Below are 56,042 nucleotides of genomic sequence, written 5' to 3' on the forward strand. Positions count from 1 at the left end.
GTAATGCATCTGGTGGTAGCGGCAACCCCTTTACTGGTGGCGCATCTAGTGGTAATGCATCTGGTGGTAGCGGCAACCCCTTTACTGGTGGCGCATCTAGTGGTAACGCATCTGGTGGTAGCGGCAACCTTCCTGGTAACTTACCATTTGGCAGCACTCCGCCCTCCAAGGAAAGTGGTAGCAACCTACCTGAAACTGGCAACGGTCAACCTGTACCTTATAAGAGCGACAACTGGATATCTGATATTAAAAAATTAGATGGTGCAGATGCTACCGGCAACAGTGGTCAAGGTAACGGTAACTGGCTATATGGTAGTAACAACACAACCGACGGTAATGGTAACTGGAATTTTGGTAGCGGTAACACAACCAACGGTAACGGTAACTGGAACTACGGTGATGGCAGCAAAACCGAAGGTAATGGCAACTGGGGCTTTGGTAACGAGAGCACAACCAACGGTAACGGTAACTGGAACTTAGGCAATAACAACGACATCCTTGGTAATGCCAATACACTACCTGGTAGTAAAAACGATATCCTTGGTAGTGGCAATACTGCCAATGTAACTAACAGCAATCTTCTTGGAAACCGGATTGAAGCCAGTGGTGATAACAAAACACTCGTTGGTAATGAAGGCTGGAATTTCTCTGTTAGTGGCGAACTGATATCACTAGGTAGTACTAAGCCTAGCCAAAATATAGGAACTGATGTCAGCAGTTTACTCAGCAGTTCTGACCTTGTAACATCCGCCATATCAAATCCAGGCTACAACAACCCAAATTATGATTTCTCTACCATAGCCTAAAAGTTTGTAGCAGACAGGAGCCAGTTTTGCATCGGTAAGCCTATCTATTGTGGCAATGGCCCTTTTTACCAACTTGAGTTGATTACATTTTGAATACAATACTTCTGGGTTAAGCTTTGCAGTTGACATTGCTCTCATTGAGCGGCGCAAGAATCAACCTTCTATAGCAATCCTAAATCATTCGTGAGAGAGAAAATCGGTGAAAGGCTTTAAAACACCCACTTTTAATCTCAGTGTTTTCTCACGTTTCAATTCGGATTGCTATAGTACTTCAAGAATTTCAATCTGTTAGGACTTACGCAAACTCTACGATTCTTGACGTTATTGGCGTTCTTGGCAGTTCGATAAATTAAGCTTTTTAACACTTTTTGCGTAAGTCTAATCTGTAATTAACCCAGAAGTATTACTCTTTGAAATGTAATGGGTAAGGTAGTTAATTTAAGTCAAATGCATAAATACTATTTTCAGTAATTCGGCGCGAGTAAACGGTTTAGTCAGATATCCAGATGCCCCAACTAATTTCGCTTTTACTTTGTCTACGATTCCTTTATTCCCAGTGACAAAGATAATCGGAGTATTTTGAAATAAGGAATTATTTCGTATAATCCGGCACAACTCATAGCCATCAATTCCTAGCATGTTTAAATCCAACAAAATTAAATCCGGTTTGTGCCTTATAATTGACAAAACTGCTTTCACTGGATCGTTAATAGTCACTACAGAAAAATTTTCATTTTCTAAGAAATAACTGATTTCTTTAAGAATTGTAGGGCTATCATCTACAGAAACTATTTTGTGGACTTTTTTTACTGTCACAGTAGCAGCCGTTACTCTTGGAGAAGCAGAATTTATGTTATTTGATATTGTTGGTTCCTGAAAGTTTTCTTTGGAAGGAGTAGAAATCTGTGGTAATCGCTGAACAGGCACTATTTTCTCTTCAGGAATATTTTGGTAAGAATTGACAGTGTTACTTAGTTCTTGTTTCGTGTCAACTAACCCTGAAATCAATTTTGAGAAAAGCGATTGCTCCTCAAAAATCTTTGGTAACTTATCATAAGGTGGATCGGGTTCATGAAGGATAATCGCACCCTTAAGGATGTAAGGGTATAAATTGCGAGCTAGTTGAATTTCATCTTGATTCAAAATTACAGCCAGATGACACAGGCTAAAACCCTTCATCCAGTTAATTAAATCTGGCTGTAGGTTTGGTAAATCTTGGTCATCAAACTTGCTATTAATCAATAGATATGGACGTTGATATGCAGAAGAAATTTTAGGTATAAAAGCCTGCCAATTCTGTAATCTTACTTGGCAATACTCTAGAATTTTTTCGACACCTAGCCGACAAATTTTTGGCATTCTCTCAATTGGTTCTGTTAATTCATAAGTACCTTCTTTGATGAGCAAAAATGATTCAATTATCTCTTTAACTAATTCTTGAACCAGTACTGCTGCTTGTGTAGAATGTAGATGTTGTTGACTAACAAGCCAGGATATAGCCTGATACTCAGGAGGGTGGCTTCTCGAATTAGTGTCATCTTTGATTAACTGACTGTGTGAGTCAGGTTCAAACATCAGCCGTACTTGAGAGCGAACCTCATTAGTCAGGAGTGGAATTTGCTGGCTGAGGCGTCGCAAATGGCGTTCTAATCGATCGAAGGGTTCCACGGAATGGGTAGCGTAAGTTATTTTGCCCTGTTCTAAGTAAATCGACCAATAAACTGAGTTACTCAATACTTGTAAACAAGTACTGTCTGAACAATTAGATAATTGTCTTAACAAACTTAGAGGACGTAGTTTGGTGAATGTACCTGAGTTATTCATATTTTTCAAGTTTTTTGCGGAATCAACAAGCGAACATTTGTAGATTGAAAATATGAGCTATAAAGTATTCTCTTCTTTGTAATATTTTTCTAACCACAAATTATTTATTTGAAAATATGTACATACATTAAAAATTGTAAGGTTTATAAATCCTTTGTTACATTTAGCACGTTTTACTTAATTTATCTCAAAAAACAAGTAGGTATGAATAAGGGTAAGCATCTATCATAGCGAGATTATCAGTAGATGTTGGTTAATTCTGGATTTTACTAGCTACTGACAACTCTTGAGTGAAGACCTTAATAATGACGTTTATTTATGCGCACTCACTTCAAAAAGCAAATTTAATTCCAAATTTGCGTAGTTACACTGATATACTTATAGAGTTAACAAGTTTAATTATGGTTAATTACTTTTCCTTAAAGAAACGATTCTTCTACATAAAATCTTTAAAAACTTATCTAAAAAAGTTTACGTATTTATTGTACTGTAGGTTTAATGGATATAAATTTTTGGTAGATACATTACAACAGGTAATGCTGGGTTTTGATAAACTCTTTTTTGCTAAACTAAGCTGTACTCAAGTTCATCTAAAATATATAGAGAACTTCATGAAAATAATTTGTTTAATAAAGATTAGAGCATCTACCAATAGATACTATATTCTGTAGTCGCCTCGGCGATTGGAACTATATACTCTGAGCAAAGGGAAATAAAGCTTTGGACTTTAACATAACACAAAAAGTTATGCATGATACATTAAGACTTGATGAAGTAGTAGAATTTGCTGAGAACCCAGAACCCCGTTGTCCTTGTGTACTTTTATTAGACACATCTGGGTCGATGCAAGGAGAGCCGATTGAGGCTTTAAATCAAGGTTTACTAAGCTTAAAGGATGAACTAGTCAAAAATTCCTTAGCCGCGAGACGCGTGGAAGTGGCGATCGTCACTTTTGATAGTAATATCAATGTAGTACAAGACTTTGTGACTGCCGATCAATTCAATCCGCCGATTTTGACAGCCCAAGGCTTGACTACAATGGGTGCGGGAATTCATAAAGCTTTGGACATAATTCAAGAGCGGAAATCTCAGTATCGTGCCAACGGGATTGCTTACTATCGTCCTTGGGTATTTATGATTACCGATGGAGAACCCCAAGGTGAATTAGAGCAAGTGGTAGAGCAAGCATCCCAGCGTCTACAGGGAGACGAGGCGAACAAGCGGGTAGCATTCTTTACAGTTGGTGTAGAAAATGCGAATATGACGCGTTTAAATCAAATAACTGTACGTACTCCTTTAAAGCTTAAAGGATTAAATTTTATCGAGATGTTTGTCTGGCTGTCAACTAGTATGTCGGCTGTTTCTCATTCACAAGTAGACGAACAGGTAGCACTACCGCCGATTGGTTGGGGGACTGTTTAATGAAAAATTGCAGCTTGATGTTTACACAGCTAGCTGCTTGAAAAAAAATTTATGAACATATCAAAACAGATTGCTCAATGGCGGATTGTGGCTGCGTCTGTATGTGGTACAAGTCACTTAAAAAACAATCAATTATGTCAGGATGCTCATCACTGGCAGATATTGTCAGATAATGTTTTAGTGGCGGCCGCAGCAGATGGCGCGGGTTCTGCTAGCCTTGGGAAAGTGGGAGCGATGGTTGCTGTGGAGACAGCAATCGAAAACATTTCTACCAAGGGGCTGACTCGAAAAAGTTTGACTGATGATACATTGGTGCGATCGCTCTTAAATGATGCCATATTCGCCGCCAAAAAAGCTGTGGAAGATGAGGCAGCTACTTGTGACAAACAGCCTCAAGATTTAGCAACTACCTTAATTATGCTGGTTGCCACACCAGAAGTTGTAGCTGTAGTTCAGATAGGCGATGGTTTGGCAGTGGCTAAAGATAGTCTGGGCAACCTATTGGCACTGACGATGCCTGACAGTGGTGAATACATCAACGAAACCACTTTTTTAACTTCACCCAATGCCTTAGATACAGCACAAATGAGATTATGGCGCACAGACATAGTAAACGTTGGTATCATCACCGACGGATTACAAATGCTGGCTTTGAATATGGTTGTTGGCGAACCTCACAAACCATTCTTTTTTCCGCTGTTTGAATTTGTCGCCAATACCGAGGATAAGACAGAAGCGAAGGAGCAATTGGTAAAATTTTTACGCTCAGAGCGGATTACGCAACGCACTGATGATGACTTAACACTCATTATAGCCGCATTCAACGACTCATGAGCAACAAATCTACAGGTTTCACATCTTACAATAACTTCCGTTAGCGGTAATTTCATTATGCAGGTACTACGTTGTTCCCCCAGAAAAGAAATCCTCAGTCTCAATGTCAGTTTGGGACGTGGCGGTGAAGCTTGCGTTTATGCAGTGCCAGCCGATAACGACTTGGTGGCGAAGATTTACCACAAGCCAACCGTTGCCCATGCTGAGAAACTCCAGGCGATGCTTGCCAACCCGCCAGAAAACCCTACGGCGAGTTTAGGGCATATCTCTATCGCTTGGCCAGAGGATTTATTGCGGGCAGCAGATGGCAAAAATAGCATCCTGGGGTTTTTGATGCCACGTATTCAGGGGATGCGTCCAATCATCGACTTTTACAACCCCAGAACTCGTCGGCAACATTGCCCTCTATTCAACTATCAGTACCTGCTCCGCACGGCTCGAAACTTGGCGGCAGCTTTTGCCGCTTTGCACGCTAGTGGATATTGTATTGGTGATGTGAACGAGTCTAATATCCTCGTCAGTGATACGGCACTGGTGACTTTGATAGACACAGACTCTTTCCAAGTAACCGACCCAAACAGCGATGTTGTTTATCGCTGCCCAGTGGGTAAACCAGAGTTTACTCCACCAGAACTACAGAATAAAACTTTTGCCCAGCACGATCGCGAAATTTCTCACGATTTATTTGGATTAGGGGTGCTAGTATTCCAACTCTTAATGGAAGGCACTCACCCATTTTCGGGGATTTTTCAAGGTGCGATTGAGCCACCACCTTACGAAGCACGCATTGCGTCTGGTCATTTCACTTACAGCCAAAAGCGTTACGTACCCTACCTGCCGACACCCATTGCCCCCCCTTGGGAAATTCTCCATCCCAGCTTACAGGAATTATTTGTCCGTTGTTTTGAAGAGGGTCATAACAACCCACAACTACGCCCCAGTGCCCAGACTTGGCTCTCAGCCATCGCTGAAGCCGAAGATTCCCTGATTACCTGCACAACAAATCCCCAGCATCGCTACAACAACCACATGCGTAGCTGTCCGTGGTGCGAACGTACCGTGCGATTAGGTGGACGCGACCCCTTTCCATCACATCGGGCTATAGAAGCTAGAGAACATCTCCAACCGCGAGTCAAAGCGAGAAAACGCTACAATCAGACACCGCATTTTCCCCAGCGAGCCATGTCACCGCAGCTAGCTAATTACTGGCAGCCAGTAATGACTCCCAGCGGTTCATATAAACCTTCCAAAAAGTCAAAGTTGTACCCGATTATTTGTTGTTTGCTGGGTTTTGGTTTATTGGGATATGCAGACGTAATGATTAAATTTACTCAGCCGTTAGTTTCCCAAAATGCTTACACCCAACAAACAATCAAGTCTACCCAGCCAAATAATAAACTCAGCTTCGCTGATTCCTATCAGCAAGGTTATATTGCTTATAAAGAGCGAGACTATGACAAAGCAATTGTCAATTTTAGCCAAGCAATTGAACAAGAACCGACACATGCTAGAGCAATTGTAAATCGTGGTAATGCCCGCTATAACCTGAAAGACTACGAAGGAGCAGTTACAGATTATAGCCAAGCTCTGAAAATCAATCCCAATCAAACCAAAGCTCTGGTAAATCGGGGCAATGCCCGCTATATGCTCGCCGAATATAGCAACGATCCCGATCGAGAATATAATCTAGCGATCGCAGACTATAATCGAGCCATTGGTCTAGATAATAATGAAATTGAAGCTTATGTCAGACGGGGCATTGTCCGCGCCCAAATGGCTAAATACAGCGGTGAATCTCAACAAGCTTACAAAAAAGCGATCGCAGATTTTACTCAAGCCATACAACTTAATGTCTCGAAAGCCGAAGCTTACTTCCAGCGGGGTGTTGTCTACTATCAAATTGCTCAATATAGCAGTAATTATCAGCAAGAATATAATCAAGCGATCGCTGACTTTAACCAAGCATTAACTCTCAGCCCTAAACTAGCAAAAGCATATCTCAAACGAGGTATGGTTCGCTATGAACTGGCACAATATGGCGGTAGTGAAGCTAACAAAAACCAAGCGAAAGCTGTCGAAGATATACAGGCATCTGCCAAAATATTTCTTGAGCAAGATGACATGGATAATTATCAACAAGCACTCAGTAATATGTGTGTAGTCATCGAAAACAAATGTGACCCTTTATTCCAAGGCTCAAGTAACATCGAAAAAACTAACTAGAAACAAGTAAGTTTTGTTACTAACATATTGTTGGTTTTGATTGAAAAAATCAAGCATGACTAGGGTTAGCGCCAGCTAATCCTAGTTATTTTATAGGTAATATTTTTATTGCATTGAGTAATTTATTTCTGTATTTATAGATATAGCACAAGCCTTCGTGGTTAGGACATTAACAGATGATAAAACTTAGACACAACAAGACTTTTCACCCAATCCCCAGTCACCAGTCCCCAGTCCCTTGCTATATTCATAGAGCTTTTATATAGAAAAGATTTTAATTTATCTTACCTTTATAATTTCATCGGAAATTACAGTTAGATTATTGACGGAGAAACAGAAATCAGAAATACATTTCTCTCCCTTGAAGTGCATCCTCTTCATCTCGAAAAAGTCGAATAATCATATCCCTACAAATCTCCGAGGTAATTGCATGAAAGCGGTGATTTTGGCTGGAGGTCTTGGTACACGCCTCAGTGAAGAAACCAGTGTTAGACCCAAGCCGATGGTTGAGATTGGTGGTAAGCCAATTCTCTGGCACATAATGAAAACATATTCTGCCCACGGCATTAATGACTTTATTATTTGTTGTGGTTACAAAGGTTACATCATTAAAGAGTATTTTGCTAACTACTTCTTACACATGTCAGATGTTACCTTCGACATGCGCTTTAACCAGATGAACGTGCATTCTGGTTATGCAGAACCCTGGCGCGTCACCTTAGTAAATACGGGTGATAATACAATGACAGGCGGACGCTTAAAGCGAATCAGCGAACATCTTGGTAATGAGACTTTTTGCTTTACTTATGGCGATGGTGTCAGTAATATTAATATCACCGAGCTAGTTAAATTTCATAAAGAACAAAATAGCTTAGGAACACTCACAGCCGTTCAACCAGCTGGACGTTTTGGTGCTATTTCTTTAGGATATGAGCAAACCAAAATCACCAGCTTTCGGGAAAAACCTGAAGGTGATGGAGCTTGGATTAATGGTGGTTATTTTGTGTTAGAACCAGAAGTAATCAACTTAATTGCTGATGACTCTACAGTGTGGGAGCAAGAGCCATTAGAAAAGCTAGCTGATATGGAACAGCTATCAGCTTTCAGACATGATGGGTTTTGGCAACCGATGGATACTTTACGTGATAAAAACTATCTCGAAGGGCTGTGGAAAAACAATCAGGCTCCTTGGAAGGTATGGTAAGAAGAGTTAGGAGTTAGGAGTTATGAGTCAGGAGTCAAATAACAAATGACAAATGACAAATGACAAATGACAAATGACAAATGACTTTATAGATTTACTGTAATTTGAAGTGCGATAATACTAATGTATGATTTTGCGATTATCGGTGGGGGAATAGTTGGACTCTCAACAGCGTTGGCTTTAGGAAAACGCTATCCCAATGCGCGGATTTTAGTACTAGAAAAAGAGAGTCAATGGGCATTTCACCAAACTGGCAATAATAGCGGGGTAATTCATTCTGGTATTTACTATAAGCCAGGGAGTTTCAAAGCTAAATTTTGTCGTGATGGTTCTCGTTCAATGGTAGAATTCTGCCAAGAGCATGGAATTGACCATGAAGTTTGTGGTAAGGTAATTGTTGCAACTGAAGAACAAGAACTACCACGCTTAGAAAATCTCTACCAACGCGGCTTAGACAATGGCATAGAAGTTAAGAGAATTAGCCCCGAAGAAGTCAAAGAAATTGAACCTCACGTAAGATGTGTAGGTGGGATTCGGGTATCTTCAACTGGTATTGTTAATTACAAGCAAGTTTGTTTGAAATATGCCCAGCTAATTCAACAGCAGGGTGGAGATTTGCACCTGAATACAAAAGTCCTGAAAATCTCTCCAAGTGGTAAAAATCAGGTACTGCAAACAAACAAGGGTAGCTTTGAAACCCGCTTTGTAATTAATTGTACTGGATTGCATAGCGATCGCACCGCCAAACTAGGTCAAGTTGAACCCCAAGCCAAAATTGTGCCATTTCGGGGAGAATACTACGAACTCACCCCAGAAAAACGCTATCTAGTCAAGACACTAATCTACCCAGTTCCCAATCCAGATTTCCCCTTCCTGGGTGTCCACTTTACCCGGATGATTGATGGTAGCGTCCATGCAGGGCCAAACGCGGTTTTATCCCTTAAACGCGAAGGTTACAAAAAAACCGACTTTGACTTACGGGATTTTATGGAAGTCATCACCTATCCCGGTTTCTGGAAGTTAGCAGCTAAACACGCTGATGAAGGCATCCAAGAAATCATTCGTTCTTTTAGCAAAGCAGCCTTCACCAGAAGTTTACAAAAACTAATTCCCGAAGTGCAAGCAGAAGACTTAGTTCCCACCCATGCAGGAGTTCGCGCTCAAGCCTTAATGAACGATGGCAAGCTTGTAGACGACTTTTTGATTGTTTCCGGTCAAAACTCCATTCATGTTTGCAATGCTCCTTCTCCTGCTGCCACATCTTCTCTAGAAATCGGCAAAGCACTTGTGGCAGAAATTCCCCAACTTTCGCATCTAGAGAGTGTAGTCACTGCATAGATATCATAGTTGTTATTTCCGGGACTGCTGAATAAAAGGATGAATCTTGTATAGTCGGCATCTTTTCCAGCCTGGAAATACAAGAGACGGGTAAGATACCCATCTCCCAAGAAAAAAGTATAGTGCATCAATTAAGAACCGCTATAGAGTCCTGCTACCCAATGGGCTAGTCGGCAACTATGTAATAACTGTTAGCCGTATACATAGCGCTTCTGGTTTTAGTCCAATGACCTAACCCCCAACTCCTTCCCTACAAGGGAATGGGAGTAAGATTCAAAGCCTCTCTCCTCTTAGGAGAGAGGAATGGAAGTGAGGTCAAGTTATTGCATACCAACGAAAAATATAGCGGTTCCCTCTTAGATGCAACACCCTATAGGGCAATATCTGTGCGTCCCTACTAAACGAAGAATTTAACTTATCAATACAAAGGAATTAACCACAATGAAAATATTAGTAACTGGTACAGAAGGCTATCTAGGTTCACTATTACCACCTCTGTTAATCGAACGAGGACATGAAGTTATTGGTCTAGATACCGGCTTCTATAAAGTTGGTTGGCTTTACAACCCTAGTGGAGTGACACCCAAAACCCTCAACAAAGATATCCGCAACATTACCCCTGATGATTTGGAAGGGATTGAAGCCATAGTTCACATGGCGGAACTTTCCAACGACCCCGCCGGACAATTAGCACCCAATATTACTTACGAAATTAATCACGTAGGTTCAGTTCGTCTGGCTAGCCTAGCTAAGGCTATGGGTGTGCGTCGCTTCGTATATATGTCTTCGTGCAGTGTCTACGGTGTTGCTACCGCAGGTGATGTCACAGAAGAATCCGCAGTTAATCCCCAAACAGCCTACGCAGAATGTAAAACTCTGGTAGAAAGAGATGTCGCACCACTCGCTGACGATGACTTCTCTCCTACCTTTATGCGGAATGCAACAGCCTTTGGTGCTTCTCCCAGAATGCGCTTCGATATTGTTTTAAACAACTTAGCAGGGTTGGCATGGACTAGCAAAGAAATCAAAATGATTAGTGATGGCACACCTTGGCGGCCATTAGTCCACGCATTGGATATTTGCAAAGCAATAGTCTGCACCTTAGAAGCACCACGAGACATTGTACATAAGCAAATCTTCAACGTGGGAGATACAGCGAATAACTATCGCGTTAAAGAAATCGCAGAAATTATTGCTGATATTTTCCCAGATTGTAAACTATCTTTTGGTGACAACGGCGCAGATAACCGCAGCTATCGCGTATCCTTCGAGAAAATCAACACAATCCTACCTGGATTTAAATGTGATTGGAATGCCCGACTTGGTGCCCAGCAGCTATTTGATTTATTCAGTCAAATACACATGGCTGAAGATACTTTCTTGTTTAGAGGATTTACTCGTTTAAAACAGCTAGAGTATCTAATTCGGACAGAGCAAATTGACAAAGATTTCTTCTGGAATAAAAAATAGCTCAAGTTGCCTAGCCGCAACGGAAAAACAATCTAAGCTTCCGAATCAATACTATTTGATTCGGACTTATTCCATCCATCAAATTATTTGCAATCAACAAGTTAAATTTTATGGCGCTCACCTTAGCATTAGTAATCGAGTTAGCCATCTGAAAGCTAAATAAATTGCCGCTAGACTGCATCGCTACATTTTGAGAAAAAGCTAAAGAAACAAAGCAGAAGATGAATAAATTGCTGACTATCGCAATTCCTACATTCAATCGTGCCCAGATTTTAGATAAACAACTTGCTTGGTTAGCCAAATCTATTAAAGGGTTTGAGTCTGATTGTGAAATATTTATTTCTGATAATTGTTCTACAGATAATACTCAACAAATTATTAATAAGTGGCAGACAATTCTTAGTAATGTCACATTTACATCAAATAAAAATAGTGAAAATATTGGTGTAATGAGTAATATTGCTTGTTGCTTAAAAGCTCCAACTAGTAAATATATTTGGACAATTGGTGATGACGATCCAATTCAAGATAGAACCCTAGATTATGTGTTAACAACACTAAAAAAACATTCAGATTTAGCACTAATGTTTTTAAACTTCTCTGGTCGCCAAAAACAAACAGGTCAACTTGTTGTCGAACGCTGGTTGAATAGTGATAACGACGAATTAAAAGTTGATGGTAAAACTGTATTTCAAAGTTATCTGTATGAAAATTTTGGTGGTGTACTTTTTATATCAGCAGCAATTTATCGCACAAATCTAGTGCAACGCGCTTTACAAGAATGGCCGTCTGCTACTAATAATTGGGCATCTCAAGCATATTGGACTGCATTTTGTGCTGCTCATGGGAGTGTCATCGTCACGAAAGACACTTATTTAGAATGTACTATGGGTGCTAGTCTTTTGGATCTCGACCCGACATGGAACTTTAAAATGCGATATGCATACATACCTGAAGTTTATATAAAACTACTAAAAGTAGGATATCCTCATAAATTTTGTCAGGAAATGATTTGGCAGAATTTCCATCAAAAAACTGACTTGAAAATCTTATTAGGTGCTTTAAAACGTTGGCCTTTATTGACAATCAAGATATTTATTCCTTACCTACGTTTGTTAAGCATATCAGCTTGGACAATTCTTTTTCCACCCAAACAGCTAGAAACTAACCTGTAACCATTCATATATCAATTTATTAACTACTATTTTTACCATGCAGAAATTACTCACCATTGCTATACCGACTTATAACCGTGCTGAATTGCTAGATAAACAGTTAGCATGGCTAGCTCAAGCTATTAAAGGTTTTGAAGATGATTGTGAAATTTTAGTTTCTGATAATTGTTCAACAGACAATACTCAGGATACGATTAAAAAATGGCAAATGATACTTAGTAATATCCCATTTAAATCAAATAAAAATCCTCAAAATTTAGGCGTCGTCAAAAATATTATGTATTGCCTAAATTCTACTACAACAAAATATGTTTGGACGATTGGTGATGATGACCCAATCCAAGATAGAGCCATTGCTTATGTAATTAGCAAACTTAAGCAATATGAAGATTTATCATTATTGTTTCTCAACTTTTCCGGTCGTAACCAAATTACTGGCGAACCAGTTCATCCACCAACAATTGTTGGTAATCGCTGGTTTGATATAGATAGTGAAGATGGTGATGGTGATGGTAAAGCTATATTTGAGCATTGTTTCTCAAAAAGTATCGGAGCAGTTATTTTTCTGACTGCGACAATCTACCGCACTGATTTAGTGAAACACGCTCTACAAAATTGGCAAGATGCTGAGAATAACTGGATATCTTTAGCATATTTAGCCGGGTATTGTGCTGCTAATGGTCGTGTAATTGTCACGAAAGAGACTTATTTGGAATGTGTTGTGGGTGTGAGTTATTGGCAGAAAGAACCAAAATCTGCACTGTTAATGCAATACAAACACATACCCGAAGTAATTTTGAAATTGGAGCAAAGTGGATATTCTAAGCAGTTTTGTAGGCGGATGCTTTTGCAAAATGGTAAAGAAGTCAACTTGAGAGTTTTCTTAGGTGCTTTAAGAAGATGGCCTATGTCTGCCATTAAGACAGTAGTCCCATTTTTGGCTTTAGTCGGTTTATGTGCTTTTGACGTGATGATTTCTAAAGAATTTAGTTTAGCAGAATCAAGTGAAATACCTGCTCAAGAAATACGGAGCTATAAGCCATAAGCTACTAAATTACTGATAAATCGACATTGAAATTAGAAAGAGTTTCCCATATGTTTAATTTAATTAAACGCAAATTATCTACATTATCTGCTGACTTTGAATATTATGTAGCTCGTTGGAAGCATAGCAGAAATTTGCCAGCATTGGAAGGGCGCGATCGCAACATTCTCAAAGCTCTCAAAAAAGACGGTGTTTGTGTCACAACACTGGCAGATTTAGGCTTCAACTCTAGCTCCGAACTGCTCAAAGCTGCTTATCAGCAATTGTCTCAGATGGAAAATCCCAACAACGACCATCTAGATGAAAAGCTGCCACAAATTTACACGGTTACAGGTTTACCAGAATTTTATGCCTGGGCAATGGAGAAAAGACTTCTCAATCTGATCGAAAATTATATTGGTCTGCCTATTGCTTTTCATGGTGTACATTTACGTAAAGATTTCCCTAGCAAACATCAGTTTGGCACACTGCTATGGCACAGCGATGCTGAAGACCGCCGCATTATCAAAATCTTTATTTACTTGAATGATGTCGAAGAAAAAACTGGGCCTTTTGAATACATTCCCCGCTCTTTAACTTCCTTGTTTAGTTGGAATTATATTCAGCTTTACTACAAACTTTGGAAATCAGGTTATATGGGCATCGATGATGAAAAAGTAAAACCAGTCATCCCCAAATCAGCTTGGAAATCCTGCCCAGGGCCAGCAGGTACAGTCATTATTGTAGATACGAAAAATGCTTTGCATCACGGCACAGTCCGCACAGAAGAACGCTCAACACTATTCTTTTGTTACACCGCCAACCCTCCTGAAAGACCAGAACTCTGCACCCAATACTGGGATGATACTTATCCCAGAGCAGAGTTAAGGCAGCAAGTAGAAAATAGCCGATAGTCTATTAAAGGTAGTCATGTCATGCTGCTCAAGATTAAACGCAAAATATCTTCATTGGGATCTGAATTAGTTTACAGATTAGCACTTTTAAAACACGCTGCTAATTTGCCTTCACTAGAAGCAGGCGATCGCAAAATTCTTGATGACCTTAAATGTGATGGTATTCATATTACCACACTTGCTGAATTGGGATTCGATTCAACAGCAGAATTGCTCAAGGCAGCTTATGGTTATTCGTCCCAAATGGAATCTGGCAATCATGACGATTCAAAGGAAACATTTCCCCAAGTTTACACAGTTACATATTTACCTGAATTTGCTACTTGGGGAAGCGAAAAAAGGCTCCTAAACATCATTGAAAACTACATTGGCCTGCCAATCATTTTTCATGGTGTACATCTCCGCAAAGATTTCCCTAATAAAAATCAGTTTGGTACACAACTATGGCATAAAGATGCAGAAGACCGCCGCATGATCAAAATCATTATTTACTTAAATGATGTTGAAGAAAAGCACGGGCCATTTGAATATATCCCAGCCTCTTTAACCTCTTTATTTAGATTAAACTATTACCGTACTTACTACAAGCTCTGGCAATCTGGTCATTTAGGCATCACAGATGAAGAACTAAATGAAATTATCCCGAAAGAGGCTTGGAAATCTTGTACAGGATTGGCAGGAACAGTCATTATTGTCGATCCCAAAAAAGCCATACATCACGGTACATCACGCACTGAAGATAGGTTAACTTTATTCTCGTGCTACACTTCTACTTCTCCCGATCGCCCAGAAGTTTGTACTCAATATCGAGATAATACTTTTCCCCAACCAAAGTTAACTGAACCAGTCAGTAATAGCGCCATATAGTTCAATACAGTTCAGTTAAGCTTTTTTCTCTCCCCCTGCTCCCCCTGCCTGCCTTAACAGATAAATTTGCTTAACTGAACCGTATTGCCATATAGTTCAGTTAAAGCAAGCTGCTTGTTAATCTAAAAATCTGCTCAAGACTATTTTTGATGAGATTTCTAACAAGTTAAGTTTTCAAATTTGCCAAGTTTTGTTATCGTCAATATTCCTATCAAGGTTATTCATTCATGATCTTCACTCAAACTGCACTCAAAGACGCATTCATCATTGATTTAGAAGAAAAGCCAGATCATCGTGGTTTTTTCGCTCGGTCTTTCTGCGCTCAAGAATTTGCAGCACACGGATTAAAGCCAACAGTTGCCCAATGTAATCTGTCTTTTAATTATAAAAAAGGCACTATTCGCGGAATGCACTATCAAATTTTGCCAGCAGCAGAAACAAAATTAATTCGCTGTACTAAAGGTGCAATCTACGACGTAATTATTGATATGCGTCCTGAATCTCCTAGCTTTTTATCACACATTGGTGTAGAGCTAACCCCAGAAAATCGCCGCGCTTTGTATGTTCCAGAAATGTTTGCTCATGGCTATCAAGCACTCACCGATGAGACTGAAGTTGTATATCAAGTGGGTGAATTTTACACCCCAGGATATGAAAGAGGTTTACGCTATGACGACCCATTTTTTAACATTGATTGGCCTCTAGATGTGACTGAAATCTCCGAGAAAGATTTAAATTGGCCCTTGTTGAGAATGATGACTGTTGGCGGTACAGCTTCCAGATAACTATAGCAAGGGACTGGGAACTGGGGACTGGGGACTGGGGACTGGGGACTGGGTGAAAAGCCTTTTTGTGTCTAAGTTTTATCGTCTGTTGATGTCCTAACCACCTTAACTGTTGCTATATATAGCGATCCTAAATGAGATTGTGAAAATTTTTGTTATGGTCGTCCTTTGTCATTTGTGATTACAAAGAACAAATGACTAATGACTGTCAACTATAACATCTAGCAAAAAACCAGTTAGTAGCTGTCATTAATGAAAATGTACTTAATGTTTAGCCGTAACGAATTATTAAGTGCAAAATTATCGAGAATTTGTAACACAACAAACAGTTCCAAAAAGGAGTTTAGTTCATGATTATTATCGATCGCGCCTTACAAGCCCGTGCAGCAGCAGGAAATCCTATCAAGGTGGGAATGATTGGTGCTGGTTTTATGGGTCGAGGAATTGCCAACCAAATTGTCAATTCAGTGCCAGGAATGGAGTTAGTTGCTATCTCTAATCGTCAGATTGGTGCAGCTAAACAAGCTTATTCGGAAGCAGGAATTGAAGATATTCAAGTTGTTGCAACTATCAGCGAATTAGAAGATGCGATCGCTAACGGTAAGTATGCAGTCACAGAAGACGCTAAGTTACTGTGTCGGGCTGAAGGCATCGATGCATTAATCGAAGTCACGGGTGCAGTGGAATTTGGCGCTCAGATTGTTATGGAAGCGATCGCCCATTGCAAACATGTGATTATGATGAATGCCGAACTCGATGGCACCATTGGCCCCATCCTGAAAGTGTATGCCGACAAAGCAGGTGTGATTCTCAGCGCTTGTGATGGCGATCAGCCAGGGGTACAAATGAACCTTTATCGCTTTGTAAAAAGCATTGGTTTAACTCCCTTATTGTGCGGTAACATTAAAGGACTCCAAGACCCCTATCGCAATCCCACCACCCAGGAAGGATTTGCTAAACGTTGGGGTCAAAAGCCCCACATGGTGGCTAGCTTCGCCGACGGAAGCAAAATTTCCTTCGAGCAAGCGATCGTTGCCAATGCCACAGGCATGAAAGTCGCCAAACGGGGAATGTTGGGATATGACTTCAGCGGTCATGTCGATGAAATGACCCAGTTATATGATGTTGAACAACTCAAAGAACTGGGCGGCATCGTCGATTATGTAGTTGGAGCAAAACCAGGCCCAGGCGTATACGTATTTGCCACTCACGACGACCCCAAGCAACGCCACTATCTCAACTTATACAAATTAGGCGAAGGCCCACTTTACAGCTTCTATACTCCTTATCACCTCTGTCATTTTGAAGTTCCCTTGTCCGTAGCGCGTGCTGTTTTATTTGGTGATGCCGTTATGTCTCCACTAGCAGGCCCGCTAGTAGATGTTGTCACCACCGCCAAAATCGACCTAAAAGCAGGAGAAACCTTAGATGGCATCGGTTACTACATGACCTACGGACAATGTGAAAATTCCGATATCGTCCAACAGCAAAATCTTCTACCAATGGGTTTGGCTGAAGGGTGCCGCCTCAAACGAGATATTTCTAAAGATCGAGTCCTCACTTATGAGGATGTAGAATTACCTGAAGGCAGACTTTGCGACCAATTACGAGCCGAGCAAAATGCCTATTTCGCTCCAGAAAAAATCTTAGTAGCAGTTGGATAATATCGGTTCTAAAAACATTTGCCACAAATGAATTAGCTGTAGGGGTGTACAGCTGTACGCCCCTATATATTTGTCGCCAGAATTTCATCAAGAGGATAGAAAGCTATACTGCGGGACACTAAAGTTGTTGATAGTAATATCAAGTCCGGATAATTAGTTATGATTTCCACAGTCATTGCACCCCACCCCCAACCCCTCCCCGCAGGCGGGGAGGGGAGACAAAGCGTAGCTTTGGCGGGGTGGGGTTCTTGAGGTTTAATGAGTAACTAAGCGGACAGGATAGTAACTTGCTGGGGAGCGTTTCAACAAACCCGATCGAAACTTTAGGTCAAATTTCATGAAAATTGCTCTCGTCCATGATTATTTAACCCAGCGAGGTGGGGCAGAGCGTGTGTTTGAACTGCTTTGTAAGCGCTATCCCGAAGCAGATATTTTCACATCTTTGTACGATCCTCAAAAAACGATCGATCTAGGCGATCGCATAGTTAATACAACCTTCTTACAAAAGATTCCTGGTGCAGCAAAATATTTCAGGTCAATGGCTCCTCTATATTTTCCTGCCTTTCGTGCTTTGGATCTGCAAGACTACGATTTAATTATTAGTAGTAGCACCAGCTTCGCCAAAGCAGTACGAAAAAATCCTAATGCCCACCATATTTGTTTTTGTCATAACGTCACCCGTTTCTTATGGGATACAGCAACTTATTTAAGAGAGTACGGGGACTATAGATATTTTGCTCCTTTAATCGAACAAGTATTTCAAGTCATGAGAAAGGTAGACTTGAAATATGCACAGGAGCCTGACCTTTACATTGCTAATTCTAGTGTTGTTGCCCGCCGAATTGAAAAGATTTATGGCAAAAAGGCAATGATGGTGAACTATCCAATTGATACTAGTAAATTTGTTTTTTCAGATATAAAAGATGAATATTATCTGGCCTCCGCCCGGATGATCGGTTATAAGCGACTTGATATAATAGTCGAAGCTTTTAATTGGTTGGGGTGGCGGCTATTAATATCTGGTGACGGGCCAGAACTAGCACGGTTAAAATCCAAAGCATTACAAAATATTGTGTTCTTGGGACACGTAAGTGATAGAACCCGCAAAGACTTGTTTTCCAAAGCCAAGTCTATTATTGTCGCAGCCTTAGAAGATTACGGATTAGTTCCAGTAGAGGCTAACGCTAGCGGTACACCAGTCATCGCTTATGGAGCAGGTGGAGTATTAGATACTCAAATACCAGGTGAAACAGGAGTCTTTTTCAAAAGACAAACACCCGAATCTCTCCAAGTTGCATTACTAGAAGCTAACGGTATTTCTTGGGATTACGATCGCATCCGTAATCATGCAGTAGCAAATTTTTCAGAAAATGCATTCTTTGGCAAGGTTGAGCAAATTATCAATCAAGCTTGTGGCGTGCAGCAATTATTCATTTGATTTCTGAATTTTCCACTATCAGATTACCTATTTATTTGCTCTCTCCTCATTGGCGGTTCGTAAAAAAATAGGTATTTTTCGGAGAATCTCTTAGCGTAAGTCTTGAAGACAAGGATATAAAAGTGGTTCAAACTAGTCTAAATCCTCATCTAGCTCCAGCTTCTGAAAATGAACCAAGTTACGGGCAAATGTTTGCCGTATTTGTGCGAAGATTTCCTTGGTTCTTAGCAGTATTAATTAGTTCTATTGCTATTGCCAGCATAGTAACTGTAAAAACAAAGCCTACTTATAAAAGTTCTATGCAATTGCTAGTAGAACCTAACTATCAAGGTAAAACGGAAGGTGGCGCGGGGGTAGACAATCAGTTTACTGACTCTAACGTGGTCATAGATACTGCCACTCAGCTTAACTTGATGCAAGGTTCGGGACTCATCCAAAAAGCAGTTGATAAACTTCAGTCTAATTATCCAGATATAACTTCAGCGGAAATTAAAGCTTCTTTGGTCTTAACTCAAATCAGGAGCAAAGAAGATAATGTCGCTACAAAAATATTTCAAGTTGAATATACTGCTGGAGATCCTGAAAAAACCCAAAAAGTTTTGGATGCAATTCGACAAGTTTATCTGGAATATAACAAACAACAACAGACTTCGCGTTTACAAAAAGGTCTACAAATCATCAGGGAACAGTTAAGTAAAGCTAGTGAAGAAGTAAACGCATCTGAGACAAATTTACAAAGATTTCGTAGAAATCAGAACTTAATCGATCCAGAGTCACAGGCCAAAGCGATTGAAACAGCTTTGAATAATCTTTCCCAAGAAAGACAGACAACTCGCGCTCAGTATGGAGAAGCTTTAGCACGCCAAAAATCTTTAGAAGAACAACTTAATCGTTCTCCCCAAAATGCTCTAGTTGCTTCTCGTTTGAGTCAGTCTACTCGCTATCAAGGCTTACTAAACGAAATCCAAAAAAGCGAATTGGCACTAGCACAAGAACGCTTACGCTTTACAGATCAAACTCCGAGCGTGCAAAAACTGAAAGAACAGCTTCAGGGCCAGAAGGAATTATTGCAACAAGAGGTAGGAAGAACTTTAGGCGGAAAATCTGCTGGTGCATTCACGAATGGAGACTCTCTTCTCGAAAAAGGACAGCTGGGCCAAATCGATCTCAGCCTTGCTGGCCAGTTAGTAGAAACGCAGACAACTATAGTTGCTTTAACTGCTCGCGACCAAACTTTGGCTCAGAAAGAAAACGAGCTACGTTTGGAAATCAAACGCTTCCCGCCTCTGTTGGCTTATTACAATCGGATGCTACCGCAGCTGCAATTTAGCCGTGAAAGGTTAGAGCAGCTTTTAAGAGCAGAACAACAATTGCGACAAGAACTTTCCAAGGGTGGGTTTAATTGGGAAGTGGTGGAAGATCCCCAAAAAGGCGCACAATTAGGCCCCAATCTCCAACAGAATTTGCTGTTAGGTGCTGTGGTTGGCTTAATGTTAGGAGGCATTGCTGCCTTTCTTCGCGAATCGGCTGATGATGCAGTTCACACCACTGCTGAATTAGAGAAGCAAATGGCCATGCCGTTGTTGGGAACAACTCCCAAGTTACCGCCGGCCAAACCCAGAGAATCAATGATCAAGTTGCCTTTTGGCAAGCCAGAAGTTCTCGCCCCCTGGACGATTCAGGTATTGCAATCTCCACCGCGTTGGGAATCGCTGGATCTGATTTACAAAAACATTGAACTTTTAAATACTGTTACTAATTTAAAATCTTTGATGATTACCTCGGCTTTAGCCGATGAGGGTAAATCAGCTTTGGCGTTGGGTTTGGCAATGAGTGCTGCTCGTTTACACAAAAGGGTACTGCTGATTGATGCCAACTTACGCGATCCCAGTTTGCACCATCAACTGAATCTTCCTAATGAGCAGGGACTTTCAACTTTATTGGCGAGTGATACAACTCTACCCAACCAAATTAGTCTTCAATACTCAGGTTCCGCCTACATCGATATTTTGACCGCTGGCCCCAAACCTAACGACCCAGCTAATCTGTTGAGTTCCCCGCGGATGATCCAATTAATGACAGCATTTGAGGAAAACTATGATTTGGTTCTGATAGATGCTCCCCCAGTTCTCGGTTTGGTGGATGCCATGCTTACCGCATCTTCTTGTCGTAGCGTGATTATGGTGGCAAGCATTGGTATTGTGACGCGAAGTCAGCTTAATCAAGCGACAGCTATGCTGAGTAAGTTAAATCTAATTGGGGTTGTAGCTAACGGGGTATCAAATAGTAGTAATTACGTACCCAATATCAAACAACAGCAATTGGCTCTGCGTCAAGCTGTAGAAAAGTAACTAGTACGGCTAGATGATAAATCCCCGACTTCTTAGAGAAGTCGGGGATTTTGCGTTTTGGATTTTTTCTCGTTTTTAGCCTCTGGCTAGAACCAGATTTTAGATATTGTCTCATTGTCTGGTTCCCAGTCTCCGACTGGGAATGCCGTCCTAGAGGCTTTGCCTCAAGACTTGCGGCAGAGCCGCAATGATGTGCATTTCCAGCCAGAGGCTGGAAACGAGGTTTGAAAAGGGTTTTAGCTTAAGTTGACAACAATGGGAAAAACCAGCCCTAACAACCAGAGGGTCAGAAGCCTTGTCCAACGCTGTCTCCCCCCTACACCCTTCTTTTTCACAGCAATGATTCGTGAATTGCCTCTACGTTTTGATGAACCAAATTGAATTTTGTCGCTATCGGGAAGAATTCAGTATATTTATGCTATCTTTATGAATTTTCAGAGAAATCACTGACTCTTTAAAGAATAAATAAAGAAGTTATTTGAGCGATCGCTATTTCTACAGAGTCTTATATTCTAGAGATTAAAGCACCTTCATAAAGGCTAGAAGACAAGAGCAGACTGGTTTTTAAATCTATCGAGACAATGAACACCTCAGCGTAATTAAACGTAGATATAGATTCATGGGTAATTTCCCTCTACACTTCTCTACTGTCAGTAGTTTCCGGAAAATCAAGATTTGTCCATGAATGTTAATAGTAGCAGTCCTAAATCATTTGTGAAATATTTTTGGAGTTGGCTGTCATTAGTCATTAGTCATTTGTCCTTTGTCCTTTCTTATTTGCAATTACGTAGACGCGCCAGCGGCTTCCCGCAGGGTAGGACAAATGACCAAGGACGACCATAACAAAAATTTTCACAATTTCATTTAGGATTGCTACCTATGTAATTAGTATCTGTCTAATTTGTAAATCTCTACACCAGCAGAATTCTACGCAATATGTGCTTGGCTGAATGGCAAATACTATAGCATATTTTTGCCGTCAATTCTCTCCAACTTTTTGGACTTACAACAAGATTCGGATTTGGGTCTTTGGCATTGATAGCCTTTGATAACGCCTCAGTAATTCACTTTTGTATAAACCCAAAGACATTATGACAACTTCAATAATTCCAACTTTAGAGAATTTATATGATGTAACCCAGTCACACCAAGATAATCGTGGGTACTGCACACTCCTGTGGCGGCGGGGTAAGCTGTTGGTGAAGCCGCTTGGAGGAGTGAAACAACCATACCTGGCTTCATTAGATAATAAGCGATCGCTAGTAGAATGCTTACAACATTCTCCAGTAAGTTTGGTCAGCATAGATCCAAAATTGGGTGAGACTTTGCTCAAATTTTGGGCAGATGCATGTGAAGCAGCTCAAAAACCAATATTCCTAAGCATACCTGCTGGCAATAAATTACCTAACCAACCTTTCAGACAATTGCACCGAGTAATTGATTGGATTGCTACTTTCGTATTGCTGCTATTAGTAAGTCCAGTCATGTTGGGATTAATTGTATTAATGCAGGTTTACTCGCCAGGGCCACTTTTTTGTCATGAATGGCGTGTTGGGGAACGAGGTAAACTCTTTCAAGCAAGGAGTTTTTGCACCCACAATAACACACCGCTAGAGCGTTGGATGGGTAAATACAATCTCGACAATCTGCCACAGTTATTTAACGTGCTACGGGGTGACATGAGTTTAACCGGATCTCGTTGTTGGACTTTGGAAGATGCAGTACAGGTAAATAAATTACCAGAAATTACAGCTTCCTGGGAAGTAGAGGCACAGTCTCACCCCATACAGTTCGGTTAAAGCGACAAAGGAAAAAGGTGAATTCAAACCTTTACCCCTTACCCTTTGCCCTTTTCCCAAACCACAACGGATATCAAAAGTGCTGATCCGAACCGCATTATAGTCTCATCTGTTACATCTGGATAGCCAAACTCTGTAATTTATCGGTGCGATAATTGATGATTTCATTTATGGCACCGAGGCTCAAAAAAATTCTTTATGTAGCATCCGGTTCTAGGTAATTAGTTTTCCAAACGCGATAAATCGCATCTTTACATCAGGGTTTTATTGCTCATTCTGAACTCTGTATCTATCTATAGAGGTCTATCTACCTTGCCAAACTATTATGATAAAATCCATGAATTTCCAGCTTCCTCAACCACTCAGTAATCTGCTCAAAGCTAGCAGCTTTTGGCAGGACAACTATTTGATATTGCGAGAATTTAAACACTTTCGCAAAATTGCAATTTTAGCTCTGATATTCTCAATTTTGGCGGCAACTTTTGAAGGTGTAAGTATTGGTTTTTTACTTTCATTTTTGCAAAGTTTAACTAGTCCCAACGCTCAACCTGTCCAAACAGGAATAGAATGGTTCGATCTTTGGATTTTGGGAGCCAAGACATCAGCAATTAATCGTTTGTATCGGGTATCTTTGCTGATTTTATTGAGTACTTGGTTACGTGCCACCTTCAATTATTTTTCTCAAGTTTATACTGAATTATCTCAACTACATCTTGCCGATCGCTTACGCAAGCAAATTTTTGAACAGTTACAATCATTATCGCTAAGTTACTTCAGCAAAACTCGCTCTGGCGAACTAATTAACACAATTACTACAGAGATTGAAAGGATAAGACAAGGTTTTAGTGGCGGAGCTTTTTTAGTAACTAGAGGATTAACAACCTTTGTTTACTTAATATCAATGTTTTTAATTTCATGGCAATTGACGATAATATCAGCATTGTTATTTACCCTTTTAGGTGTAGGGTTGTCAAATCTAAATGCTAGAGTCAGAGAATCAAGTTTTGGCATGACAACTGCTAATGCTAATTTTACATCAACAGCCATAGAATTTATTAATGGCATTCGCACTGTTCATTCCTGTGGTACTCAAGAATTTGAGCGTCAGCGTTACTACAAAGCTAGCGATAAGGTAATAAGTAGTACAACAAAGGTTGTATTTACCTGGACACTTGTGAAGCCAATTGCCGAAGGAGTAGCTACTACAGTATTGATCGGAATGATTATTTTGGCATTCACTAGTCTTGTCACTAATGGAACGCTACAAGTTGCTTCTTTGCTAACCTTTTTCTTTGTACTCTTTCGCTTTATCCCATTTGTTCAAGATATTAATGGCACGAGAGCATATCTTAGCACTTTACATGGTTCAGCAGACAATATTAAAAATCTGTTGACAAGTGATGAAAAATATTACTTTCAAAATGGCAGAGTTAAGTTTCAGGGATTAAAGAGGTCAATAGATTTAGTATCTGTGGATTTTGGCTATGATGATGAAAATTTAGTGCTGCATAATATTACCCTGACGATTGAAAAGGGAAAAATGACAGCGTTAGTCGGAGCATCTGGTGCTGGTAAAACAACTCTTGCTGATTTAATTCCTCGATTTTATAATGCTACAGATGGATATATTTACATTGATGAAATCGAAATCCGGCAGTTTGAAATTAACTCTCTCCGTCGCAAAATAGCTGTTGTCAGTCAAGATACTTTTATCTTCAATACTAATGTTTGGCAAAATATTGCTTACGGGACTCCAGAGGCGACAAATGAGGAAATTCAAGAAGCAGCTAAACTAGCAAATGCATTAGAATTTATTTTGGAAATGCCTGAAGGTTTTGATACCCAATTAGGAGATCGCGGTGTTAGGTTATCTGGAGGACAAAGACAGAGAATTGCGATTGCACGAGCTTTACTACGGAACCCAGAAATTTTAATTTTGGATGAAGCAACTAGCGCCTTAGATTCGCTATCTGAGCGCTTAATTCAAGATTCATTAGAAAAGCTATCTGTTGGTAAAACAGTAATTGCGATCGCTCACCGTCTTTCTACTATTTCTAAAGCAGATAAAGTTGTAGTTTTAGAACAGGGACGGATAGTAGAGCAAGGTAAGTATCAAGAACTATTGGAACTAAAAGGTAAGCTTTGGAAATATCATCAAATGCAGTATGAACTAAGGCAGCCAGATTAGAAACAACATCTAATTACCAAAGTCATTACAACATATTCATCGGCTGTATATCTTTACAGCCGTCAATCACTAATATGTATCAATAATTTTGCCAAAATAATAGTCAAATAATAAGATTTTAAACACTTATTATTTTTATGGATAAGTTATTAAAGTTCGTCCTATATACTTAAAAATCATAGAAAATATGTCCCAGGAAATCTTTGACAAAGACCTAATCTATCAATGCTCAAGTTTCGGTGTCGGTGGGAGTGGAGGTGTTGAAACTTATTTAGCTTCTCTGTTTGAACATCGGCCACCTGATGTTAGCGATCGCGTGTTAAAATCGCTTAAAAATATCGATCAAAGTCAGTTCAAACTGCTACACATCCACAGTGCAGATTTGCTATTACAGCTTACAGGCGAATGTCCTGCTATCTTCAGCGTTCATAATCACTCATTTTACTGCCCTAGCGGCACAAAGTATTTAGCAGAACAACGGACAATCTGCGATCGCAACTTCTCTTACTTAGGATGTACCTGGGGTAAATTAGCAGATAAATGTGGTAGCCGTAGACCTTTAAGAACTCTTAGAGAACTTCAAACTACTCATCAGTTTTTAGATGTCTTGAAAAGGCTAAAAATTACTTTCATTGCGAATAGCGAATATGTGCGCCAAGAGTTAATTAAAAACGGTGTATCTCCCGAACAAGTTATAACGCTACATTGTGGAATCTCTATACCAGAAACAGCAAGTTCACCCCTAAGCTTGGAAGTACATCAAAATCATCGAATTTTGTTTGCTGGACGAATTGTTTCTGATAAAGGTCTGGAATGGTTACTCAAAACCTTAATACATACAGATCCAAAAATTCAACTTGATATTGCAGGTGAAGGTTGGGAACGACCACGGTTAGAAAAATTAGCAAGCACACTCGGATTGAATCAACGAATCACTTGGCATGGTTGGTGCGATTCAGATAAATTAGATAAACTTTATCAACAGTGTTTTGCAGTCATCTTTCCTAGTGTTTGGCCTGAACCTGCTGGTCTTGTAACTCTAGAAGCATACTCTCGTTGTCGTCCTGTAATTGGTAGTGCAGTCGGAGGGATTCCAGAACATTTACAAGATGGAGAAACGGGTATTCTTGTTCCAAGCAATAATATCCAAAAACTGGCTGATGCTATTAATGAATTGTATAGAGATTATCAAAAAAGCCGATACATGGGTGAGCAAGGTCATACTTTATTGATGAAGGAATTTACAATGGCTGCTCATGTAAATAATCTCCAAACAATTTATGCAAAAACAATAGCTGAATTTCCTTCCCAAGCGAACAAACTATATAGTATCTCTTCAGTTCAAGAAGCTGAATTTGTTAAAAATATCAAATAGTGCATCTTTTACTTAGAAAATATCAAGGGAGAAAAATATGTCATTACATCAAGAATGTCAACAACCTTTAGTCAGCGTTGTTATCCCCACCTATAATCGACCAGACTATCTCAAGCAAGCGATCGCAAGTGCAATAAAACAAACTTATCAAAATATTGAAATTATTATTTCTGATAATTGTAGTTCCGAAAATCCCCAAGCAATTGTCGCATCTTTTGGTGATTCACGTATCAAATTTTGGCAGCATCCGCAAAATATGGGAATGTTAGCTAATCAGCAGTATGGCTTTAAAATGGCGCAAGGTAAATATGTTGCTAGTCTACATGACGATGATATTTGGCATGAAGACTTTTTAGCAAAGCTTGTACCACCACTAGAAGCCAATTCTGATTTGATTCTCGCTTTTTCTGACCAATACATTATAGATGCTAATGGCATAATTAATCATACTGGTACTGAAGAAAACACACGCGCTTACAAGCGAGATAAACTAGCAAAAGGAATTTATAAACCTTTTTTCAAAATTGGATTGGTAGATAAAAGTATACCTACTGCTGCATCTTGTGTAATTCGCAATAATTTGGTGGATTGGTATAATATTCCTTCAGAAGTTGGTGGAATGTGGGATTTATATTTAACCTATCTATTTTGTATATCTGGTTATGGTGCTTACTATTGTCCTGAAAAATTGACGCGATATCGCGCCCATGAGCAAACTGATACTATGCTCAGTGGTAGTCGAGATGTGCAAGCAAAAATTCGTAAAGCTAAAAGCGAAATGTTTTGCTATCAAGTATTTATGGAAGACCCTCGGTTACAGGAATTTAGAACTCATTTTCAGCAGAAATGGTTAGAAGCTAATACTACTTTGGGAATTGGTTTGCTACGAAGCGAACAGATAGCCGCAGCACGCCCTTATTTTTGGCAAGCGCTGAATCAACAAAAATTTAATGTGCGAACTATGGCAGCACTTAGTCTTAGTTTTACGCCGCGATTTTTAACAAGTAAGTTAATCGGGGTATCGAAATAATATCTCAATATCTCTGAGTTGAGGAATTTATTTGTTAAAAAGACCTCTTGCATAAGTCGAATAGACCCCACCCCCCTTAATCCCCCCTTATAAAGGGGGGAAACTTGAAATCTTGTCCCCTCCCCAATACATACGGGGAGGGTTGGGGAGGGGTAATTCAAGGATTTTATCCTTAAGGAAATAGTGTATGAAACTTTGTATTGTTACTCATAAAATAAAAAAAGGTGATGGTCAAGGACGGGTAAACTATGAGGTTGCTAAGGAAGCAATTTGTCGCGGTCATCACTTGATATTATTAGCTAGTGAAGTCGCACCAGAACTAGAAGAAAATAGCCAAGTTAATTGGGTTAAAATTCCAGTCAAAGGCTATCCTACAGAATTTGTGCGTAATTTCATCTTTGCCCAAAAAAGTGCAGATTGGTTACGTAAACATCGCTCTGACATTGATTTAGTTAAAGTCAATGGAGCAATTAATCTGGCCGCGGCTGATGTGAATGCTGTACATTTTGTCCACAGTTCATGGTTGCGATCGCCTGTTCATATTTCTCGCAACCGCCGCGATTTATATGGTTTTTACCAATGGCTATTTACGGCTTTTAATGCCCGTTGGGAAAAACAAGCTTTCCAAAAAGCGCAGGTTGTGGTGGCTGTATCTGAAAAGGTAGCCCAAGAATTAGTCAACATTGGTGTACCGCGTTCTCGAATTAAAGTAATTGTCAATGGTGTAGACCTAGAAGAGTTTACCCCTGGCCCAAGCAATCGCCAAAAATTAGGTTTACCGGAGAATGTCACCCTAGCCCTGTTCGCTGGAGACATCCGCACACCCAGAAAGAATTTAGATACAGTCTTACACGCCTTGGTGAAAGTTCCCGATTTACATCTGGCGGTGGTAGGTCATATCGAAGGTAGTCCCTTCCCACAACTAGCGGCTTCTTTGGGGTTAAGTGGACGCGTGCATTTTGTCGGATTTCGCCGCGATATCCCCGAAATTATGCGGTCAGTAGATTTATTTATTTTTCCTTCCCGATATGAAGCTTGTAGCCTCGTATTGTTAGAAGCACTTTCTTCAGGACTACCAGTAATTACTGCCACAGCTACCGGGGGTGCAGAGTTGGTGACACCAGAATGTGGCATCGTTTTAACCGACTCAAATGATATCGAAGCTTTAGCTGTGGCGATGATGTCCTTGGTAAGTGTAGATATGCTCATGCAGCAAATGAGTCAAGCTGCTCGTTCTGTGGCAGAACAACACAGCTGGACTACTATGGCACAAACTTATGTGGATTTATTCGAGGAGTTAAGCAAGAATGCGGAACACCGTTCTGATACCGACTTATCGCCGTCCACAAGACCTCTCACGCTGCCTTTTGGCGCTACAGGAGCAAACTAAACCAGTCGATCAGGTGATAGTGGTTGTCCGCGATACGGATGCAGAAACTTGGCAATTTCTGGCTCAATACACAGCGCACAACTTGCCACTGCATCCCGTGAAAGTGACACAACCGGGGGTAGTAGCAGCTCTCAACGCCGGATTGGCAGCAGTGGAGGGCGATATTGTTTCCATTACTGATGATGATGCCGCACCTCACCCGGATTGGTTAGAGCGGATTGCGGCTTACTTTACCTGCGATCGTCGCCTCGGCGGACTGGGAGGGCGTGATTGGATATACCACGGCAGCAAATTAGAAGATGAGTCCCGCCCAGTAGTGGGACAGTTGCAGTGGTTTGGGCGAGTCATTGGCAACCATCACCTGGGAGTGGGAGAACCCCGCGAAGTCGATATTCTCAAGGGCGTGAACATGAGTTTTCGTACCCAAGCTATCGGACAACTGCGCTTTGACGAGCGGATGCGCGGTACTGGAGCGCAGGTACACTTTGAAATGGCATTCACCCTGGCATTAAAACGGGCTGGTTGGAAGATCATTTACGATCCTCGCGTTGCTGTAGATCATTTTCCGGCACAACGTTTTGATGAAGATCAGCGAAATAATTTTAATGAAATTGCCTTTATTAATTTAGTCCATAATGAAACCTTAGTTTTACTAGAGCATTTGTCATTTTTCCGCCGGATTGCATTTTTGTTCTGGGCAGTATTTGTGGGTACGTGCGATAGTTTGGGCTTAGTACAATGGCTGAGATTTTTACCTACCCAAGGGCAGTTGGCAGGGAAAAAGTTATTAGCATCTTGGCGTGGACGTTGGCAGGGATATAAACAATTCGTAATTCGTAATTCGTAATTCGTAATTTGTCATTTGTCATTTGTCATTCGTCATTGTAGATTGATTATTTCATTTTGAATTCTTTTGAAGCCATTGGGTTTACTTATGCGTAAATCTAAAATCCAAAATCTAAAATTGAATGAATTCTAAGCAGATACTTTTCAATAGTTTTTTACAAGAAAACTATTCTCCCGAAGAGCGATCGCTACAGGGTTGGATGGCGATCGCAGGCTTTATATTACTAACTGTAGTTTGCTATTTTGGTGGTGTTACTGCCGGATTGCGCCTAATTTTCCCAGCGACAGCTTTAGTAGTAGCCTTATTTTTATACTTGCGGCATCCCATTCTCTACATTGGCTTTACCTGGTGGATTTGGTTTCTCACACCCTTAGCGACTCGCTTAGTTGATTATCGAGTGGGTTGGGATGCTAGCCGTCAAATGCTGATAGCACCCTACTTAGTGGTGTTTATAACTATAGCAACATTCTTGCGACATTTTCCCCGCGCTTCTCGCCAAGGGGGTTTGCCGTTTGTTTTGGCTTTTATCGGAGTTTTCTATGGCTTTCTCATCGGTCTAATTTACAACCCACCTATCCCTGTAGCACGCGGATTGATGGATTGGCTCAGTCCGGTTATTTTCGCTTTTCACTTATTTATTAACTGGCGAGATTATCCCAGCTATCGTCAGAACATTCAACGAACATTTCTCTGGTCTGTGTTGATTTTAGGAACTTATGGCGTATATCAATTTGTGGTAGCTCCTGAGTGGGATAGGTACTGGCTCATACAATCAAAATTATTCATGAGTTCTGGAAACCCTGTACCTTTCGGGATGCGCGTCTGGAGTACATTACACTCAGTCGGCCCCTTTGGTTCTGTTATGCAGGCTGGGTTACTGTTATTATTCACCGGTTCAGGAAGCTTAATTTTTCCGGCTTCGGCTGTTGGTTATTTATCTTTTCTATTAACACAAGCACGTACTAATTGGGGAGGCTGGTTATTTGGAATAATTATGATTATGGGTTCAGTCAAAGCCAAAATTCAAATGCGCTTAATTACCATAATTGCGATCATGGCTATTTGTGTTGTGCCATTAACAACTATCGAACCAATTGCTGGAGTAGTAGCAGCACGTTTTGAAACTTTTTCTAATATTCAAGAAGATGGCAGCTTTAAAGATAGATCGGGAACTTACGACAGAAATCTTGGTTTAGCCCTTTCTAATGGTCTAGGTAACGGCTTAGGAAATATTTGGAAAGTCAACGAAAAAACTGGTCAAATTGAAGTAGTAGTAATTGATAGTGGCATTTTAGATATGTTTTTCACCCTTGGTTGGTTTGGAGGCATATTTTATATGGGTGGATTAATCTTTTTGATTATTACTGTTAGCAGTTATGGTGAAGGTCGTTTTGATAGTTTTGTCAGTGCTGCCCGCGCCATTGGGATCAGTTCTGCTTCACAGTTAGTTATCGGTAGCGGCATGTTGAGCGTCTCAGGAATGATTCTTTGGGGATTTTTAGCTATGGCTATGGCAGGACATAAGTACTATAGCAATCCTCAGATGTTCTCCAATATTCCTAACTTCTCTAAGAAATCGAGAATCTCATAAATCTTATCACTTAAATAGGACTTTTATAGATTATGAAAGTAATTATTGTTATGCCACTGGCCGAGCAACGAGGCGGTGGTGAAATGATGCTTTGGGATTTGGTGCAACAGGGACGTAATGCTGGTGTTGAGTGGCTGGTGATATTTTTAGAAAACGGCCCGATGGTGGAACAAGTAAAGTCTCTTGGTATTGATGCGCGAGTTGTAGAAAGTGGACGTTTACGCCAAATCCACCGTTTTATTGGCGCTGTTTTGCGGATTGCTGCGATCGCCCGCCGCGAACGTGCAGATATAATTGTCAATTGGATGTGGATCGTGCATATATCGGGAGGTTTGGCGGCAATGTTGGCGGGCTTGCCTGCTGTGTGGTATCAACTAGAAGTACCTAGCGATAAAACTTGGTTGGTACGAATCGCTACTTTAATCCCAGCGCGGGCAATTATCACTCTTTCGCAAGATGGCAAGCAAGCACAGGCAGAGATTTGGCCCCACAGACCAACACCTTTGGTTTATCCTGGTGTCGCATTAGACCGATTTGAGCCGAATGCTTTACCAACTCCTGAAGAAGCACGGCGAAAATTAGGCTTACCCTTACACGGGCCGTTGATTGGAATTGTGGGACGATTGCAACGATGGAAGGGAATGCACGTATTGGTGCAAGCAATGCCCAAAATTTTACAGAAGTATCCCGATGCCCATTGTGTGGTGGTTGGCGGTAAGCACGATTTAGAACCAGATTATGAGGACTTCTTAAAAGCCGAAATCGCCGCTTTGGGCTTGAAAGACCAAGTAATTATGGCTGGACTACAGCGTAATATCCCGGAATGGGTGCAGGCGATGGATGTATTTGTTCATGCATCAGATAATGAGCCATTTGGGATTGTGATTATTGAGGCAATGGCATTGGGTAAACCTGTAATTGCTGGCAGTGCAGGCGGCCCGACAGAAATTATTACCGATGGCATGAATGGACTATTAACACCTTACGGCGATGCGGATAAATTAGCGATCGCAATTCTCCGCTATCTTGACGAGCAAGAATTTGCCCAAAGTGCGGGAGTTGCTGCTAGACAACGCGCCCTCGATTTTTCAACACAGAATTATGCCCAAAATTTTATTAGTGCAATTCGTTCTGCAATGCCTAGCCCTCTATCACAAAAGTTTTGAGAGGTTTGTAAGCTAAAACACATCTAATTTGTAGATGATAATTTTCTCAACATCTTGTGGGGTGGGCATCTTGCCCGCCCTGATTATACAACTTGAATGTTGATTAGCTTAGTAAGCACTTTAGTGCTTAAAAATTCAGTACTAAAGTCCTTACTACAAACACATTTACGCCTCATAATTAATACCTTCTATACATCTGCACAATATAAAAAAGATTTATGCAAAAGGAATTAAATCAATGTTGATTGATAGCCGCAAATTACCAATAGATGAAATTATCAATACGGAAGTTTGTATAGTTGGTGCTGGCCCAGCAGGAATTACACTCGCACGAGAATTAATTGGGCAAGACTTTCGAGTGTGCTTACTAGAAAGTGGTGATTTGGAATTTAATCAAGAAACTGCATCTCTTGGTGAAGGTGAAACGGTTGGAGATCCTTTTCCACCCTTACAAGATATGCGTCATCGTCAATTTGGTGGAATGGCTAATGTCTGGAATATTGAAATTAATAAAAATAAACTTGGTCTGAGGCATGTACCGTTAGACGCAATAGATTTTGAACAACGAGATTGGGTTCCATACAGTGGCTGGCCTTTTAGTAAATCTCACCTGAATCCATTTTATGAGCGCGCTCAAGCAGTTTGTAAACTCGGTTCTTTTGCTTATGAAGCTGAAGCTTGGGAAAATGCTCAATCTCCTCGGATACATTTCACAAGCGACCGAGTTACTACCAGTATGTTTCAGTTTGGCCCGCGCGATATTTTCACCAATGAATATCGCCATCAAATCAATCAATCTCCTAATATAACTACATTCCTCAACGCCAATGTGGTAGAAATTGAGGCAGACGAAACAACTCAAACAGTGAAACGCGTGCAAGTTGCTTGTTTATCGGGTAAGAAATTTTGGGTTGTTGCAAAAGTATTTATTTTAGCCGCAGGTGGGATTGAAAACGCGCGTTTGTTATTACTATCAAACAAAATTCAAAAGAATGGATTAGGCAATCAACATGATTTAGTGGGTAGATTCTTCATGGATCATCCTTTTATCCGTTGTGGTATGCTTGTTCCCCAAAATCGCAAAATCTTTAATTCGATGGCTTTGTATGATTTACGCCGCGTGAATCATGTCACAGTCATGGGGAAATTTGCTCTAACGGAACAAGTGATGCGCCGCGATAAATTACTAAATATGACCGCGTTGTTATATCCCAGAGATGAAAGGTATAGATCGGCGGCAAAGGCTTCTGCAAAAATTTTGTTCTCTTCAGTTCGACAAAGACAGTTACCTAAAAATATTCATCAGCATTTGCAAAATGTCATAACTAATATTGATGATTTAGTCGCTGATTGGTATAAATATAATCTTAAAAAAGAATATTTATTCCCTGATTTGAGTCATGGAGGATGGTCTGAGCGTGAAGGTAATGAACAGAAATATACAAAATTTGAAGTTCTCAGCCAAACTGAACAAACCCCAAATCCAAATAATCGGGTAACACTCAGTAATCAACTAGATAAACTGGGTTGTCCGCAAGCAAAATTAATTAATTATTGGAGCGAAATAGATATTTGCAGTGTGAAGCGATCGCAGTTAGTATTTGCACAAGAGTTTGCTAGCGCCGGACTGGGTGAGTTGCAGATTGAATTAGATGGAGATCGTCCAGTTGCTTCTCTTAGTACCCATCATAATATGGGAACAACGCGTATGCATCACGACCCGAAACAAGGAGTAGTCGATGCAAATTGTCAAGTTCACGGCATCTCTAATTTATTTATGGCAGGTAGCTCTGTTTTCCCTACAGGAGGCTATGCTAATCCGACGCTGACCATTATCGCCTTGGCAATTCGATTGGCAGACCATCTGAAAGCTGAATTGTCTCACTAAGTATAACTTTGTGTAAAATCGTCACGTTTTAGATGTAGCGATCGCCTGCTTTTAGTTTAAACTCCAGTATAAAGCAACTATACCAGGAGTTGCCTATCTGTTATTATCAGTTCTGTTCAAGTCAGATAGAAATTATTCTCGGAGATAAACAATGGGCAAGAAATATGATGTTTATGGTGTAGGTAATGCTTTAGTAGATATAGAATACGAAGTATCTCCAGAGTTACTACAAAAGCTAAAGATTGATAAAGGTGTAATGACACTTCTAGATGAAGACAGTCAAAATCATATTTTGGAAAATCTCAAAAATCTTCATTGCCATAAGAGTTGTGGAGGGTCAGCAGCAAACACAATAGTGGCAATTAGTCAACTAGGAGGAAAAACTTTTTATTCCTGCAAAGTAGCTAATGATGAATTTGGAGACTTTTACATCGAAGATTTAGTCAACTCTCAGGTAGATACCAACTTAAAAAATGGCGATCGCCAATCAGGAATTACAGGTAAATGTTTGGTGTTAGTAACTCCCGATGCAGATCGCACCATGAATACATTTTTGGGAATTACTGGAGAATTTTCTACACAAGAATTAGTATCATCAGCGATCGCTGATTCAGAATATCTATATATAGAAGGATATTTAGTGGCTTCTCCTACAGGAAAAGAAGCAGCTATAAAAGCTAGAGAAATAGCTGAAAAAGCGGGAGTAAAAACTACCATGTCCCTATCTGATTACAACATGGTGAAATTTTTTAAAGATGGTTTATTAGAGATCATTGGGTCTGGTTTAGACTTGATTTTTGCTAATGAAAGTGAAGCATTAGAACTAGCAGATACAGAAGATTTTCAAGTAGCTGTAGACAAACTAAAAACCCTGAGTAAGAAATTTGCCATTACTCGCGGTTCCAAGGGTTCAGTAGTATTTGACGGTCAGAAATTAATCGAAATCGCTGCACCTCAAGTAAAAGCTGTAGATACAGTAGGAGCAGGAGATATGTATGCAGGAGCTTTCCTCTATGGAATTACCCAAGGTATGAGCTATGAAGAAGCCGGAAAATTAGCATCGGCCGCAGCTTCTAAGATTGTTACATGCTATGGGCCAAGATTAAAAACTGAGGAGTTAAAAGCATTAGTTATTGCTTAGAGGATGTTTGAAAAGTATCGTATAGCATATTAAATTTTGACATTACCCCCCCAACCCCCCTTATAAAGGGGGGCTTTAAGAAACTATATCCCCCTTATAAAGAGAGGCTTTAAGAGACTATTTCCCCCCCTTTCCAAGGGGGGGTTAGGGGGGGTATTAGATACTTTGGGTAACAAATATGGGTAAGCTTTTTGAGACTTAACGAGAAAAGCCAGTTAGCGAATGTTGTACCAGCCAGCAATGTAAGCCCACCATTAACAGCGCCAATGGCAGCATCAACATTGGGATGATTTCTAAAGTTGTCCAACTTGCAACCCAGCCTGCTCCAGTGGGTACGATCGCTGCCCCCAAACTGGCAGCACTAGTGGCAATGCTAACAGCCGCAGGAACATGGGGATCTGGTAATCGTTGAGGGATTAACCAAATGGTTGCAGGAAAGATGGCTGCCAACCCAAAGCCAATCAACGGTAAGCTAATCCATTGATCTGGCAGTTGCCACCAAGCAAGCAATCCAATGATTACAAGACTGAGCGACATACTGATTGTGCGCACCGCCCCAAGCGATCGCAAGAAATAACCTAAGATGAAACGTCCTAATGTTAATCCCACCCAGTAAGCACTAACGCTGTAACCAGCAATCAGCGTGGGAGTGTGACGAGCGACAGACTGCACAGTGTATGCCCAGTTACCAATGCAGGCTTCAGTGCCAACATAAACCAGCAAAAGTAGCCCAGTTAACAGTACTGTTGGAGTTTGCAGCGCTCTGCCTAGATTTTCTAAAGCAGTTGTCTTTGATGGCAATATCCGTACTGTCATTGGTGTGTAGTTGAAGATGATAACACCCAGCACGCTCACAATTAATAAGCTGACAATCCCGGCTAATACCCCATAAACCTGTCGCCAGTTCATGCCAACTGCTAACAAAGTAGTAGCGATCGCCGGGCCTGAAAGAGCGCCAATACCATAGAAAGCATGGAGCAAACCAATCAAACTGGCACTGCGGGAATCTTGCACAATGTAGGTGTTAATGCCTGCATCAATCAACCCAATGCCTAATCCTAACGCCGAGCCAGTGGCAACCATGAGAAACCAAGAGGGTGAGATGGCATAGATCGTCAGTGCCATCGTCAGCGCACCCGCAGCAATCAACAGCATTCGCGCTAACCCCAGGCGACTACTCACCAGACTGCTGGTGAATGCTGCCAGAATGTAGCCGCTAATTTGACTGAGAAACAGCGGGGTGACGGTTGCGGGAGTCAAGTTATAAGTAGACAGAATGGAGGGCAGAAGAACTCCTAATCCTGCTTCAGCAATGCCAATGGCAATAAAGGCATAGAAAGCGATCGCCGAACCTATCCACAGAGGCGGTAAGGTGCGTTGATAGTCTGTCATTGGCTGGAATGCTCCTGGATCGGAAAATTTGACTGCTGAGATTTACTCTAATTACAAGAAACTTCTGGTTGTGCAAAGTATGAATAATGAAAAATCTTTTTATAACTACCAAATGGCATTATTAGTAATTATCTCAACATTTCATCACTATGTTGCTAAAAAGTTTGCAATGATTTCTCTCAAACCCTTGTAAAAAATGGATTGCAAATTTTCCGAAAAGTTTATTTATCCTTAATCTTTGAATACTTGAGCTGCTAAAAACGCTAATGCTGCTGTACCAGCGATCGCACCCCACTGAAGAAGCGGATTTTTTTCTAGCCAGTCGGAAATGCTAGGTATAACTAAGTGACCATAATCTCCGTTAACTCTGTCGTCTTCAGCAACAGGTTGGTAAAAATTATTTGGTGCATCTTCAGATTTTGGCTCAGAAGAACGTAGTAAATCGAAGCCGACGAGCAGTAACAGTGAATCTACTAATGATGGTGAGATGCGCTGTACCACATCTAATATTTTAGCTACATCCCCAACTAAGTAGTCACGAGTTGGATGTTCGGCTACGTAGAGGATAGCATCAGCTACAAGTTTAGGGTTGTAGTAAGGTGGTATCCCCGAAGGCTTTACGCCTAATTTCGTCAGACCATTATTCCAAAAGGGAGTGTCGATCACCGCAGGTTTCACACTCGTGACGCTGATGGGCCATTTTTCATGTTGCAACTCAAGGCGCATGGCTTCGATAAAGCCCTCGACTCCGTGCTTGGCTGCCGAGTAAGCACTTTGGTAGGGGAGCGATCGCTTACCTTCCATTGAAGAGACATGAATTAGTGCCCCCCGTCCCTCACGCTTCAAATGGGGTAGGGCTGCCATTGCACCATACACTTGTCCCATAAGATCGACATCAATGATATGCTTAAACTCTTCTGGTGTTATGTTGTCGAAAGTGGCAAAGATGCCGATCGCAGAGACATGTACCCATGTATCGAGTCGCCCGTACACTTCCACAGTTTTATCTGCGATCGCTTTAACTTGGTCAAATACTTCCACATCAGCTACGTAAAAAGTTGCCTCACCGCCAAAGCCGCGAATTTCCTCCACTAAAGACTTTAGCTTCGACTCACTCCGAGCCGAGACTACGACTTTTGCGCCGCCTCTAGCAAACTCAAGAGCTGTGACACGTCCGATCCCGCTGGAGGCTCCGACGACAGAAACGACTTGCTGATTGATTGGCTTTAATTGCATAAGTGTTACGTTTTAAAATAAATTAGGGATTGGGAATTGGCTTCGAGAATGTTAAAGACTTTAGCTTCAATAGGTAATTCAGTCGCTTTGTTAGTATCAGTTGTTATTAAAAATATTTCTTAATAACTCTTATAGTACATATATATGTTAATTATTATTACGGTTGCATTTCTCTGTCTATTGGGGAATCTGAAAGCGCCGCAGGTAGTAGATGTAAGCATTTTCTAGACTTTTAAGACTTTCGACTAATAAACATCAAGAACTTGGTCAACAAATCTCACCAAATCTCAGCTGTCGCCTTTTACTTACTTCAGAGGATGTTTGAAAAGTCTGTAGTAGTGTATCGAATATTTGTTTACCCCACCCTAACCCTCCCCTTGTAAAGGGGAGGGAACTGGATTATTTAGTCTCTCCCAATGCATCCTACCTACGGTGTACACACAAGTCTGAAATAGCTGAAAAACCCAAGGTTTTACCCCACCCTAACCCTCCCCTTGTAAAGGGGAGGGAACTAGATTCTCCTGTTTCCCCCCTTTACAAGGGGGGATTAAGGGGGGTAATGTGACTTGTGTGTACACCGTAGCCAATGCATCGGGGGGATTAAGGGGGGTGAAAATGCGATTAAACACAGCCAAACACTTTTAAAACAACTTCTCAGACTCAACTTTCAAATGACACAATCTCTTGATGCTATTTACTTTTTTTACAAATAGTTTTTTAGTCTACTTTACTCCTCAAGACAGATGCGAAAGCAGATTTAATTAAACCTCCCGCTTCCTTGAGTTTCTGGGCGATGGGTTGCACCCAAATCAATGCTACAGTGTGTGGCAATGCTGCAACTTTATCTGATTAAATCTGTTTAAGGGAGCCATTGTAATCCCTTGTTCTGTAATTTCTGCTCGATATGCTGCATTTCCTGGATAGTTTCTCCAGTCACGATCGCATAAATTTCGGTGTAGATTTTTCCGTATTTGACCTTCTCTAAAGCCGACAGAACGATTAAGTCTTTGCGATCTAGTTCTGGTTTTAAGGTGACTAAAATTGAATCTAACGCTCCTTCCATGCGGTAGCTACTAGAATATTTAGCAACTTCCTTTCCTAGTCCCAGTAGGGTGTGACGCTGCAAGCACAACGGAGTCGATCCATTGACTCGGAAATTGGCATCGATCGCATAAAATTGTCCGTCTCGATCTTCTAGCACATCGAACCCAATCACGCCGAAATAACCATGTTTGTAAGCATACTCACCAATGGCAGCAATCATCTCAAAGAACTTGCTCGTGTCAGTGTTGCGGTAGTCAATTAGTCCGCCTAAATAGTTGCCTTCTGGAGTAACGAGTTGGCTGGTAGTGCCGATGAGGGTTATCTCTCCGGTTTTGTTGACATAAAACTGTACGCAGTAATTCTGCACCTCATTCTTGACAAACTCCGAGACAATAATCCGATCGAGCAACTTAATATTGAGGTATTTCCTGATTTCCTCAAAGCAGTAGTTCAAATCGCTAGAGCTTTTGATAATATAAGTGCCTTCCCCTGAGAGTCCGTGGGACGTTTTAATTAAGTAGGGAAATTGTGGTAAATGAATGTCTTCAAGATTGACTTCATGTAAATTGTAACTCTGGTATTTTGGACATTGCACTCCCAATTCCGCTAAGGTTACTTTGCTGAGTAAACGGTAATGAGTGTCTGAATCAACAGCGTGTTTTTCTTTTTTGAGGCGATCGAAGGGAAATAGAGTGATGAGTTTGTCAAAGCGTTCGCTGTAGCTGAGATCGTCCAAATAAGTTAAGCGATCCATCATCAACCTATTGGAGTAGCTAAAGCCAAAATGTTCTTGCCAGTATGCAAGCAGCGACTTTGGCGGCGGATTAAGTGCAATTCCTGGAATGCGATCGCCTAATACAGCTAAAATTTTCCAAGGTTCCTTTTGGCAAATCTTGTCAAAGGAGGTTTTGGTGGCTTCACTACTGCCATCTTGAATAAAATATTTTTCCAGATTGGGATAAGCAGCCCAACTAGCAGTTGCAGGGTAATTTAGGATAAACCCATAAGATGCATCTGTGATATCTTGAGCAAATAGATCGGAAAGAGAACTCCCTTGAAAGTATTGAAAGTTATATTGTGAGTTCATTTAGCCCTCCCAGAATCCGCATTTTCAATTATTGATCTAGCTGTTTGAGCGCTAGCAATGCCAGATGTGAAGGCAAGAGAGGCAATGATAACTGTAGAATTTATCAATGTTGTTAATTTCATCAGGTACTCCTTAACTAGAGTAAAGTGAAATCAATAGTTTCTACTAATATAGGACTACATTTCACAACTCAACGATGAAACTGTCTCGGAGATGAAAGTCAGCCTCCGCGCCTCGATGAGTTAACGCCCAGTAAGTCACCTCACCATCTCTGTGTTTGATAACTGTAGTAATGCTAATTTCGATGGCTTGGTTTGCCGAGACGATTTTATCCAAATCGATATCTAACGCAAGTGCTAAACTGTCAACTTGATTCTGAACGCTAAACGGTAGCTTTTCAAAAGCAGTTTCCTCTTGCATTCCTTGACGATATCCATCAAAGCGATAGACATTCCAGTGTCCGGCGGGGGAGAGGTTGAATTCCCAATACCGTGCAGAATCTTTGATGCCAAGAAAAAACTCGAAGCAGGTATCTTCCCAAAGTTTATGCTTGCGTGATGGTGCATTTGATGTTGGAGCAATTGCAATTTCTTTTAAGTCACCTCCAAGGTTGTAGCTGATGGTAAGTTGATTAACATTTCGGGAGATATTGCCTGTAATTTTCAAATGAGGAAAAGACTCGGTACAAGGGAAGGATTGCAAGGAAAATGTCTGCTCGTTCATTTCATATCTTTGATAATTTTGTGAATCTGCGTTTCTTGAGATTCAATACTTTCGGTAAGCTTAAACTGAACGATCGCTCTTGCTAAGTTATGTTCTGGGTGCTTAACTTTAAAGTAGACATTCCCGGCTAAATAATCAGCAAAAAATCTCAGTCCTAGTTCAAAAGTAATTAGACGAATGGCATCATAGATATATGCATAATCATTCTCGGTCAGAAATGCCTTAGCCACAGCAAGATAACCTTGGAGGATTTCTTGACACAAATCGGTATCGAAATAAATACTTTCCCAATTCTCGGTTTCTTCGCCAGCCGGATTGCAACCCGATCGCAGGCAATCGCCAATATCGTAATGTACCAGACCGGGTTTCACTGTGTCTAGGTCGATGACGCTAACGGCTTGCTGGGTAACAATGTCAAACATCACGTTATTGATTTTGGGATCGCCGTGCATCAGACGTAGGGGTAGCTTGCCTTCAGCTTTGGCATTTTCTAAGATATGTGCAAAGGCTTGGCGATCGCTAACAAACTGTAAGCAATAATTAACTTCCGAAGATTTAGGCGCACTAGTTTTCGGCAAAACTTCCTCGTAATGCTGGAGATAAAACGGTGTAATATGAAACCCTTCGAGGGTGTCAGCAAGTTTTTCTGCTGGCAAATCGCTGATTAGATTGTGGAACATCCCCAAGGCATAACCGATTTCTTTGGCGTGGGAGCGATCGCCCATACTATCAAAGGACTGGGAGCCTGGAATAAAGCTGATTGCCCGCCAAAATGAGCCATCTGCATCCCTCCAGTGGTCTTGAGCGTTTTTGGTCAACAGTACGCGTGGCACTTCCCAGCGACGATTCAGGGGTGTATCCTGCAACCTTTTTTGAACGTGTTCAGTTAAGGTACGCATATTCTGCATAATCAGTTGTGGCTGACGAAACACCTGTGTGTTAATGCGTTGCAGGACAAAATGTTGTTCCTTTGAGGAATCGAGAGTTGCTAAAAAGGTGTCATTTATATTACCACTGCCAAATGCTTTCACGCCTGTAACCTTTCCCTGTTGGGCGAATTGGTTAGCGATCGCCTCTAGATTTCGGGTATCCTGTGTATTGAATTGTTCTATCATCTGTTTCATCTCTACTACTCCTCACGTACATTGCACGAAAGCAATAGGGGATATCGTAGCGCAAGTGTCAAGATAATTTGTAATTCGTAATTCGTAATTCGTAATTCGTAATTGATTAACGAGATGTCAATTATGAATTTTTAAAAGTACTAGAGCAATTCTGAATCCATTTGTGAAAAACAAGCTCCCCGACTTTTCAAATAAGTCGGGGAGTTGCGGATTGCAATTCTCGTCAATCCTGTGTTAATTCAACAGTTAGGAAATCTCATCGCTATCAACCCACTCATCATAAGATGAGTCATAACCAACGTAGTGAAGATAGTATTGCTGGCCTTGGATTTGCTGAATCGTTGCGGAATACCAAGCCTCTTGGTCATCATCCCAACATTTTACCTTTTGACCTACTGCATATCCATTTTCATCAGTGGAGCGAAGATCGCGAGTCCGAATGTCATCTTCGCCTACCCATTCGTCATAAGATGAACCATAACCAAGGTAATGAATAAAGAACTGGTCGTCTTGGATTTTCTCAATAGTTCCCTGATACCAATCTTCCTCATCATCATCCCAGACTTCTACAGTTTTGCTGACTTCATACTGATTCCGATCTGATTTATCTGATTTAACGGCAGATGAAACATCTTGAATCGGCTTTTGTTCTTCTTGTTTGATTTCTTCTTTTACTAGAGTGTATGCTTGCAAAATCAAACTGCGAGCGACCGTTTGAATTCCTGTATGCTCGTAGTAATTGGTAGTTTGATCTAGGAATGCTGCAACTAAATCTAAATTATCATCAGCAATCTGAATAAAATTACCCAAATTACTAGAAATTGATTGCGGGGTTATGCCCGTCTTGGATACTAAATTATTCATCCAGCCTTGCACGGAGTTGAAACCCTGGCTGATAAAACCAACTTTATCAGAAGGATTATTACCTGGAAGAAAGTTATTAACGGCTAAGAAAACCGGATTTTGAGTTATTGCACCAGCATCAGTACCACTAATAACTCCGTGAATTTTGCTGAGAAAATCAGGGCCCAAGGGCAGAATTCCATCTAGACAAACTAAAGCTACCATCCGCATTAGGGATGCATTTTGATAGTTGTTAGTTAGGGAATTAGCAAACTCTTGGGGATTTGGTTGAGGAATGCCGTTTAGTTTGCAAAAGGCAATGATTTCGACGGCGATTTTTAATACCAAGTCAATGGATTGAGTGACATCGGCTTTGGGAGTAACTTTGCCTAAAAAAGAGAGAAAGCCGATTTTTTCACTAACTTTATTCGCTAAAGCTGCTGCTGCCATCGCTGTGTCTGCCTTATCAATTGTTTGATAAAGTTTGATGGCAAACTGGTAGCCTTGTTGAGGATCTATGTATAAACTAGCAGCGCGATCGCGGATTTTCTGAATTACCTTAGCATCAGTTTCTCCAGTAATGGTGCGGATACTATTGTCAAACCCCGTTAAATTGCTCCATTCACCTGGTGCTACATAATCAAGAGCTTTTAAAACTTTGACAGTAATATTGTCAGTCGGTAACTCGTCAACCAACTGAATAATTGATTTATCCATCAGCCGATCCTTAAAACTCCAGATATTGTTACAACACGGTTCAGAACAGCCCATATCTAGCGCTGGGCAATTACTAAACCGTATTTATAGAGTTCCCCAACCCGATCAAAAAATAACGATGTTAGTAACAGACACTACACCTCAAGATATTGCATAGGCGATCGAGCCGGAAGTCGCTACAGGGAAGACGGTAGTCACTACAGGGAAGCCGGTAGTCGCTACAGGGAAGGCGGTAGTCACTACAGGGAAGACGGTAGTCGCTACAGGGAAGCCGGAAGCTGCTACAGGGAAGGCGGAAGTCGCTACAGGGAAGACGGTAGTCGCTACAGGGAAGGCGGTAGTCGCTACAGGGAAGACGGTAGTCGCTACAGGGAAGCCGGTAGTCACTATAGGGAAGACGGTAGTCGCTACAGGGAAGAATATTTTTATCTTTGCTCAGTAATATGTTGTTATTTAACAGAGCATTAAAAATACCCCACCCTAGCCCTCCCCTTGCAAAGGGGAGGGAACTAGATTTTCGGCTTCCCCTTGAAAGATTATTGCAAACATTGTTTGGCATAAACTTGCAAAGGGGAGGGAACTAGATTTCCGCCTTCCCCCCTTTGCAAGGGGGGATTGAGGGGGGTAATTTCACTTGTGTCTACACCGTAACTTTGCTAGGAGGAGGGAATTGTATTCCTAGTTTCTCCCCTTTGCAATGAGAGATTAAGGGAGGTAATTTGGAATTACCAAAAATCAAGATGTTATGACAGAGCTTTATAACAAAACCTCAGAGAAAGAAAAAAGACGATCGCTCTGTAATAATATGCCATCTGCTGAAAAGATTGTGTGGGAAAGGTTGAAAAATCGGCAAATTGATGGTTGCAAATTTCGTAGACAGTACAGTATTGATGTATTTGTTGTAGATTTTTATTGTCCTGAATTAAAACTTGCTATAGAAATTGATGGTGATAGCCATTTTCAAGAAGGAGCGCAGGTTTATGATTATGAACGACAATGTTTTCTTGAATCTAAAGGCACTTGTTTTTTGAGGTTTACAAATCAACAGGTTTATCAAGAGTTGGAAGGTGCGATCGCAATGATTGCACAAACGGTTTGTCAATTGCGGAAGATTACCCCACCCTAACCCTCCCCTTGCAAAGGGGAGGGAACTAGATTTCTTTTTTCCCCTTGGTTAAAACCGATTCTGGCTACATAGCAGTGTTCCTTGCAAAGGGGAGGGAACTAGATTTCTTTTTTCCCCCCAATGCATCGGGGGGACTAAGGGGGGTAATTTGACTTATGTGTACACCTTAGCCAATGCATCGGAGGGTAATTTAATTGCAGTAGCACTAGTTGGACGAATTACCATCCCATCTCAAATCAAATCAAATAAGTAATTTTGATTGGTGATGTGTGCGATCGCTTTCCTCCAATCCACTCACAGTTTGCAAACTGTAGCATTCGGCTAATCTCTGTTCACTTGCAAGGTGAGTAATTTATACTGAATAGGCTCTAACAATACAGCAAACGCTTAAGTAATCTATGATCGCACTGGAAGGGTATAAAGTCCTGACAGAACTGCACGCAAGCCCTAATTCTCAGGTTTATCAGGGATATCGAGAGTTAGATCGACAACCAGTAGTACTGAAAGTTCTGTGGCAAGAATACCCATCCCCAGAAGCGATCGCTCGGTTTAAACTTGAATACGATCTCACGCGCCGCGCTCAAGCGCCGGGAATTATCCAAGCCTACGACTTGAAAAAGTATCAAAATACCTTAGTCTTAGTTTTAGAGGATTTTGGGGGACAACCTCTGCGTGAGTTACTCAATCAATCACCTCTACCGCTAGAGAATTTTTTGCAATTGGCTATGCAAGTAGCGGCAGCTTTAGAAGAAATTCATCAGCAACAAATTATTCATAAAGACATTAATCCTGCCAATATTCTTCTCAATCCCACGACTCAACAAACGAAAATAATTGACTTTGGCATTGCTACTTTGCTGTCGCGAGAAAATCCCACGTTGCGAAATCTGAATGTTTTAGAAGGGACTCTCGCTTATATTTCTCCCGAACAAACAGGACGAATGAATCGCTCGATTGATTATCGCACCGATTTTTACTCTTTGGGAGTCACTTTCTACGAACTGTTAACACAGCATTTACCTTTTATTAGCGACGATCCTGTGGAACTAGTTCACAGCCACATTGCCAAACAACCGATTCCGCCCGATCGCATCAATCCTCAAATTCCGCCAGCGCTTTCGCAAATTGTGATGAAGTTGCTGGAAAAAACTGCCGAAACGCGTTATCAAAGTGCTTTTGGATTACAGGCAGATTTAGAGCAATGCCTAAAGATGTTGCACGCTACAGGGCAAATTTCCTTATTTGAACTAGGACAGCAAGATAACTCCAGTAGATTTCAAATTCCTCAAAAACTCTACGGACGCGAGGCGGAAGTGGCAAATTTGCTGGCAGCTTTTGAGCGAGCTAGTCACGGTGAAAGCGAAGTGATGCTGATTGCAGGTTATTCTGGAATTGGCAAATCAGCCTTGGTTCAAGAAATTTATAAACCGATTACCCAACAACGGGGATATTTTATCTCTGGGAAGTTTGACCAGTTCCAACGCAACATTCCCTACAGTTCTTTAATTCAAGCCTTTCAAGCTTTAATTCGCCAACTCTTAACTACAAGTGAAGCCGAAATTACTATTTGGCGCAAAAAATTATTAAATGCTCTTGGTGTCAATGGTCAGGTGATTATCGAAGTGATTGCAGAGGTGGAACTGATTATTGGTCAGCAGCCACCTGTTGTAGAACTATCGCCCAAGGAAGCGCAAACTCGGTTTAATTTAGTCTTGCAAAACTTCATTAAGGTCTTTACCCAAAAGGAACATCCTTTAGTGATGTTCTTGGATGACCTGCAATGGGCGGATAGTGCATCACTCCAGTTGATTCAGTTGTTAATTAGTCAAGCAGACAGTCGATATCTGTTGCTGATTGGTGCTTATCGCGATAATGAAGTCAATAAAAGCCATCCCCTGCGGACAACGATCGCATCCTTAGAACAAGCTGGCGTAGCTATTCACGAACTCACCTTAACGCCTTTAGCATTGCCCGAAATTCAACAACTCCTGAGCGATACCTTCAACAATGCCGATTTAGCAGAAATTACTCCTTTAGCAGAACTGCTTCAGCAGAAGACTAATGGCAATCCCTTCTTCATGAATGAATTTTTGAAGTCGCTGTATGCAGAAGAATTACTCCAGTTTAATTTCACTCAGCGACAATGGCAGTGGCAACTGGCAAAAATCCAAGCAGCCCAGATTACCGATAACGTCGTTGAGTTGATGGCGCTGAAAATTCAAAAGCTGCCAGTTGCCACCCAAGAAGCTTTAAAATTAGCAGCTTGTATTGGTAATTCCTTTGATTTGCATACCTTAGCGATCGCTAGCTCCAAATCCCTTGCAGATGTCGCCGCCCAACTCTGGGAAGCCGTGCAAACCGGACTAATTTTACCACAAGGCAATGACTACCAACTCTTGCAAGTTGCCGATCTAGAAGTAACAGCGTTGACAAATTTGGATGTAGTCTACAAATTTCTGCACGATCGCGTCCAGCAAGCTGCCTATTCACTGATTTCTACTGACCAAAAACAGGCAGTACACTTGCAGATTGGGCAACTGTTATTACAAGGCATTACTCCCCAAAAGCAAGAAGAAAGAATTTTTGACATTGTTAACCAACTGAATTTCGGCATCAACCTGATTACAGACCCTCAACAGCGACAAAAACTAGCCCAGTTGAACTTAACAGCAGGTAACAAAGCCAAAGCCTCAGCAGCCTATCAGCCAGCCTTAGATTATCTGACAATGGGGATTAACAGCCTAGCAGCTAGTTGTTGGCGGCAGCAGTATCAGCTAGCTTTGGCATTGCACACCGCCGCCGCCGAAGCTGCTTATCTGGGTGGGGACTTTGAGTGCATGGATGCACTCACAGATGAAGTACTGGCAAAGACCCGCAGCACAGTCGATCAGGTGCAGGTTTATGCCATTAAAATTCAAGCTGCGATCGCCCGCGATCGACTCTTAGCTGCCTCTCAACTCGGTCTGCAAGTTCTGCAACTGTTGGGCATTCCCTTAGCTAGCAACCCCGGTCAACCGCAAATTATGCTGGGATTGTTAAAAACTAAACTTGCTTTGGCAGGTAAGCAGGTAGACACCTTAGTTGACTTACCAAAACTCACCCATCCCACGAAATTAGCGGCAATTCGCATCCTGGCAAGTATTGCCTCGGCGACCTATTTAGCAGCCCCGAATGTTTTTCCTTTGACGGTCTTTAAACAGGTGGAAATATCCGCCAAATACGGCAATGCGGCGGAATCAGCTTTTGCCTACGCTACCTATGGTTTGATTCTTTGTGGCGTTGTCGGGGATTTGCAAGGGGGATATAAATTTGGTGAATTAGCCTTGCAAGTGCTAGACCACTTCAATGCCAAGCACCTGCAAGCGAGAACTTTATTTGTAGTTAATTCCTTTGTTCGCCATTGGCAAGAACCACTCCAAAATACTATTCCTTCACTGCAAGCAGGATTTCAAATTGGGCGCGATACGGGTGATACCGAATACGCTGCCTTTTGTGCCAATACATCCTCTATGCATTGCTATTTTACCGGTCAAAATCTGGCTGAATTAGATGAATGTTTAGCTATTTACGCAGATGCAATTCAACTGTTTAAGAAAAAACCGATATTTGTTCTCATTCAACTTTATCGCCAAGTAGTTGCTAATTTACAGGGCAAAAATGCTAATCCCTGTCAGTTGATCGGGGAATTTTATGATGCAACGGCGATGTTAGCCCAGCATATCGAGAGTAACTATCGCACAGCTATTTTTTATATTTATACTAATCAATTAACGCTGAATTATTGGTTTGAAGATTATCCTACAGCTGTCAAGAATGCTGATTTAGCAATTCCTTATTTAGATGCAGTTGTGGCTTTATATATTGTAGGATGGTTCCACTTTTATGACTCTTTAGGACGACTAGCTTTAGCTTCTGTTGTCAGTGCAGCGGAACGTCAAAAGTTACTTCAGCGAGTGGCAGCAAACCGGAAAAAATTGCAAGTCTGGGCAAAATTTTCTCCTGTCAACTATACCCATAAATTAGCGCTAGTAGAAGCAGAATGGCATCGGGTGCATGGAGAATCTAGTCAGGCGATCGCTTGTTACGATCGCGCCATTGCCTTAGCCCAATCAAACCAGTATTTTAATGAAGCGGCTCTCGCCAATGAATTAACTGCCAAATTCTACCTAGCCCAGAACAAATCCAAGATCGCCCAAGTTTATCTGCAAGAAGCCCGCTATCTTTATTTGCAGTGGGGAGCGATCGCCAAGGTAAAAGATTTAGAAGCCAAGTATCCCCAAATCTTAACGCGCATTCTCGAAAAAGCTGTTAACTCAACTTTATCAACCACTACTTCTAACCCGACAGGTTTCACAAGTACCAGCCGCTCCGAATCATTGGATTTGGTGACAGTCATCAAAGCTTCTCAAACCCTATCCGAAGAAATTCAGCTAGATAAACTTTTATCTAACTTAATGCGGATTTTAATAGAAAATGCCGGGGCGCAACGGGGATTTTTGCTGTTGTCAACCAAAGGTAAATTTTTGATTGAAGCTCAGGGAACCGTTGGTGAGAATACGATTCAGGTGTTGGAATCACTCAGTATTGAAGATAACCAAATTCTCTCGACTGCGATCGTTAACTATGTGATTCGCACTAAAACTAATGTAGTCCTAAACGATGCCATCAACGAAGCAGTGGGGATTGGGGAATTTATTAAAGACCCCTACATTCGCCAATACCAACCGCGATCGATTCTGTGTACTCCCTTGATTAACCAAGGAAAGTTAGCAGGAATTGTCTATTTAGAAAATAACTTGACAACCGGAGCATTTACCCCAGATCGCTTGGAGTTGCTCAACCTGCTTTCAGCACAAGCAGCTATTTCCATTGAAAATGCCCGTTTGTATACCGATTTAGCCGCACTCAATAAAGCTTATGAGCGCTTTGTCCCGCGCCAATTTTTACAATTCCTCAACAAGCAAAGCATTATAGATGTGCAATTAGGCGATCAGGTGCAGCGAGAAATGTCAGTTTTATTTACCGACATTCGCGCCTTCACCACCCTTTCAGAAAGCATGACTCCCGCCGAAAATTTCCGATTTATTAATTCCTATCTCAGCCGCATGGAGCCGATTATTCTGGAAAACAATGGCTTTATCGACAAATATATTGGTGATGCCATCATGGCCTTGTTTGCCGGAGATGCCGATGATGCAGTACAGGCGGGAATTGCCATGTTGCAGACATTAACAACCTACAACGAAAAACGCCAAACCAAGGGCTACTCACCAATTCAAATTGGCATTGGGATTAATACTGGTTCGCTAATTTTGGGGACAGTCGGCGGGTTGAATCGCATGGATAGCACAGTGATTAGCGATGCGGTTAATCTAGCAGCGCGAATCGAAGGATTGACCAAAACATTCAACGCCCCACTTTTAATTACCGACCAAACTTTTGAGCGCTTACAAAATCGCGATCGCTATGGTATTCGTGTAGTAGGTCAGGTAAAGGTGAAGGGTAAAACGAATGCTGTGACTGTTCATGAAGTGTTTGCAGCCGATCCCCCAAAAGTTAGTGCAGGTAAAACGGCTACTTTAGAAGTATTTGCAAGAGCATTAGCGTGTTACGAACAACAACAATTTGCCGCAGCAGCCAAATATTTTCAAGATTGCTTGCAGCAAAACCCGTGGGATCAAGTAGCGCAGATGTATCTTGAGCGCTGTCAGCCAGGAAAAGAAATAGCATCAATTTTTACTGACGCAGTTAAATTTTAAGGTATTTACTATACTGAGTGCTGATTAAATTAAGAATTACCCCCCTTAATCCCCCCTTGTAAAGGGGGGAGACTGGAAATCTAGTTCCCTCCCCTTTGCAAGGGGAGGGTTAGGGTGGGGTAAAACCGTTATTTATCAGCTATTTCAGACTTGTGTATACACGGTAGCCCCTTGTAGGCGGTTTTTCAACTCAGCACTCTTCATAGTTGGATTCAAAAATCCTGAAAAAGCTGATGTTTGGACATTTGAGAGCAAAAACTCAACTTTTAAATTAAAACCTAGTGTTATACCTGAGGCAAAACACCAAATTAGAGTGCAATACCAGGGTATCAATTAATGAGTCCTAAAATTCCCGAACCCCGATTTCCAGAGGCAGCAATGACTGCCAGCCGTCAGGAAATATCGAATTTACCGATGAATGTCATCTATGGAGATGTACCGGCAGATTTATCAGGACATACGTTTATTATTGCGCCTGTAGGTAGTGTTGCCTCTGGGGGCTTACCCAATCCAAATGCAACCCACATTTTTAACGGTGATGGGATGATTTACCGCTTTGACTGGGAAGGCGGACAGGTGACTGTCAAAACGAAACTGGCACGTACACCTTGCTACTATGCAGATCGGGCAACTTTTAACAATCTTGCCTATCGCTCTCATCAATTTCGCGATCGCGGGTTGTTGCGCTTCTCCCCTTCCTTGGGCTTGCGAGATGAGGTGGATATTGCCTTTCTCGCCTTTAATACGGCTAAAGACAGCCAAGAGCGATTAATGATTACTTATGACGCTGGTCGTCCCTACGAAATTGATACCAATAGCTTAGAAGTTGTTACCCCAGTGGGAGGTAATACTGAGTGGAAATCGTTTCTACCTTTGCCCTATCCTTTCCCGCCTGTGTTGAGTACGTCTCACCCAGCCTTTGATGGTTATACCAACGAAGTTTTCTTAGTTAACTATGGGCGATCGCTGAGTAATTTTCTTGAAAGTGCGCGTTTCATTTATGACCTCGAACAACTGCCCCAGGAACTACAGCAATTGCTAAGTGCGATCGCTAAACTTTTAGAGAACAATCCTTTGCAGATTCCCTTGGGAATGTTCTCGAAGTTTTCTCAAAGTTTCTCGCAACTATTGATTGGCTGGATTGAGAAATTGTTGGGAACTGCTATGCCAGATTTTGTTCATCTGATGCGATGGGATGGTGTCGGTAAACTCCAGCAGTGGGAGTTGATACTGCCGGATGGTTCCCCGGTGCGAATTGAACAAAGCATCCATCAGTTGGCAGTTACCAAAGATTACGTGGTGCTAATGGACACCTCCTTGAAGATTGGCCCAGAACAAATCCTCAATAACCCAGTTCCCGATAGTTTGGAAACTGAACGCCTACTGCGACGATTGCTGACGCGATCGCAGCAACCCAATTCCCCCATTTACATCGTGCGTCGGGCTGACCTGAAAGCAGATGTGACTACTGTGGTAGTCCGCCCAGCCGTAATTCCTTTAGAAACAGTACATTTTTTGACCGATTACGAAAACCCTGACGGTCAAATCACAATGCATACAGCCCATCTCTGCGCCACAGATATCGCGGAATGGGTTCGCAAGTATGATATCTCAAAATTCGATGCTCCCAAATCTGCGCCTCTGTGGTTGGGAGGAATGTTATCTAATGGGCAAATGGATGTGGGTCGTCTGGGTCGCTATCAAATAAATGGCGAAACAGGTCAGATTCAAGATGCCAAAGTAATTTACGATACCCGCCGTCATTGGGGTATAGGGTTCTATGCTTGTCAAGAAAAGCTAGACTCTGGATTGCCTCCTCAGCGAATTGATAATATTTATTGGCAATCTCTCGGTTTTTGGCCAGAACTGCTGACTGAGTTTATTTACAACTTGTACGAAGACTATCCCTATCGGGCTGTCCCACTAAAAGAATTACTGGAACGACAAGAAGCATTCCACAATCGCCCTTCTTCTTTGTTTCGGGTAGATACAATCAAAATGGAGGTAGCAGATTTTTATGATGCGCCCCCCGGTTATTTCATCAGTTCGCCCCAGTTTGTACCGAGATTGAACAGCAATGGCAGTTCTACAGATGGCTATATCGTTTGTACGGTATTTGGGGGAAATAACAACGAAATTTGGATCTTCCAAGCCGATCGATTAGAGGCTGGCCCTATATGCAAATTGAGCCATCCCCAACTGGATTTTGGCTTCACAATGCATACTACTTGGTTATCTGCGATCGCACCTCGCACTGCTAGTTACGATATCCCCGTGCGACAGGATTATGAATCGTTACTTAAGCAGCCAGCCATTCGGCAATTATTCACAGAAGCAGTTTATCCGCATTTTCAGTAGAAGACATTGCGATCGCAAAATTCTCATCAGGGCACATTACTACTAAAAAATCAACAGTGTATGGCTAAAATTTCTAAAGATGCACGAATTTGTATTGTTGGGGCGGGAGCAGCCGGATTATCTACAGCTTACTTTTTGAAAAAGCAAGGCTACCGCAACGTACTTGTCTTAGAAAAAGCTGGACGGGTAGGGGGATTGTGTTATTCTATTACCTACAATTCCCGTTCCTTTGATTTGGGAGCAAATTATCTCACCCCTGCCTACAAAGAAGTCCTAAAAATCGCTGAAGAAGTCGGCGCTCAACTTTACAGTGAAGGCCCAGGGCAAGTCTACAACCCTTTTAAATCTCAACCGGGACAACCTGCCTACACCTCAATTATGAATGCCGTTACCGAGGGAACCGATCGAGTAACGTTTTTAGCAGCCGTTGGGCGCTTTTGCTGGGAGCGTCTTTGCTTAGAGCCAATTATTTCCGTTCCTGGGTTTGCCGGTATCAGTCAACATCCCGAACTGACTCAACCTTTTTCCCAGTGGTTAGCACAGAAAGATTTGTCATGTCTAGCAACTCTGTTTGAAATTCCGATTACCGCGATGGGCTATGGCTATTTAAACGAAATCCCCACCGTCTATGCTTTAAAATACATGACCCTAGAAACCTTTGGGACTTTAGTTACTTACGGTGCAGATATACGCTGCGGTTGGCCTAAACGGTTTATTGATGGTTTCCAACGCTTCTGGGAGCGTGTTGCTTGGGGAATAAATGTGCGCTTGAATATTGACATCAAGGAAATCAAGCGTGGGGCAATTACACGGGTGCGGTTCACCGAGCAAGAGCAAATTCTTGACAAGATTGTTACCCATGAAGAAGTTTTAGAATTTGACTATCTGGTTTTAGCTTGTCCGTTGACGTTGAATGTCCTCAACACTTTTCTCGATTTGTCGCCAGCAGAAAAAGACCTATTTGAGCAGATAATTCTCAATCCCTACAGTTTGATTACTTATCTAATTCCCGATCTGGAAATGCCAACCCCAGTAACTAATGTCATTCCCTTAAATGCAGTGGGGAATCCCTGGTTTATCGCTCAACAGTTTGCTGACAATGACCTGATTGCCTTTTACACTCGCTTAGATCGTGAGGGAAAAATCACTAAAGCAGATGTTCTCCAAGGGATTCAAAAGACATTAGAGAATTTGGGAGTGCAGGTAGATGATGATTACTACACCTACGATAAGTGGCCTTACTTTCCTCACGTTACTTCAGAGGCCATGCAAGCGGGATTTTACGATCGCTTAGAAGCCCTGCAAGGTCAACGCAAGACCTTTTACGTGGGAGGCTTATTGAATTTTGAATTGATTGAGACTATTGTGGAGTATTCAAAAAGTTTAGTCGAGAAGAACTTTTAGTCCAGAAAAGATCCAAGAATAATCCAATGGCGATCGCACCTCAGACAAAGCCAAATCAGTAATTTTGGTTGATGATGTATGCGATCGCGTTTAATCGTGCCTACTTACGTCGGCAAAACCACGCTTTGACGCACAGCACGCTTGCGCTCGCTTTTCCGAGTACCTCCAGCCATCTGATATTCGTGGCTATTATTACCATATTTATAAGCAATACCACGCAAAATTTTCTCAGAATAGTCTGCTAATTCTTGTTCGTTTTCGACGAGCTGGGTTAGTAAGACATCGATAGTAGAGAGAGTGGTATTGTATGCTTCTAGAGATTGCCGCACCCTTTCGATTTTCTCATTATAATCTTTGACTGTTAACCCCTCTCCGACATCGAGAGTTTGACTAATAGATTTAACGCTTGCTAGACGTAGTTCAGCTTTGCCAAGAGTACGTGAATTGCGTTTTCGCCTTCCCATAATTAATACTCATTTTCTCAATTTCTCATAACTCTATAGTGGGCAATTGTTGAAAAGGTTGTCATACGTGGAATTGTTGATTTTTCTAAAAAAGCCTAAAATTTATTTGCTTTATACCAATTTGTAATTACGAATTGATATAACGTGAAAGCGGAAGCTGCTACAGCTTGCGCAAAACACGGAAACGTGAAAGCGGAAGCTGCTACAGCTTGCGCAAAACACGGAAACGTGAAAGCGGAAGCTGCTACAGCTTGCGCGAAACGCGGAAACGTGAAAGCGGAAGTTGCTACAGCTTGCGCGAAACACGGAAACGTGAAAGCGGAAGTTGCTGCAAGCAAAGCGGAAGCTGCTACAAGATTCAGTCGCTCCCTTCGACTTCGCTCAGGGAGCGTTCGATTTTGCTCAGGGAGCGTTTTGTGTCGAAGGGTCAAAGCCATCACTACCGAAGCCAACCAACCTACTGTAATGAGTTTCATTTTGACATTCGGCTAACTTATGCAACAAATTTGTATCTCCTGAAATCAGAGCTTGCTTCTTTTTTCGACTCCAACCTTGCACCTGTTTCTCACGCTCAAAAGCATCCACTACGCACTGATAATACTCACAAAAAACTAGTTTCACAGGCAACCGTTTTGCCGTGTGGTTTGCGCCCTCACCTTGTTGATGTTGCCACAGCCGCCGCTCAAGATCCGTTGTACTACCCGTATAGTAACTACCATCAGCACATTCAAGAATGTAGATATAAGCCATAAGTTGATTTGCGCGATCGCTTTAGTGTTCCCTGAGCGGAGTCGAAGGGAACATTCTAATTGGTTTTATTACCAATGCCATCGCAGAGAGTGCTGCCTTCGACTTCGCTCAGGCAGCTTTGAGTTTCCTGAGCAAAACGTTCCCTGAGCAAAACGTTCCCTGAGCAAAACGTTCCCTGAGCAAAACGTTCCCTGAGCAAAACGTTCCCTGAGCAAAACGTTCCCTGAGCAAAACGTTCCCTGAGCAAAACGTTCCCTGAGC

General features: G+C 41.4%; 39 protein-coding genes and 1 pseudogene. 29 read left to right on the plus strand and 11 right to left on the minus strand.

The features are described 5' to 3' along the window. Positions 1-806: pseudogene (locus RMY64_RS28200) on the plus strand (hypothetical protein); the annotation flags it as partial. A 438-nt stretch (positions 807-1,244) separates the two neighbouring features. Here RMY64_RS28200 and RMY64_RS28205 read toward each other — a convergent pair. After that, a complete protein-coding gene (locus tag RMY64_RS28205) occupies positions 1,245-2,630 on the minus strand; it encodes a response regulator (protein ID WP_322673798.1) in 1,386 nt (461 codons plus the stop codon). A 747-nt stretch (positions 2,631-3,377) separates the two neighbouring features. Between RMY64_RS28205 and RMY64_RS28210 the strand changes: the two genes are divergently transcribed. From RMY64_RS28210 to RMY64_RS28325, 24 genes are all read left to right on the plus strand, one after another. Beyond that, positions 3,378-4,052, plus strand: a complete 675-nt coding sequence (locus tag RMY64_RS28210) for a vWA domain-containing protein (RefSeq protein ID WP_322660910.1) — start codon at positions 3,378-3,380, stop codon at positions 4,050-4,052. A 51-nt stretch (positions 4,053-4,103) separates the two neighbouring features. Continuing rightward, a complete protein-coding gene (locus RMY64_RS28215) occupies positions 4,104-4,886 on the plus strand; it encodes a PP2C family serine/threonine-protein phosphatase (protein WP_322683728.1) in 783 nt (260 codons plus the stop codon). A gap of 57 nt (positions 4,887-4,943) precedes the next feature. Next, positions 4,944-7,109, plus strand: a complete 2,166-nt coding sequence (locus RMY64_RS28220) for a tetratricopeptide repeat protein (protein WP_322673800.1) — start codon at positions 4,944-4,946, stop codon at positions 7,107-7,109. 430 nt (positions 7,110-7,539) lie between these two features. Then, positions 7,540-8,313 carry a glucose-1-phosphate cytidylyltransferase gene (rfbF, locus tag RMY64_RS28225; protein WP_094351583.1) on the plus strand — a complete coding sequence of 258 codons (774 nt, stop codon included), beginning with the start codon at positions 7,540-7,542 and terminating at the stop codon, positions 8,311-8,313. A gap of 123 nt (positions 8,314-8,436) precedes the next feature. Then, the gene (gene lhgO, locus RMY64_RS28230; RefSeq protein WP_322701721.1) at positions 8,437-9,651 is read left to right on the plus strand and encodes an L-2-hydroxyglutarate oxidase; all 1,215 of its coding nucleotides are present in this window, start codon (positions 8,437-8,439) and stop codon (positions 9,649-9,651) included. Positions 9,652-10,092: 441 nt separating this feature from the next. Then, the gene (locus tag RMY64_RS28235) at positions 10,093-11,121 is read left to right on the plus strand and encodes an SDR family oxidoreductase (protein ID WP_322701722.1); all 1,029 of its coding nucleotides are present in this window, start codon (positions 10,093-10,095) and stop codon (positions 11,119-11,121) included. Positions 11,122-11,342: 221 nt separating this feature from the next. Further along, complete coding sequence (locus RMY64_RS28240) at positions 11,343-12,296, plus strand: glycosyltransferase family 2 protein (protein WP_322683731.1); 954 nt, start codon at positions 11,343-11,345, stop codon at positions 12,294-12,296. Between the two features lie 37 nt (positions 12,297-12,333). Then, on the plus strand, positions 12,334-13,341 hold the full coding sequence (locus RMY64_RS28245) for a glycosyltransferase (RefSeq protein WP_322683732.1): 1,008 nt from the start codon (positions 12,334-12,336) through the stop codon (positions 13,339-13,341). A gap of 50 nt (positions 13,342-13,391) precedes the next feature. After that, positions 13,392-14,234, plus strand: a complete 843-nt coding sequence (locus RMY64_RS28250; RefSeq protein WP_322701723.1) for a phytanoyl-CoA dioxygenase — start codon at positions 13,392-13,394, stop codon at positions 14,232-14,234. Positions 14,235-14,255: 21 nt separating this feature from the next. Next, positions 14,256-15,101 carry a phytanoyl-CoA dioxygenase family protein gene (locus tag RMY64_RS28255; RefSeq protein ID WP_322701724.1) on the plus strand — a complete coding sequence of 282 codons (846 nt, stop codon included), beginning with the start codon at positions 14,256-14,258 and terminating at the stop codon, positions 15,099-15,101. Between the two features lie 227 nt (positions 15,102-15,328). Then, positions 15,329-15,886, plus strand: a complete 558-nt coding sequence (gene rfbC, locus RMY64_RS28260; protein ID WP_322701725.1) for a dTDP-4-dehydrorhamnose 3,5-epimerase — start codon at positions 15,329-15,331, stop codon at positions 15,884-15,886. A gap of 350 nt (positions 15,887-16,236) precedes the next feature. After that, positions 16,237-17,550: an NAD(P)H-dependent oxidoreductase gene (locus tag RMY64_RS28265; protein ID WP_322701726.1), complete on the plus strand. Its 1,314-nt coding sequence runs from the start codon at positions 16,237-16,239 to the stop codon at positions 17,548-17,550. 337 nt (positions 17,551-17,887) lie between these two features. Beyond that, positions 17,888-18,988 (plus strand): glycosyltransferase, encoded by a 1,101-nt coding sequence (locus RMY64_RS28270; protein WP_322673809.1) that lies wholly within the window; start codon positions 17,888-17,890, stop codon positions 18,986-18,988. 122 nt (positions 18,989-19,110) lie between these two features. After that, positions 19,111-21,339: a polysaccharide biosynthesis tyrosine autokinase gene (locus tag RMY64_RS28275; RefSeq protein WP_322673810.1), complete on the plus strand. Its 2,229-nt coding sequence runs from the start codon at positions 19,111-19,113 to the stop codon at positions 21,337-21,339. Between the two features lie 1,091 nt (positions 21,340-22,430). After that, complete coding sequence (hepC, locus tag RMY64_RS28280) at positions 22,431-23,138, plus strand: heterocyst development glycosyltransferase HepC (protein ID WP_322701727.1); 708 nt, start codon at positions 22,431-22,433, stop codon at positions 23,136-23,138. Between the two features lie 337 nt (positions 23,139-23,475). After that, entirely contained in the window at positions 23,476-25,326 is a 1,851-nt protein-coding gene (gene hepA, locus RMY64_RS28285) for a heterocyst formation ABC transporter subunit HepA (protein ID WP_322701728.1), read from the plus strand. A 187-nt stretch (positions 25,327-25,513) separates the two neighbouring features. Next, positions 25,514-26,701 (plus strand): glycosyltransferase family 4 protein, encoded by a 1,188-nt coding sequence (locus RMY64_RS28290; RefSeq protein WP_322683740.1) that lies wholly within the window; start codon positions 25,514-25,516, stop codon positions 26,699-26,701. 37 nt (positions 26,702-26,738) lie between these two features. Then, positions 26,739-27,731: a glycosyltransferase family 2 protein gene (locus tag RMY64_RS28295; RefSeq protein WP_322673814.1), complete on the plus strand. Its 993-nt coding sequence runs from the start codon at positions 26,739-26,741 to the stop codon at positions 27,729-27,731. 187 nt (positions 27,732-27,918) lie between these two features. After that, positions 27,919-29,121, plus strand: coding sequence for a glycosyltransferase family 4 protein (locus RMY64_RS28300; protein WP_322683741.1), 1,203 nt, complete (start codon positions 27,919-27,921; stop codon positions 29,119-29,121). Continuing rightward, entirely contained in the window at positions 29,039-29,968 is a 930-nt protein-coding gene (locus tag RMY64_RS28305; protein WP_322683742.1) for a glycosyltransferase family 2 protein, read from the plus strand. The genes RMY64_RS28300 and RMY64_RS28305 overlap by 83 nt, the downstream gene beginning before the upstream one ends. 121 nt (positions 29,969-30,089) lie before the next feature. Then, positions 30,090-31,559, plus strand: coding sequence for an O-antigen ligase domain-containing protein (locus tag RMY64_RS28310; protein ID WP_322701729.1), 1,470 nt, complete (start codon positions 30,090-30,092; stop codon positions 31,557-31,559). Between the two features lie 32 nt (positions 31,560-31,591). Beyond that, positions 31,592-32,725, plus strand: a complete 1,134-nt coding sequence (locus tag RMY64_RS28315; protein ID WP_322701730.1) for a glycosyltransferase family 4 protein — start codon at positions 31,592-31,594, stop codon at positions 32,723-32,725. Positions 32,726-32,963: 238 nt separating this feature from the next. Continuing rightward, entirely contained in the window at positions 32,964-34,613 is a 1,650-nt protein-coding gene (locus tag RMY64_RS28320; protein ID WP_322701731.1) for a GMC family oxidoreductase, read from the plus strand. A 151-nt stretch (positions 34,614-34,764) separates the two neighbouring features. After that, positions 34,765-35,754: an adenosine kinase gene (locus RMY64_RS28325; RefSeq protein WP_322701732.1), complete on the plus strand. Its 990-nt coding sequence runs from the start codon at positions 34,765-34,767 to the stop codon at positions 35,752-35,754. Positions 35,755-35,952: 198 nt separating this feature from the next. On the opposite strand, the gene RMY64_RS28330 is transcribed toward RMY64_RS28325, so the two are convergent. The 7 genes from RMY64_RS28330 to RMY64_RS28360 form a co-directional block, all read right to left on the minus strand. Then, entirely contained in the window at positions 35,953-37,146 is a 1,194-nt protein-coding gene (locus tag RMY64_RS28330; RefSeq protein WP_322701733.1) for an MFS transporter, read from the minus strand. A gap of 231 nt (positions 37,147-37,377) precedes the next feature. Beyond that, positions 37,378-38,382: an SDR family oxidoreductase gene (locus RMY64_RS28335; RefSeq protein WP_322688870.1), complete on the minus strand. Its 1,005-nt coding sequence runs from the start codon at positions 38,380-38,382 to the stop codon at positions 37,378-37,380. Positions 38,383-39,241: 859 nt separating this feature from the next. Beyond that, positions 39,242-40,513 carry a carbamoylphosphate synthase large subunit gene (locus RMY64_RS28340; protein WP_322701734.1) on the minus strand — a complete coding sequence of 424 codons (1,272 nt, stop codon included), beginning with the start codon at positions 40,511-40,513 and terminating at the stop codon, positions 39,242-39,244. 183 nt (positions 40,514-40,696) lie between these two features. Further along, a complete protein-coding gene (locus RMY64_RS28345) occupies positions 40,697-41,236 on the minus strand; it encodes a DOMON-like domain-containing protein (protein ID WP_322701735.1) in 540 nt (179 codons plus the stop codon). Then, positions 41,233-42,351, minus strand: a complete 1,119-nt coding sequence (locus RMY64_RS28350; protein WP_322701744.1) for an aminoglycoside phosphotransferase family protein — start codon at positions 42,349-42,351, stop codon at positions 41,233-41,235. Before RMY64_RS28350 ends, RMY64_RS28345 begins: the two co-directional genes overlap by 4 nt. 255 nt (positions 42,352-42,606) lie before the next feature. Continuing rightward, entirely contained in the window at positions 42,607-43,920 is a 1,314-nt protein-coding gene (locus RMY64_RS28355; RefSeq protein ID WP_322701736.1) for a Tudor-knot domain-containing protein, read from the minus strand. Between the two features lie 141 nt (positions 43,921-44,061). After that, positions 44,062-44,307, minus strand: coding sequence for a hypothetical protein (locus RMY64_RS28360; protein WP_322701737.1), 246 nt, complete (start codon positions 44,305-44,307; stop codon positions 44,062-44,064). Positions 44,308-44,665: 358 nt separating this feature from the next. On the opposite strand from RMY64_RS28360, the gene RMY64_RS28365 reads away from it, so the two are divergent. The 4 genes from RMY64_RS28365 to RMY64_RS28380 all read left to right on the plus strand — a co-directional run bounded on the left by RMY64_RS28365 (position 44,666) and on the right by RMY64_RS28380 (position 54,567). After that, positions 44,666-45,046, plus strand: a complete 381-nt coding sequence (locus tag RMY64_RS28365; protein WP_322701738.1) for an endonuclease domain-containing protein — start codon at positions 44,666-44,668, stop codon at positions 45,044-45,046. A gap of 398 nt (positions 45,047-45,444) precedes the next feature. Further along, positions 45,445-50,805, plus strand: a complete 5,361-nt coding sequence (locus RMY64_RS28370; RefSeq protein WP_322701739.1) for an AAA family ATPase — start codon at positions 45,445-45,447, stop codon at positions 50,803-50,805. A 336-nt stretch (positions 50,806-51,141) separates the two neighbouring features. Further along, positions 51,142-53,163 carry a carotenoid oxygenase family protein gene (locus tag RMY64_RS28375; protein ID WP_322701740.1) on the plus strand — a complete coding sequence of 674 codons (2,022 nt, stop codon included), beginning with the start codon at positions 51,142-51,144 and terminating at the stop codon, positions 53,161-53,163. A gap of 60 nt (positions 53,164-53,223) precedes the next feature. Continuing rightward, complete coding sequence (locus RMY64_RS28380) at positions 53,224-54,567, plus strand: FAD-dependent oxidoreductase (protein ID WP_322701741.1); 1,344 nt, start codon at positions 53,224-53,226, stop codon at positions 54,565-54,567. A gap of 104 nt (positions 54,568-54,671) precedes the next feature. Here the strand turns inward: RMY64_RS28380 and RMY64_RS28385 are convergent, their stop codons facing one another. The 3 genes from RMY64_RS28385 to RMY64_RS28395 all read right to left on the minus strand — a co-directional run. Further along, on the minus strand, positions 54,672-55,031 hold the full coding sequence (locus tag RMY64_RS28385; protein ID WP_322683758.1) for a hypothetical protein: 360 nt from the start codon (positions 55,029-55,031) through the stop codon (positions 54,672-54,674). A gap of 402 nt (positions 55,032-55,433) precedes the next feature. Further along, on the minus strand, positions 55,434-55,781 hold the full coding sequence (locus tag RMY64_RS28390; protein ID WP_322701742.1) for a GIY-YIG nuclease family protein: 348 nt from the start codon (positions 55,779-55,781) through the stop codon (positions 55,434-55,436). 55 nt (positions 55,782-55,836) lie between these two features. Continuing rightward, positions 55,837-56,042 (minus strand): hypothetical protein (locus RMY64_RS28395; protein ID WP_322701743.1); only part of this gene is annotated, 206 nt, incomplete at its 5' end.

The organism is Nostoc sp. DedQUE08 (assembly GCF_034530895.1).
Taxonomy (GTDB): Bacteria; Cyanobacteriota; Cyanobacteriia; order Cyanobacteriales; family Nostocaceae; genus Nostoc.

Coding starts and splice junctions, on each gene's coding strand:
- RMY64_RS28205 (WP_322673798.1), bottom strand. CDS start 2,630: ATGAATAACTCAGGTACATTCACCAAACTACGTCCTCTAAGTTTGTTA.
- RMY64_RS28210 (WP_322660910.1), top strand. CDS start 3,378: ATGCATGATACATTAAGACTTGATGAAGTAGTAGAATTTGCTGAGAAC.
- RMY64_RS28215 (WP_322683728.1), top strand. CDS start 4,104: ATGAACATATCAAAACAGATTGCTCAATGGCGGATTGTGGCTGCGTCT.
- RMY64_RS28220 (WP_322673800.1), top strand. CDS start 4,944: ATGCAGGTACTACGTTGTTCCCCCAGAAAAGAAATCCTCAGTCTCAAT.
- rfbF (WP_094351583.1), top strand. CDS start 7,540: ATGAAAGCGGTGATTTTGGCTGGAGGTCTTGGTACACGCCTCAGTGAA.
- lhgO (WP_322701721.1), top strand. CDS start 8,437: ATGTATGATTTTGCGATTATCGGTGGGGGAATAGTTGGACTCTCAACA.
- RMY64_RS28235 (WP_322701722.1), top strand. CDS start 10,093: ATGAAAATATTAGTAACTGGTACAGAAGGCTATCTAGGTTCACTATTA.
- RMY64_RS28240 (WP_322683731.1), top strand. CDS start 11,343: ATGAATAAATTGCTGACTATCGCAATTCCTACATTCAATCGTGCCCAG.
- RMY64_RS28245 (WP_322683732.1), top strand. CDS start 12,334: ATGCAGAAATTACTCACCATTGCTATACCGACTTATAACCGTGCTGAA.
- RMY64_RS28250 (WP_322701723.1), top strand. CDS start 13,392: ATGTTTAATTTAATTAAACGCAAATTATCTACATTATCTGCTGACTTT.
- RMY64_RS28255 (WP_322701724.1), top strand. CDS start 14,256: ATGCTGCTCAAGATTAAACGCAAAATATCTTCATTGGGATCTGAATTA.
- rfbC (WP_322701725.1), top strand. CDS start 15,329: ATGATCTTCACTCAAACTGCACTCAAAGACGCATTCATCATTGATTTA.
- RMY64_RS28265 (WP_322701726.1), top strand. CDS start 16,237: ATGATTATTATCGATCGCGCCTTACAAGCCCGTGCAGCAGCAGGAAAT.
- RMY64_RS28270 (WP_322673809.1), top strand. CDS start 17,888: ATGAAAATTGCTCTCGTCCATGATTATTTAACCCAGCGAGGTGGGGCA.
- hepC (WP_322701727.1), top strand. CDS start 22,431: ATGACAACTTCAATAATTCCAACTTTAGAGAATTTATATGATGTAACC.
- hepA (WP_322701728.1), top strand. CDS start 23,476: ATGAATTTCCAGCTTCCTCAACCACTCAGTAATCTGCTCAAAGCTAGC.
- RMY64_RS28290 (WP_322683740.1), top strand. CDS start 25,514: ATGTCCCAGGAAATCTTTGACAAAGACCTAATCTATCAATGCTCAAGT.
- RMY64_RS28295 (WP_322673814.1), top strand. CDS start 26,739: ATGTCATTACATCAAGAATGTCAACAACCTTTAGTCAGCGTTGTTATC.
- RMY64_RS28300 (WP_322683741.1), top strand. CDS start 27,919: ATGAAACTTTGTATTGTTACTCATAAAATAAAAAAAGGTGATGGTCAA.
- RMY64_RS28305 (WP_322683742.1), top strand. CDS start 29,039: ATGCGGAACACCGTTCTGATACCGACTTATCGCCGTCCACAAGACCTC.
- RMY64_RS28310 (WP_322701729.1), top strand. CDS start 30,090: ATGAATTCTAAGCAGATACTTTTCAATAGTTTTTTACAAGAAAACTAT.
- RMY64_RS28315 (WP_322701730.1), top strand. CDS start 31,592: ATGAAAGTAATTATTGTTATGCCACTGGCCGAGCAACGAGGCGGTGGT.
- RMY64_RS28320 (WP_322701731.1), top strand. CDS start 32,964: ATGTTGATTGATAGCCGCAAATTACCAATAGATGAAATTATCAATACG.
- RMY64_RS28325 (WP_322701732.1), top strand. CDS start 34,765: ATGGGCAAGAAATATGATGTTTATGGTGTAGGTAATGCTTTAGTAGAT.
- RMY64_RS28330 (WP_322701733.1), bottom strand. CDS start 37,146: ATGACAGACTATCAACGCACCTTACCGCCTCTGTGGATAGGTTCGGCG.
- RMY64_RS28335 (WP_322688870.1), bottom strand. CDS start 38,382: ATGCAATTAAAGCCAATCAATCAGCAAGTCGTTTCTGTCGTCGGAGCC.
- RMY64_RS28340 (WP_322701734.1), bottom strand. CDS start 40,513: ATGAACTCACAATATAACTTTCAATACTTTCAAGGGAGTTCTCTTTCC.
- RMY64_RS28345 (WP_322701735.1), bottom strand. CDS start 41,236: ATGAACGAGCAGACATTTTCCTTGCAATCCTTCCCTTGTACCGAGTCT.
- RMY64_RS28350 (WP_322701744.1), bottom strand. CDS start 42,351: ATGATAGAACAATTCAATACACAGGATACCCGAAATCTAGAGGCGATC.
- RMY64_RS28355 (WP_322701736.1), bottom strand. CDS start 43,920: ATGGATAAATCAATTATTCAGTTGGTTGACGAGTTACCGACTGACAAT.
- RMY64_RS28365 (WP_322701738.1), top strand. CDS start 44,666: ATGACAGAGCTTTATAACAAAACCTCAGAGAAAGAAAAAAGACGATCG.
- RMY64_RS28370 (WP_322701739.1), top strand. CDS start 45,445: ATGATCGCACTGGAAGGGTATAAAGTCCTGACAGAACTGCACGCAAGC.
- RMY64_RS28375 (WP_322701740.1), top strand. CDS start 51,142: ATGAGTCCTAAAATTCCCGAACCCCGATTTCCAGAGGCAGCAATGACT.
- RMY64_RS28380 (WP_322701741.1), top strand. CDS start 53,224: ATGGCTAAAATTTCTAAAGATGCACGAATTTGTATTGTTGGGGCGGGA.
- RMY64_RS28385 (WP_322683758.1), bottom strand. CDS start 55,031: ATGGGAAGGCGAAAACGCAATTCACGTACTCTTGGCAAAGCTGAACTA.
- RMY64_RS28390 (WP_322701742.1), bottom strand. CDS start 55,781: ATGGCTTATATCTACATTCTTGAATGTGCTGATGGTAGTTACTATACG.